Raw genomic sequence first — 57671 nt, forward strand, 5'->3', positions numbered from 1 at the left:
GGTCATTTTAAAAAATTGTAGCCAATCGACATCATGATTATGCTTTTTTGAAAGTATAAAAACTAAAGGAGTAAACGACAATGAATAAAGTAATTTCTTCTGACATTAAAACGAATAAAAGATTATCCATGCGTCAAATCATGAATCTTTATCAAGTTACAAAAGAATTTAAAGGAAATATATATTTCATCTGCAACCATAAATTGGTGGATGCCAAAAAGCTTTCTACCTTTGTATCTTTTGTGCTCATCCTTCAGGAATGTGCAAACATGAAAGTCATCCTCGAGGGCGAGAATGTACATGCCATGCTCCAAAAAGTAGAGGATATTTGTCATGAACATGATGAAAATGCACTAAGTTTTCTTTCGAGCCAAACCGTCAATATCTAAATGGGTTCAACTACGCTGCATGAAGAAGAGGGTGTTTTAACAATGAGAACAATCTTAATGGTGATTGGCGCGATCGTCGTGATCGGCCTAATCGTAAATTTCATATTTTAAGGATGAAGAGCCTGAAGGCAAACTCGATTATGATCGAGCTGGCCTTCAGGCTCTTTTTGAACTGTGGCATGGAGAAAATCGTCCATAGGGACAATCCCCCCATGATGTATGATTGATATTACCAGGGCAATTCCCAGTTTCTCCATTTGTTCCAGCCTTCCCTTATCTCTTTGCCTTTATCAATCCAATATTGCTTTCGTTTCTCCTCTTCTTCCTTTTCCTTTTGCTCTACTATGATCGCCTGCTGTTCAGCTATGAGAGGTCCAATGTCATCGGTTTTGAAAGATTGGGAAGCTTGGTTCTGAAGCGCTTTCGCCATAATCTTTTGAAAAATGAGCGCACTTCCCTCGCTGCTATGTGTCGTTAAATAATGCTTTGCATCAGTCTTATCGTATCCAGCCCATACGGCACCGACCAACGAAGGTGTATACCCTATGAACCACTGATCTTTAACCCCTGATACTCCTTCAATCGGGACTTGGGTTGACCCGGTTTTACCTGCAATTTCATAACCTGAAACCGCTGCGTTTTTCGCTGTGCCATACTCCACTGTTCCGAGCAGCATCGAATTCATTTTATCGACAACGTCTTTAGAGGTCACTTTCGTTACTTTCATTCCGTTCTCCTTCAGGGAGGCGACCTCTTTTCCTTCGAAATTTTCTATTTTTGTTATTGCATGCGGCTCGATCCTTTCACCGTTGTTGGCAAAGGCCGAAAAGGCATCAGCCATCTGCAGCGGGGACACGCCCTTCCTCATCCCGCCTAAAGCGAGCGATAAATTCCGGTCATCCTTATCATATGGAATTCCAAACCGTTTGAGTGAATCAAGCCCCTTATCAATGCCGATCTCATTCATTAGCCAAACGGTTGGCACATTCAAGGAGTCCATCACCGCTTCATACATCGGCACCTCCCCTTTATATACTCCGCTTAAGTTTGTTGGCTCATATTCACCGAAGCTCGTTTTTTCATCCTTTAAAGGAGAGGTGATATCATAACCTTCTTCCACAGCGGGCGTGTATACAACAAGGGGCTTTATTGCCGAACCAGGGGACCTCGTCAGCTGGGTCGCCCGGTTGTAGCCCATGAATTGATGCTTTCCTCTCCCGCCGACAAGTGCGTTTATCCCTCCTGTTTTCGGATCCAAAAGCACTGAACCGCTCTGGACCAGCTCATCCGCACTCGTTCCAACAGGGAAATTGGCATCATTCTCATATACGGATTCTGTCGCTTGCTGCATCGATTGATCCAGCGTCGTATATATTTTATAGCCTTTGGTAAGTAAATCCTCCAGCTTAATGTCGTATTTACTGGATGCCTCCGTTAACACCTGATCGACGAAATAAGGGTACTTCCCCTTTAATGGATCCGTTTCCTTCTCCCCCATTACGAGTGTCACGGTATCTCGTTTGGCGGCGGCCTCCTCATCCTTCGTCAAATAACCATGTTCTGCCATTCTGGAAAGAACCAAGTCCCGCCGTTTCATCGCCCCTTCCAAATTTTTATATGGATCAAGTTTGGAAGGCAGATTAATGATGCCTGCCAGTAACGCACTCTCTGTAACGCTCAATTCGGAAACCTCTTTGGAAAAATAAACATTGGCGGCTTTTTTTATGCCCCATGCTCCATGGCCAAAATATACTTGGTTCAAATACATTTCCAGAATCTCATCTTTTGTATATTCATCCTCGACTTCCTGAGCAAGAAAGAATTCCTCTACCTTCCTCTTCAAGGTTCGATTCGACTCGAGCATCGTGATCTTCACAAGTTGCTGCGTGAGCGTACTTCCTCCCTCAACGATGCTGCCTGCCTTCGCGTTTTTCACCAACGCCCGCAAAATCCCTTGGTAGTCTATGCCGTGATGTTCATAAAAACGGTGATCCTCAATGGAAACCACCGCTTGTTTCATATGCTCCGGTATTTCATCTATCGCTACACCCTCAGATTTATTGGCGGTTATCGTGCTGGCCAGGTTTCCATCAAGATCATAAATTCCCGTTGGCTTCTGAAGATGATTTTCAAGATGGCTTATGTCTGCACCCTGTCTGAAATAAATAAGAAAACCGGCACCTGCAACCACCGCTGCCAATATTATTATTATTAAACCTATTTTCACTAACCCTCTCATTTGGACCCCCATTTTCCCGTCTGCGTCATATTCATTAAAAATATTTTACCCTTTTTATGAAAGAAAACTCACTTATTGATTAAATGGCAGAAGCTCATTCGCTTTTTGTAATCCTCGTATCTTTCCTTTACCCACAATTGCCGTTCAATATACCGTTGAAAAGGCTTAATGCTTGTGAAATTGGGTATAAAACCTTAAAGACATTCAAAAAGGGGAGAGATGAATCCATGAAGAACTTCAAGCATATTGTCGTTGCTTTTGATGGAAATGAGGAGAGTAAACGGGCCGTCGAGTATGGGGCAACTTTGAAAAAAGCATTTCCGGAAACGGAGCTCACCGTAGTTCATGTCTTGAATGATAAGGTGGAACAGCGCATCATGGGAAATGCATCGGCGCCAGGTTTCGTACCTGCTGCAGGCTTTTATGTAGATCCCGTCCAAACGCATCCCGTCGTGGAAGTTGAACAACCGGGACACCCTAAAGGAAATGCCCCCCATTCCGCAGTGGAGAATAGTGTCCAGAACGCTGAAAGCAATACTTTGAGGCTTTTAAGCGAATTTCAAGTGAAGGGAAAATTCGAAATATTGGAAGGGCACGCCCCCGATAGCATATGTGACTATGCGGCAAGGACCGGGGCTGACCTAATCGTTGTCGGCAACAGCGATAAAAGCGGGCTGGAAAAATTCTTTCTTGGCAGCACAAGCAGTTCCATCGCAAAACACGCCCCTTGTTCGGTATTCATAGCCAAATGAGGGCAGCTTTAAGATCAATCGATTAACCCATCCTTCGAAAAAGCCGGATTCCGCAAAGGATCCGGCTTTTTCAGCGACCGAATAACGCCATCTTCATTAATCCTAATAAGTCCTCTTTTGGAAGTATTTATTTTGCGGTCCTCGGTTAGAATATACTATTGGTTTGCTAAAAAAATAAAGCCTTCCACGAAGGATAGGCCATCATCCAGCCCAAATTGCCCATTTATGTACAGCTCTTTAAGTATGCATCATGAATTAGCCTATATATCATCGGGAAGGGGGGAAAGACATGGATAAACATTCGATATCGGCTGAAAAAGGTGCCTATATAAGCATTGCCGCTTACATATTCTTGTCCGCTCTTAAATTGTCGTTTGGCTATTTCGGTGATTCCAAAGGACTCTGGGCAGATGGTTTGAATAATACGACCGACATTATCGCCTCGATAGCCGTATTGATTGGCTTGAAAATATCAAAAAGACCGCCAGATGATAATCATTCATACGGCCATTTACGTGCCGAAACCATTGCGTCATTGGTCGCTGCCTTCATCATGATAACCGTGGGACTGCAGGTTGTATTCAGTGCTGTCGAGTCCTTCTTCCAGCCAGATTCAACGTCCTCCCCAAATATGCTGACCGCTTATGTCGCCCTTTTCTCTGCTATCTTCATGTATGGGATCTCTCGTTACAATTTAAAACTAAGTAAGAAGATCAATAGCTCATCCATATATGCTGTTGCACAGGATAACCGTTCCGATGCCCTTGTCAGTGTCGGTGCTTTTGTAGGAATACTAGGTACCAAGCTTGGAATCCATTGGCTGGATGCCATAGCTGCTGCAGTCGTGGGTATCATCATCTGTAAAACGGCATGGGACATCTTCCGTGATGCATCGATTTCTTTAACTGATGGCTTTGATGATCAACTGCTGCAAAAGATCGGTCAAACCATTGTTTTGACAGAAGGTGTCAAAGGCATGAGTGAAATAAAGGCTCGAATGCACGCAAGTGAAATCCTGCTCGAAACCACCGTTCTGGTTGATCCTCAATTGACCGTCATCCAAGGTCACGATATTACGGTTAAAATCGAAGAGAACCTTTTAAAAGAAAATAACATTCAACATGCAATCGTTCACATTGAACCATTTCTGATTCACACAAAAGGGAAGCGTTAGTAATGGCTTCCCTTTTTTTGTTTTCATTGTTGTAATATCTGTAATAAAAACAGCTCAAAAAAAGGTATTCTTTTATTGATTGCCGAATATCTAACCAATTGACACATGTCTAAACACCATTAATCTGTTATTATTAACACAAAATGTTATTATTTTGAAAAAAATAAAATCCAGGGCCGAAAGTAAATTCATTTTCCTACAGTATGGAGGGCAAAATGGTATCTAATCGAGAAATGACCATTCACTTTTTATCTTCTCAAAAGAGCACCATCATTTCAAAATGGAAAGATGAGCTGCTGCATTTACCGGATGGATATATAGGTTACTTCAAGGGGGAAGTAGAAAATATTTTCAATTTATTGGTGGATCAACTTGGGAAATCGGATACTGACATGAAAGATATACTGAAGGTAATCGGTGAAAAAATTGCATCTGACCGAGTTAAAAAGCAGTTGAATATGGAAATTTTCTTTTCCTCCGTAACCATCGGAAGATCAATCGTCATAGAACACGTTTTGAATTCCAAGGTACCTATAGAAGAAGCTTTTGAATTAATCAAGCAAATCAACGTTTACTTCGATCAACTCATTAAGTTCGCATCATCCCATTATACCGAATTAAAAACGAAGGAACTTGACGAACGCTATCAATTCATTAGCCCGAACCATAAAGACCGTTTGACATTATTAGGCCAAATGACCTCAAGCTTTGTACATGAATTTCGAAACCCGCTTACTTCCATCATGGGGTTCATTCAATTGCTCCAGGCGGAGCAACCAGAAACCAAATATCTTGATATCATTTCAAAGGAGTTGGATCAGCTCAACTACAGGATCACCCAATTTCTTAATATGTCAAAAAAGGAAACATCAGGATCGCCATCGGAACTGTTTTCGATTTCCCGCCTGGTTAACGAAGTGATCGAATTTTTATACCCGAGCATTCTGGAAGTTAATGCTTCCATTACATGCAATGTTGCCGATGATGCCGTCATTTCTGGTTCCGAAGAGGAATTCCGCCAAGTATTATTGAATATCATTTTAAACGCCCTTGATGTCGTTACGGCGATGCCTTCCCCTTCCATATATATTTCTGGATCAGAGTCACCCCCCGGCATCCTTACCTTGAATATTTCCAACAATGGTCCGAAAATACCGGATGAAGTCCTGCCGAATATTTTTGAACCGTTCATTACCACCAAAAAAAGGGGAACGGGTTTGGGACTATTCGTATGTAAAGAAATCGTTTTAAAACATAAAGGAACCTTAACATGTCACTCAACCGACTTCCTGACGACCTTTTCCATACAGCTGCAAACTAAATAATGAATAAATATCCTGATTTACTTGGATTTTCAGTGTGAAATTTTTGACTGATTGGCGACAATTTACTTATACTATTAGGAAGGTTCCACTAATGATCGAGGTGAATGACCCTATAAATCTTCATAAAGAATAAACCGATATTCATTTTTCATCTAGCATTTATAAAAGATAATCATTTCATTCATTATTGGTTTTGGGAGGTGACTGGGATAATTCATTCACCCTTGCACTAACGGCGGTTGAATTGAGTCCCACACTAATTGGACATATTAAGTTTATTACTAGTCATTATTTTAATCGCTTTAACTGCCTTTTTTGTAGCTTCCGAATTTTCAATCATAAGGGTTCGCAGCTCCAGGATCGATCAATTGATTGAAGAGGGAAACAAAAAAGCCATGGCAGCAAAGAAAGTTACATCCGATCTTGATGAATACCTTTCCGCAACACAGCTTGGCATTACAGTGACTGCCCTTGGATTGGGGTGGCTGGGACAACCGACCATCCTTGCGTTGGTGGGACCATTGTTCAATGCCTTGCATATTCCACAAGAAGTCACAAGCATTCTGACATTTGTCATTTCATTTTCCCTGATAACATTCCTGAATGTCGTTGTTGGTGAATTGGCTCCAAAGACCGTCGCCATCCAAAAGGCGGAGCAGGTAGCCCTGGCCATTGCCAGTCCGCTGATTTTTTTCCATAAGATTGCCTTTCCCTTCATTTGGCTCTTGAATCATTCCTCTCGCTTCGTTGTCGGATTATTCGGCTTCAAGCCTGCGTCAGAAAGTGAAATTGCCCATACTGAAGAAGAATTGCGCTTCATCCTTTCCGATAGTTATAAAAGCGGAGAAATTAATCAATCGGAATTTAAATATGTGAGCAACATCTTTGATTTCGATGACCGTGTTGCCAAAGAAATCATGGTACCAAGGACAGAAATCATGACCATTTCCAAAGATGAAACGGTACAGGAATTCGTCGATGTGGCAAAGTTGGAGAAATACACACGCTATCCTGTCGTCGAGGGTGATAAAGACCATGTCATCGGCTTGGTGAATTTGAAGGAGGTCTTCTCGGATCTTATTCGGAATCCGGAAATCCAAGTCAAGGCAATTGAAAATTATTCACGTCCGATCATCCGGGTCATGGAAAACATACCCATACATGATCTGCTGTTGAAAATGCAAAAAGAACGTATCCATATGTCCATTCTAATGGATGAATACGGCGGCACCTCCGGCCTTGTCACTGTAGAGGACATACTTGAGGAAATCGTCGGGGAAATCCGTGATGAATTCGATATTGACGAAGTCGCCTCCATCAGGAAGATCAAGGATGGACACTACATTTTAGATTCGAAGCTCCTTGTCAAGGAAGTGAATGATCTGCTCGGCATCCACTTGGAAGAAGACGATGTCGATACCATCGGCGGATGGGTGCTTACGGAAAATTATGATGTGAATGTAGGGGACATCATGGAGAAGGACGGATTTTGCTTTAAGGTGATTGAAATGGAAGATCACGCCATCCGATCCATCGAAGTGACAAAAAAGGTAATTAAGCTTCCTCTCGAGGAAGACCTACCCCAAGCTTAGATGATAAAAACAGCCTCGTGAAAAATACGAGGCTGTTTTTTTGCATTCACTTATCCGGAAACCGACCTACTTTTTTGACCGATACGATCGGCGGAGGGCTCTTCCTTTTCCAGATGATATAAAGCATGATGCACACAAAGGCAAAGCCGGCTGCAGGAATTAAATAAGGAGCAGTAATATTCCTGATTTGCTGCCAATTCTCCCCAAGGACCCTGCCCAAAGATAAAAACAAGATGGTCCAGGGTATGACTGCCGCAATTGTATAGAAGATGAATTTCCATATGGACATCCTGGCTATTCCTGCCGGGATGGAAATGGCATGGCGGACAACAGGAATGAATCGAGCCGTGAAAATGACTCCTACTCCATAACGTTCAAACCAACCTTCGGCCATAGAAATGTGATGTTCCCTGATTAGGATATACTTTCCGTATTTTAACAGAAATGGCCTTCCCCCATAGTAACCTGCCCAATAGAGAAATAATTGTGCCATCGTCCCTCCTGCTACCCCTGCAAGAACAGCGCCCCAAAAACTCATCTTTCCCAGCCCGACCAAATAACCGCCGTATCCGAGAACAAGCTCACTTGGGATGACTTCAACCATCAACCCCAGCAATATCCCCATATATCCCATTTCGGCAAACCAATCCAATATCGACATTATAAGCTGTGATACCATGCAATCGGACTCCCCTTAGCGCCAATTTCAAAATGTTTGTCCTTATATCCTATTCAGCTCATAACGTTCTATTCGATTTTTCATATTCTGCCGCTTCCCGTCGTACCTTCTTTGTTTAATGGGACAAAAAAAAGACCAGCAAATATGTGCTCCGGTCTCTTATTGCATCAGTATTCCTTTAGGGCCCGTTTTTTGGGCAAATTGTGAAAAAGCCGCTGTGGTGAGTAAGGATGAATCTGTTTGCGAAACATTGGCGAAAATCTCCTGGCGTGATTTCGTTTTTTCAATATGAATCCCGAGATCCTTATACTTATTGATGATTCGGTTCTTCATGCTCACCTCACCCTTTCTGCTGTGTATTGTTATTCTTTACCTTCCCATTTTAATGCTCGATAAAACCTAAAAATCGATTTGTGCAAAAAAGGCGTTCATACCGATCCATTTGTCAATTCACTTGAATCGTTTGCAATTGGTGTTCATGTACCTCGTCCTTCTCCACATGGACCTGCACTTTATAAGTGCCTGCTTCAACGAATGATACCTTATTTTGGTATGTACCATTTCCTTCGTCCTCAGCCTTGGTAAAATGACTTTCGTCACTGCCATCCTTCCATACCTCGAAATTCACGTCTGCATTCGTTAACGGCTTCCCATCCAATTCCACTCTCGCTGCAAAAATCGAACGGCTCCCTGCTTTTACAGGGTTGCTTTGGAACTCGATCGATACATCCGTGCTTGGATGCACCGATGCACTCTCATTCTCATGTTCTGGGATGACGACTTCTTTTTCAGGCATCACATGAAGGCCTTTGGCCGTTACATGGGCAATCACTATATACTTCCCCTGCTCGGAAAACGTATGCATCACTTGATACTTGCCGCTTCCTGTATTTTTAGCATCAAGCATTTCCCTTTTATCTCGTCCCGACTTTCTCACTTCAAACAATACCTCATCAGCTTCATTCATTAGTTGGCTTCCTTGTTTCACTGTCGTTTCAAGAATGACTTCCTTTCCTTGATTCAAACTTCCTTTGATGGCGATGGATGCTTCCATCGCTTCCGGTACGGCACTGTTCACCTCTTTATCCTCTTGCATTTCTGCCTGTTGGCAGCCAGCGAGCATGATGAACAAAGCGGAACACATATAGATTTTTTTCATTTGTACTTCCCCTTACCAGTTATTGGACTGAAGATCCGTCCTATTCATATTGCCCATCCTTTCCTTTTTTCAGATTTTTATACGTTAATTAATATCAAACCGTTCGCATCACGGTAACTGAAGTCAGCATGGCTACTGCAATTATCGTTAAAAAGGAATATAAAAAGACGGAAATCCCCACAACCTTCAACCCGAAAAGCAAAACGCACCCATCAATGAAAAAAATCAGCACGCCAACATTAAGTCCGCTCTTCCTTGAAAGGATCTGTGCAAGCATATCCGTACCGCCTGTAGAGGTGCCATACCTAAGCATCAAGCCAATTCCTAGTCCGATCAACGCTCCCCCGATGACTGCACTAACATAAATGGGTAAATTCCATCCAGTGATGGCGTCGGAAAAGATATCAATGCATAAAGAAGAAAATAATAAGCCATGCAAGCTGTTCAGGAATAGTTTTTTCTCAAAGTACCAAGCGTATATATATAATGGAATACTGCACAGAATCACCCCCAACCCTGTTGGCATCCCGATATAGTAATGAAAAATCAGTCCAATCCCGATCATGCCTCCATCCAATAAATGATAGGGTATCAGAAAGAAGTTGATACCCACGCCTACAAGCATGCTGCCGGCAAGAACCGCTGCAATCCTTTCCATCATTTTCATCAATGTCCTCCTTTTATACATCTTATAACCTGTCCTGCTTCCTAAGAATATGATGGGACTGTCAAAAAAATAATGAAAACGGCAATTATTTATGAAACAGCCTATTAATTATCAGAATATTCCATCATATAATACAATAAAGTAGAGAAAACAGTCAAAAACGGCTAATTATTAGCTTAAATTGTCTCTTTACAAGCTATTTACCTGTTTTAAGGAGCCATAAGCAATTTGACTGAAAGGTGATCTCTTTCTATAATGAAAGTATTTAAATTAATTAATTGAGGTGATTTGATGGGGCATTAAAGAATGTTCGTTTTGACGGACGGACGCTGCATTGCGTAACGGACATATGCATACCTTTTATAAATGGATGCAAGCCATTATGCAGGAATTCTTCTATTTCCCGTCTGCGCATCGCTAATCGGCATATACTATAATTCTATTCAACACTAAAAAGGCGGGACTCGAGGCATTGCATTCATTTGAGAGCTATGTTCGGCTTGTTCCCCAATACTTGGCAAGACAAAAAAAATATACTTGTATATTTTAAAAATGTAGGAGGTGGACTCCTTATTCGTCTCGGAGACGATGTAAGGGAGACTATTTGGACATATTAAACTTGGTAATTATTGCCATTTTAATTGCTTTAACAGCATTTTTTGTTGCTACGGAGTTTGCGATCGTTAAAGTGAGAAGCACGAGGATCGATCAGTTAATTGAAGAAGGGAATCCAAATGCCCTTTCAGCGAAAAAGGTCATCTCCAACCTGGATGAGTATCTTTCTACTTGCCAGCTCGGCATTACGGTTACTGCCTTAGGGCTTGGGGTGCTTGGAGAACCTACGGTTGAAAAGATTTTGCGACCGCTTTTAAATCAATTGAACCTTCATTCTGCTTCACATATACTCTCGGTTGCGATAGCCTTTTTTTCGATAACATTCATTCATGTAGTCGTTGGGGAATTGGCACCGAAAACATTGGCGATTCAAAAAGCGGAGCAGGTCACGTTATTGGTTTCAAAACCATTAATAGGCTTTAACAAAATCATGTATCCTTTCATTTGGATACTGAATGGCTCTGCAAGGGCGCTGACAAAAATGCTAGGATTAAAAGCAGTTTCCGAACATGATTTGGCTCATACAGAAGAAGAGCTTCGAATCATTGTTTCGGAAAGCTATAAAAGTGGTGAAATTAACCAATCTGAGTTTAAGTACGTGAATAAAATATTCGAATTCGATGATCGAATTGCTAAAGAAATCATGGTTCCGCGTACTGAAATCGCGACGATATCCAAGGATGATACGATCGAGCAATTTTTCACCGTCATGGCGGAAGACAACTTCACCCGTTATCCTGTCATCGATGGCGATAAAGATCACGTCATCGGAATGGTCAATATTAAGGAATTATTCACTGAAATGATTGACAAGAGCAATCATGCAGCCGCAACCATCAACAGATATGTACGTCCGATCATCCGCGTCATTGACAGCATTCCGATCCACGATTTACTTTTAAGAATGCAAAAGGAACGTATTCACATGGCTATCCTCATGGATGAATATGGCGGTACATCTGGTTTGGTAACCGTTGAGGATATCCTCGAAGAAATCGTTGGCGATATTCGTGATGAATTTGACCTTGATGAAGTGCCTGATGTGCGCAAATTAAAAGAAGATCATTATATTATCGACGCCAAGGTATTGGTCAGTGAAGTGAATGATTTACTTGGTTTAGATATTAATGATGAAGACATCGATACGATGGGCGGATGGATCCTTACCGAGAATTACGAGGCAAAACAAGGCGATGTCCTAAGTTATGGAGCATATAACTTTAGAATAAAAGAAATGGAAGACCACCATATTCGTTATATTGAAATATTTAAGCCAGCAAAGATGGCTGGCGAAGTTAAAGAATTTCCCATGATCTCGCAAACCGAAATCGTTTCATGATAATCCCCCCGTTCCTCATCTGTTGAGGTGCGGGGGGGTTTTTTACTTTCATTTGGTACTTGAATTGATTACCGGCATATTATATACAAAGCACAGCATCATCTTGAATGATTGTTAATGACGAGTATAGTTCAACCTTTATTGTTTCATACTATTAAAAAAGCGATATTTTTGAAGGAGTGAAGACTTATGAAACTCATAACCATATGCCAGCATTGCAAAGGGAAAGGTAAAACCCGCTATCTGCAATTCTTTTCCCGGGACTGCCATTATTGCCATGGCCAAGGAAAAGCGGTAAAAGATATGTCCAATATGAGAAGCCATGCCAAAAACCTCTAATGCACCTCATAGTTTAAAGTTGGATTTGATGACACCTGCCTTCTTTAACGTATCATAAACGATCAGCAGCGACGGACCAAGGAAAAGTCCAATGAAGCCAAGCATTTTAAATCCTAAATAAAGACTGATCAATGAGGCCAAGGGGGACAACCCCATATTTGCCGAATAGATTTTTGGCTCGATCGTCCTCCTGATGATGGTTATGACCAGAAACAAGATTACAAGACCAATCGCTAAATGATGATTTCCTTGTGCCCAAACGATGGCTGCCCAAGGAACGAGGACAGATCCCGTACCCAATATCGGGAGAATGTCCACGACAACGATTAACAGGGCCAGCGGGATTGCGTATTTCACATTCAACAACCATAGACCGCCATATGCCAAGATGAACGTGATGAAGCTCAATAAGACCTGTGCCTTGATGAAGCCAACTGCTGCCATGCTTAAATCTTGATAAACTAGTGATATCTTTTGAAAAGTGGAAGTCTTTAAGTATTGGACGGCCTTTTTCCTTAACTTAGGCAATTCAAGGCTGATCATGAATAAAGCGATTAAATAAATGAGAAAATCAATGAATAACCCCGGTATGAGTGTAACGAACTGGACCATATCCTGAACGAAGCCTTCTGTGAACCCCTCTAGTGCCTTGACACCCTTTTCCATCGTTTGTTCTACGGATTGAATGAGATTGGGCGGCAGTGTTTGGGAATATTGTTCCCATTGCCTTATGACAGGCAATATCGCCGTCAAATACATTTGACGTATCAATTCAGGGAATTCTTCTGAATAAACCATGAATTTTTTAATAAAAACCGAGAAGGAAAAATAGGTGATGCCAAGCAATCCACCTACATATAAAACGAATGTAATCAAGACGGCCCATAAGCGATGCAGCTTTGCCGTTTCAATAATCATCCTGACCGACCGATCCAAAAGGATTGCAGTGAGCAACGCCAAGATCAAAGCCCATGAATAAGGAATAATGATAATTAAGCCCAAGAGGAAAATACCTCTCCAGAACCATCGAAAAAAAACAGCAGCATTCACTGAGCAAACCCTCCCTGCTCTTTCTAGTTCTCTCTATATTTATGAAACGGGATCACATATATTTCGCCCAGACGTTTTATTTTCTTGAATTTAGGGAAAAAGAGTTACAAAGAGATGGAGGGATCGATTATGGATAACAAAGATAAGGAAAAGTATCTTGTAGAGCGTAATGATAAATCCAAAGCGTTTAAGGAAAATCAAGAAAAGCAGCTGGAACGTGACCAAGTCGTCATGCCCATCGAGGATTTACCCATCGATGAAATTAAATATGAACGACAGGAAGAACGAAACAAGAAGGAAACGAAGCATCGCTCCACAAGCGAAAAATTTTAAACCAAAACCAGCCGATCGCCGGCTGGTTTTGGTTTATGTCCATTCTTCCTGACAGCTGTCTCTTCTCGCCGAATTTTATCTCTAATAGAAAAACAGTCCACACTGCCAAAAAATAAATAGTAGCAGCTTTTTTCCATTTCCCCTTCGCATGTTGTCATGATTTTAAAGATTGCCCATCCAACAAATTCAATTATCCCGCCTTTCTCCCCTCCCATTTGTGCCATTATTCCAAAAATAAACATTGACTGAAATGAATGATTCTTTACAATAGACTTTTAAGAATTAAAGAATATAATGGATTGGTCGACCATTATAAAGGAGAATCATATGAACCCTACTCAATTATTTCATCAATATTTACAAGTTTCCCGATCATTAGTCAGCAAAATGAACGAGCAAATCACTGCCCTTGAAATTTATCATAATCAGTGGACAATTTTGAATTACTTGAAGAATTGTGGATATTCCACCATACCCGATATTTGCAATTACTTGGATGTAGATAGTGTCATCATCACCCGTTCAGTCAACAGCATGGAACAAAATAACATGATTAAGCAAGTACCAGGAAAAGATGAACAGGAAAAAAGGATTGAACTGACTTCCCGGGGCAAGGAAGTACATACCAAATGCCTTAAAATTGCAGAAAAGATTGAAGGAAAAGCTTTGGAGGGAATCACAGAGGAAGAACAGGAGATATTTTTTCAAACCGTTCTTAAAATCCTCAATAATATAAGAAATTAATGTCGTGAGCTTGCCCTTTTCCAAGGCCATTCTTTGAATGATTAACGGAAGCAGACCCTCTCCCTCGTCAAGGGAGCCGTTTGTTTGTTCATGTTTCACTGCAGCTTTTGAACATAATCACCAACGATTTGCAAGCTCAATTCAACTTGCATGATAAATTTTTATTCCGATGGCATTCTCTATGTCCATTTCCCATAAAAAGACAGACAGTTCCCAGAATTATTCCGGTAACCGTCTGTTTGTATCCCCTGCAAGGGTGGAATGCATGTTAGCAGCATGGTTTACATTAATGGCGGTATCCTTCCTTATTTTTTCCTCCTCACCATTCAAATGCTTCGCGATAAGCGAATCATATCCCGGCACTGAATCCCATTTTCATAAAATACCTCAGAATAATGCTTTGTAAAAAAATCCCGATCGACGCCAACTATTCGGAATCCGCATTTTTGGTATAAAGCAAGCTGTCCAATACTCGAATTTCCTGTGCCGATTTCCAGCTTTTTATACCCTTGCTCCCTTGCTTGGCCAATCGCATGTTCCATCAAATGTCTCCCGATTCCTTTTCCATGATGGTTTTCATCCACTGCGATATTTTTGATCTCCATCGTGTCGGTTCCTTTTTGCAGCAAAACATATACGCCAAGGAATTGCTTAGCGCGTTCCGCAATGAAGCATATGCCTTTGGCCAAGTAATCCTCAACCATATCCCTTGATGGATCTGCCAAAAGCAGCAGGTGCATAGGGGCTGATTCATTCATGGATAACTCCCTTATCTCCATTCCGGCGAACCTTTCTCCTTTTAATTCTTCCATTAAAAGCTCCACCAATTCAGATGCTGGTTTCTCCCTGCTAAGCTTATGACCCTGTCCTGCCCACAAAGCCATCAATTCAGGGTTTCCCTTTTCACCAGCCGCTTTTCGCATCTGCTTGGTCATGTGATGAACATGTGGATAAGCGGCTGGCGCAGCGTGACCATTCTCAGTGATAAATTCGTTCACGAGCCCGCGTGCCCTCCTGCCGCTGAAAGCCCGGGTAACGGTAGTTTGTACAAAACGCGAATCATTGAGGGCTGCTTTATGGACCGGGCTTGCCCCGCTCTCTGGACAGCGGAGGAATGCCGTTCCCAATTGGGCAGCCATGGCTCCCGCAGCGAGCACCGCAGCAATATCCTTCCCATGCATCAGTCCTCCCGCGGCAATGATCGGCAATTCCAGTTCATTTTTAATCATCCTTATTAATTCTAACAAACCATGATCATCCTCTGACCTGTTTTCAAAGCTGGCTCGATGCCCCCCTGCCTCAATCCCTTGCACACATAAAACGTCGGCACCTGCACCTGCTGCTTTTTTTGCTTCCTCGAGGTTGGTTACGGTCACGGCAATGAGGGCACCTGTGCTTTGTAGTTCCCTTAATACAGAGGATTCGGGACACCCAAAAGTAAAACTGACAAGGTCAACCTTGACCTCTTTCAATACAGTCAATTTATTTACCCAATCATCATCATCAACTACTCCGTTGCCAATGGTGGCGCCCACACTCTTGGCGGCATTTTCAATTTTTGCACGATAGGCGGCTACTGCTGATTCATCAATCACTTCGTTACCCGGTACAAAAACATTCACGCCAAAGGGATACTCCGTCAGGCGACGAGTCTGATTTATCTCTTCTTTCATCTCTGCTGCAGTCTTATATCCAGCTGCAAGAAACCCCAGCCCTCCGGCATTGGATACAGCCGCCGCTAGCTTTGGAGTCGATGCGCCTCCTGCCATCGGTGCTTGAATGATGGGATACCTCAATAAATCTTTGAACATTCCAGACAACTCCTTTTGATTTTTATTCATTCCCTTATCATTTTTACGTTTTCTTGGTATAATGATTGTCTGTAAGAGAAAAGTGTCTAAATGATCACCCTTTATATCTTGCAAATATAAAACACAGGTGGTAAAAAAAAATGGAAACAAAACCATATAGAGTATTGCTTTATTATTTGTATGTACCTATCGAGAATCACGAAGAATTCGCAGCTGAGCATCTTGCGGCCTGTAAAGTTCTTGAATTGAAAGGCAGGATCCTAGTGGCAGCGGAAGGGATCAACGGTACCGTGTCTGGTACGGTCGAACAAACCAATCAATATATGGACATGATGAAAAGCGATGCCCGCTTTGCCGATATCGTCTTTAAAATAGATGAAGCCGATGGCCATGCATTCAAAAAAATGCATGTTCGTCCCCGTAACGAGCTTGTCACCCTTCGCTTGGAAGATGACATCAACCCCAATCAGACGACGGGCCGTTACTTGAGCCCGAAGGAATTTTTCGAGCAAATGCAAGCTGAAGATACGATTATCCTTGATGCCAGGAATGACTATGAATATGATTTAGGGCATTTCAGGGGAGCAATCAAGCCAGATATCACGAACTTCCGTGAACTTCCGGATTGGGTCCGGGAGAATAAGCAAATGTTCGAAGGCAAAAAAATCCTGACGTATTGTACAGGCGGCATCCGCTGTGAAAAATTCTCCGGCTGGCTTGTCGAAGAAGGCTTTGAAGATGTCGGCCAACTGCATGGCGGCATTGCGACATACGGCAAGGATCCTGAAGTGCAAGGTGACCTCTGGGATGGTCAAATGTACGTTTTCGATGAAAGAATCGCCGTTCCCATCAATCAAAAAGAACATGTCATAGTCGGGCGTGATATTTATTCCGGCGAACCGTGTGAGCGATATGTCAATTGCGCCAACCCTGAATGCAATAAGAAAATCCTTTGCAGTGAAGAAAACGAGCACAAGCATATGCGCAGCTGTTCTCACGAATGCAGGGTACACCCGCGTAACCGCTATATAGTCGAGCATGACCTTTCAGAGGAAGAAGTCGCTGAGAGATTACAAAGGATCGAAAACAGCCTCGCTTCAAAATGAGCATACAAACCCGAATCAGTGGACAGCGATCCCGATTCGGGTTCTTTTTATGCGAAAACCTAACTCCGAAAACTATTTCCAAATATCAAACCTACATGTCTTGATCTTCTTTGCTTTAAAGTCTTTCTATTTAGATCACATCTACACTGTCTCTCTTACTTCTATATTGAAATAGGAAAAACCTTCTTTCCACATAAAAGAAAACAAAATGAATAACAAAAAGGCTGCGGAATGGGAGTATACCGCAGCCTTCTTTTCTGCACCGTATTTCAATACGGGTTATTTTTCTTCAGCACTTACAACTATCCCGCAAGCTTGTCTATCACCAGCATCTCCCGTTTTCAACGTATCTTCATCAGGTCCCTTTTGTCCTTTGGCTTCATAGCGGTCTGGAATATTGGCAAAATTGTCTGGGTTCGCATGAACGATGACAGCCAGCTCTTCCTTCTTCAGTTGATCGATCGTCATACTATCCAACGTTGCCGTATATTTAGCTGTTCCATCCTCTTTCACATATAATGGCGGCATATCTCCTGCATGATGGGAGTGCGTTTCATCAGTTGGATTGAAGTGGCCTCCGGCTGTAGTGAATGGCCCCTCCTTGGCTTCTGGTTCACAAATCGCGTTTTCATGAATATGAAAGCCATGATAGCCCGGTTCAAGCCCTTCCAAAGCTGACTGGATCAATACTGCATTCTCTTCTGCGGTAAAGTTTACGGTCCCGAGTGTTTTTCCCTCTACATCCTTAACCTCCGCCTTCACCTGCGGATCCACGTCCGTTTGGGTTCCTTGTCCTGCCGTATGGATATCCTCGACATTTTTGTCACCCTGATCGGAGTCATCCGCCGCATTACAGCCATAAAGTAAAAAGGCTGTACAAATAGGCAGCACAAGCTTTCGTTTAAAGTTCATCGTCAATCCTCCTCTTTCCGTTATGTATCTACCCCTATTACTTTCCACTATTATGGAAGATTAAACAGAAAGAGGATGAAATGGTAAAATAGATTACAAATATCAAAGGAAATGTCTTACTAAATTCTCAGCAAATCCTTTATCAGCCTAGTTTGATGTGCTCATTAATCATAAGGGGATGACACCAAAGGTAATGGCTGCGATTGTCATGACAATCGTGGTCCCAAACGCCCACTTGAACAGGAATTTTTGGTGATCGGAAAAATCCACGCCAACAAGGCCGATCAATATGAAGGTGGCAGGAACCAGCGGTGATAAAGGGAAACCGGTGGTCGAATGGCCCAGCAAAGCCGCCCGGCCTATTTCTACAGGGGCAATGCCGAAGTTCGAGGCAGTTTCACTGATGATGGGCAATATGCCAAAATAATAGGCATCAGGGGAAAAAATGAACCCCATCGGCAGACTTGTAAGTGCGACAACAAGCGGCAAATGCCCCCCTATCCAATCCGGTATGAACGTTACGATGGCAGCGGCCATCGAATCCATCATCTTAGTTTCCGTGAATACTCCCGTGAAAATCCCTGCAGCAAAAATGAGTGTACAAATCATCACGAAACTATTGGCGTGACTTAAGATCCTTTCCTGCTGTTCTTTCGGATCCGGGAAGTTAACGAACAACGCGACAGCAAAAGCTGAGGCAAATAAGATTTGGATCGGCAGCACCTCCATCACCAGCAAGACCATCAGCGTAATCGTCAAAAGCCAGTTAAACCAAAATAACTTGGCTTGTCTTCCGGAAGTGATTTCACCCGCTGCAGCCTGTTCACTCATTCCCGGCGGCATGTCCGCCTTCAGCGCACTGATTCCCAACCTCGCCCTTTCCTTTTTACCCAGGATATATGCCGAGAAAAGCGTCCATAATAATCCGAATATCATGACAGGAATAAGCGGTATGAATAAATCCGAGACTTCAACCTGGAGGCTGGCTGCCGCTCTGACCAAGGGACCTCCCCAAGGTATCATATTCATGACACCCGCCGCCAAGCCGACGACACAGGCCAATACGAGTCTATTCATCCCTAGCTTCATATAAAGCGGCAGCATCGCCGAAACGCTGATCATGAACGTGGAAGAACCGTCTCCATCCAAGCCTACCAATATCGTGATGATGGCCGTTGCCATGACAACCTTTAGCGGATCTCCCTTTACAAAACCTAAAATTTTACCAATCATGGGCTCAAATAATCCAACATCAATCATCAAACCAAAATATAATATGGCAAAGACGATCATCACCGCTGTTGGTGTCACCTTTAAAATCCCTGCCACCATCATATCTCCCATCTCCGAGGCAAACCCGCCTATCACCCCAAAAGCGATTGCCGTGAAGATAAAAGCGACGACTACGGATAAACGTTTTGTGATGACCAGGACGAGGAACGTCAAAATCATGCAAAATCCCAGAATAGTCAACAAGTCAAAAACCCCTTCCAATTGAAAGATCCCATACACGCTTTTATAATTTTCTGAAAAATAAATATTTTCAAATTATACCATCTGTACTTTCATTAAAAAACCTGTTTTATGTACAAAAAGCAAAAACATTTAATTAATTAGTTAAATTCTGTATACTATTATTTAGGAACCCGAAGTACTTTCGGAAGGAAAGAAGTGTTGATTGTAAAATGAAACAACATCAAATAGCGAAAAGAAATTTATCGATCATGTGGTTCGCCAACTTCTTCATCGGCGGAAGCATGACGATGGTTCTTCCATTCATCTCTTTATACATTGGTACATTCGGCAATTATTCGACACAATATATCCAGCATTGGTCCGGGTGGACATTTGGTATCACCTTTGTGACGGCATTTTTATTTTCTCCTGTTTGGGGCCGGATCGGCGATCGTTATGGCAGGAAGAAAATCCTGATTGCCTGCGCCTTCGGAATGGGCCTGTCCATTTTCTTAATGGGATTCGTTGAAAATGTTTGGCAGCTATTCATCTTAAGGATGTTCACAGGGATATTCACCGGTTTCATTTCGATGTCACAAGCGTTCATATCGACCCAGACACCGAAAGAAATTGCTGGCCGCGTACTTGGGACGCTGCAAACGGGAAATATAACCGGTTCGCTCTTCGGACCATTGCTTGGCGGCATCCTTGCCGACACCGTCGGCTACTCTACCGCCTTTAAATTCACCTCGATCACCATTTTCATATCTGGTCTGCTTGTCATTGCAACAAAGGAATACCAAATGGAACGGCAGAAGGGAACAAAATCGAGCTATACCAGCAGGGAGGTTCTTTCCCATATCCTGCAAAACCCCATCTTGATCAATATCATGCTCATTTCTACGCTTGTTCAAGTTGCCCACTTCAGCATCCAGCCAATACTATCTTTATATGTAGGAGAGCTGCATGGGTCTTCCAATCTTGGCTTCTATTCAGGAATTGCCTTTTCCGCAGCAGGGCTTGGAAACTTACTGATGGCACGTCATTGGGGCAAAATAGGCGATAGGCACGGACATGTAAAGATCCTGGTACTGCTTCTTTTTCTGACTGCACTCGTTTACTTGCCCGGAGCTTTCGTCAATCAGTTTTGGCAGCTCGTTTTTGTCCGTTTCTTGCTGGGCATTGCCATAGGCGGCATCATCCCGGTAAGGATCGCCTATATCCGCCAGGAGGCGCCAGTCGCTATGCAGGGGGAAGTACTTGGCTACAATACAAGCCTTCGTTTCTTAGGCAATATCATCGGACCTGCAATGGGCGGAATGGTCGCAGGTTTCTATGGATTTTCCGCCGTTTTCATCACAACCAGCACCTTGCTCCTCATCGCCGGACTGGTCCTTTATTTTGCGATGCACCGTAATCCAGAGCTGGCCCGTTCCCATTGAATATAAAAGCCAGCTTCCCTTCATTTATATTTCCAGGAAAATTACGCAACCAAAAGAAGGTGTTCCCTGTATTTTGCAGGGAGCACCTTCTTTTGGTTCCACACCCTCAATGAACCTTACCGAAAACTTCCTAAGCAAAGATGCAGCAGTCACCCTGCTGATGTGTTGTGCTTTACTCGCCAATTTGAGAACTTTTCTCGCGAGCTTTACTGGTTTACTAGCGAATTGAATGAGCGGCCCGTTTTATTAGTTCAATGGCGCAAATTGCTGGGGAAAGCAACGGGCAAATTATCTTTTTTCCTAAACTGCGGGTTCTTTATTCCAGTTTTCGTTTTCACTCACAGTTGAATTGAAACCATTAATATTAAATCCAGATCGCAAAATGGTTCTCAAGAACCACATGAAGGTAGTATAATATACCTAGTAGTTTATACCCATAACCAAGGAGCTAATCATGTACCCGACTTTCACATTTTATTCAAAAGTGCATATCATCAAAAATCAGCGTTATTGCGAATGTGGCATTATTCATAATTATCGGCGGATATTCGAGAAAAGGGATTTGAAGCGTGTTGTTTTCAAACCGATGGAGGAGATAACCTGCACTCCTTGCAAAGAGAGGTTCAAATGACACTGACCAACGTATTTGTTCATCATTTTATAACCGCATGTCATTTTATGTTAAAATGGTTATAGGCAAATTTTATGAAAATAAAAGACGCAAAGCCACGGGCCTAAATCAACGGACTTAGTTGTCATGGCAGCCGGGCCGCCAAGATTTATCTTGATTAGATCGTTTGAGTTATTTCTTGCCCCTTTTTTAATTTGCCTAAAATTCAAAAAAAGAGGGTTATATATGTTTTTCCCAACCATTTATTCAGCTAATACGGATGAGCGGCACATCGTCAAGGACCAAAATACATGTGCCTGCGGCAAAAGGTATCATGTATTCGCCATTCTGACCAGAAGCGACCTTCGAAAGATTACGTTCAAGCATTATAAGGAAGTGACATGCCCAGTATGTATGTCCAGCATCAAGCATGAGGAATAACCCCCTTGTTCCCCAGACCGTTCCCTTCCTTTCAATAGGGAGGGAATGTTTAGGCTAAACCTAGCCTACTTGTCAAAAATAAGGCAAGCATTATGTTCAATTTTTTACTCCCACTTGATTTTATCCATTCACCCGTTTCACTAATGACCGCAAGACTGAAAGCGTAAGTGATCATCATTTATTTCCACCGTGACTTCCCTTCACATCAATAATGGTTTCATCCTTTCTCGATGATCCAGGATTTACGAATAATTACCCATTAGATTGAAAGAAGGACTCATGCTATAATTTAGAGCGTAAAAAAAAGATAACAAACATTTGTATAGTAAAAGGAGCTTTTCATTGAATATTTCTGCATATAAACAAGAATGGTTCGGCAACGTCCGCGGAGATGTTCTTTCAGGTATTGTCGTTGCCTTGGCATTGATCCCGGAGGCCATTGCTTTTTCAATCATTGCTGGTGTTGACCCAATGGTAGGTCTATACGCCTCATTCTGCATTGCTGTCGTCCTCTCTTTTGCAGGGGGAAGGCCGGGAATGATTTCAGCTGCCACTGGAGCCATGGCACTCGTCATGGCAGATCTGGTAAAAGATCATGGCATAAACTATTTACTTGCTGCAACTATATTGACGGGGTTGCTGCAAATTGCACTAGGCGTATGTAAAATAGGGCAATTAATGAAATTCATCCCCAAGCCAGTCATGACTGGCTTTGTGAACGCTTTAGCCATCTTGATTTTCACTGCGCAGCTCACCCATTTCGCAGGTGAATCTTGGATCATGTATGTCATGACCGCCGTATCTTTAGCAATCATTTATCTTTTTCCGCTGATTACGAAGGCCATTCCTTCTCCCCTCGTTGCCATCGTATTGATGACGATCGCCGCCATTTCCACTGGGGCGACGGTACGTACGGTTGGGGATATGGGGCAATTGACCGAAGCACTCCCGATATTCATGCTTCCGGACATCCCTTTGACATTCGAGACATTAACCATCATTTTCCCTTATTCCGTTGCACTTGCGTTTGTAGGGCTTCTTGAATCATTATTGACTGCCCAAATAGTCGATGAACTGACTGACACGCCCAGTGATAAAAATAGGGAAGCTAAGGGTCAGGGCATAGGCAATATCATTGCCGGTTGTTTTGGCGGGATGGCGGGATGTGCGATGATCGGCCAATCCGGAATCAACATCAGGTCTGGAGGGAGAGGCAGACTTTCCACATTTGTGGCTGGGGCTTTCCTTATGGTATTGATTGTCGCATTGAATGGCGTCCTTATAAAAATCCCCATGGCTGCCCTCGTTGCTGTCATGATCATGGTTTCCATCGGTACATTTGACTGGTCTTCGTTAAAGAGGATCAAGAACACGCCTAAGACGGATTCAGCCGTTATGATTATAACGGTCCTCATCGTCCTTTATACGCATGATTTGTCGAAAGGGGTTTTTGCCGGGGTGCTCTTGAGCATGATTTTCTTTTCGGCCAAAATATCCAAGGTGACGGTTGAAAAAACGAAAGACTTACTGAATAAAAAAATGATTTACGAGGTTCAGGGACAAATCTTTTTCGCTTCGGTGCAGGACTTTGTTTCTAAATTCGATGCCGATGATGAAGCAGAGGCGATCATCATTGATTTTTCCCATTCGAAAATCTGGGATGCTTCTGCGGTCGCTGCTGTCGAAACGGTTGTCCTTAAATATCAGCAACGAGGCACCTCCGTCCATATTCACGGGCTCGATCTGGAAAGCTCCTTATTGCTTGATAAGCTTGCCACTTCAATTCGTAAAATATCCTGACAAAGGGCCTTCCTGCTGAATAGAAACAATCAAAACCGACAAAATATATAACAGGAATATGTCGATTTGGAAGGGAGAGAAGAACATGACATCCAAGCAGGACTATACGGCTGCCGATCTTTCACCAGATTTATTGAATGAATTGAAAAGCTTTGAAAGCAAATTTGGCGAGGAATCGAATAAAGAGCTGATTGTCATCGCCTATGAAAAAGAAAAGGATGCCCTGAATTAAGCAAAAAGCCTCAAACATTATTCAAGATAATGTTTGAGGCTTTTTCACTTGCTTATTTACTGAATACACCCGTTAGTACCGGCACGATTTGTTTTTTGCGCGAGACAACGCCTTCCAAGACGGCGATGTTATTGTTTAAGGTAACGTTATAGGCTGTTTCGACTGCATTCGCCGCTTTTCCAAGAGCCAGGGCTACAGAATCATTTGTCAGGATATCCGTGACGACGAATAAGAACAAGTCCAATTCCTTCACTCCAATCACCGCTTCAATCGCCGCTTCCAATTCAGCTTGCTTGGCAAGGACTTCATTCGGATCTACCGCATTGACCTGTGCTATCTCCACTTTTGCCATCCCCATGCTGAATTCTTTTGCATCAAGGGTGATTAGCTGGGCAATCGTCTTGTCGCTCAAGTCAGCTCCTGCCTTCAGCATTTCCAACCCGTATGCTTCAGCGTTGACCCCGGCAATGGCAGCCAGCTCCATAGCCGCTGCAACGTCTTGGTCAGTGCAGGTCGGGGACTTGAACAATAAAGAATCGGAAATGATGGCAGACAACATCAGTCCTGCGATTGCTTTCGGGATTTCTATCCCATTTTCCTTGTAGATTTTATTTAATATAGTTGCCGTACAGCCAACCGGTTCTGCGCGGTAATATAATGGATCGCTTGTTTCAAAGTTAGCGATGCGGTGATGATCGATAACCTCGAGCACGCGGACTTGGTCGATATCCTCAGCACTTTGCTGGCGTTCGTTGTGATCGACGAGAATCACGGCGTCCGCCTCCCCTGCCACTTTTTCGACAAGACGCGGAGCATCGAATTTGAATTGGTCCAGCGCATATTGGGTTTCGCCATTCACTTCTCCCAGTCGAACTGGTTCAGCGTTCATACCCAGTTGCTTTTTCAGGTCCGCATATGCGATCGCTGAACAAATCGTGTCCGTATCCGGGTTTTTATGTCCAAAAACTAATACTTTTTCCAAGATTTAATCCCCTTTTTAATAAATATTTTTCCGGGAATCCCCTGATCGGTTCAAGGGGAAGCCACCTTTTTTCTACACTTTATTTTAACACAAAATCGGATAAATTCAGTGCTTGAATTGCCACTTCCCCAAGAAAATCTTTCATTATTCTTCACCTCGCCTTCACTTTGTCAATAGATAAGGGCTGGTTTTTCTCAAATATATTAGTTGAATTATCAACGCATATGGCTTACGATTATATAAGCAGAAATACTAGATATTGATTATTAAAACAATACTGATAACTATATATAGAATTTTTTACAATCCAAGGTGCCAGTGATGGCTGAAAAGGGAATCCGGTGCAAACCCGGAACTGTCCCCGCAACTGTGAATGTGACGAAATGAGGAACCACTGTATAGCTTCTTATACGGGAAGGACTCAAAGTAGGATGATCATGAGTCAGGAGACCTGCCTTGATTTTTTCACGTTTCTTATTCTTCGGGGATTGAGATGATGAAACGATAGTGTAACGGCTATTTTATTCATGGCCCTTTTATGCTGTCGTTTGATCCGCTCAACTCGTTGGGCGGTTTTTTTATTACCGGAAATTTACAAGGAGGCTTATTAATGACTCAAACATATAACTCTACCATAAGCGAAAATGATAGCTCCCTCCAGCTTGAGATGCTGTCGAAGGAATTCGAGGGCCGTCTCGATATGGAGAAATTCAAAAAGCGTTTTACCAAATGGCTTGATCGCAAAAGTGATTCAACCGACGAACAGGCTTCAAAAAAACTGATTCAACTTGCTCTTGAGAGTGTGGATATCGATGCCCCGGATTGGACGTTCGTTGCAGCTAAAGAGCTATTGAATACGATGTACAGGGATGCACAGGTCAATCGCGGCTATGAAGGCATGAGTTATGGTCCATTTTATGAACTAATACTGGAATTGTCGCAACAGCAGGAAGGCCAACGCTATCCAATCTATAAATCCGAGCTGCTTTCTTCTTATACTAAAGCAGAAATCGAAGAATTGGGTTCAGTGATCGACCCTGGAAAAGATAAACTATTTTCTTACATAGGCATCTACTTACTAAACGATCGCTACCTTGCCCGTCCGAAAAAAGATAAAGTGTACGAACTCCCCCAAGAACGCTTCATGATCATCGCAATGGAAATCATGCGTTTGGAAAAGACGGAGCACCGCCTGCAACTCATAAAAGAAGCTTACTGGGCCATGTCCAATCTTTATATGACCGTTGCCACCCCTACACTTTCGAACGCAGGTAAAGCGCATGGACAATTGAGCTCATGCTTTATCGACGCTATTGAAGATTCAATTGACGGCATCTATCTAGCTAACTATGATGCTGCAAAGGTTTCCAAATTCGGCGGCGGTGTCGGCCTTTATGTTGGCAAGATTCGTTCGCTCGGATCCGACATCCGAGGGTTCTCCGGCAATAGTTCGGGTACGACTCCCTGGATCCGCCTTTTCAACCAAACGGCCGTCAGTGTCGATCAATTAGGACAGCGCAAAGGTGCGATAGCGATATACTTGGATGCTTGGCATAAAGATATCATGAGCTTCCTTGATTTGAAGACGCAGAACGGTGATGACAGATTAAAGGCTCACGATATTTTTACGGGGGTATGCATTCCCGATTTGTTCATGGAGGCTGTACGCGACAGGAAAGAATGGTATCTTTTTGACCCGCATACCGTCAAGCAAACCCTTGGATTTTCACTTGAAGACCAATACGACGAGAAAAAGGGCGAAGGCAGCTTCAGGAATCATTATGCACTTGCTGTCGAGGCCGCAGAAAATGGTACGCTGCCAAACTATAGTTTTGAAAAGATCAACGCGATGGACATCATGAAGAGCATCATGATTTCTCAATTAGAAGAAGGCGTTCCATATATGTTCTACCGCGATGAAGTGAACCGGAAGAACCCGAATAAGCATAAAGGGATGATCTATTGCTCTAACCTCTGCACGGAAATTGCTCAAAACCTAAGTCCTTCGACGATTACGGATGAATACGAAACAGAAGATGGCGATGTTGTTGTAGTTCGCAAAAGCGGTGATTTCGTTGTCTGCAACCTATCATCCATTAACTTGCCCCGTGCAGTCGCAAGCGATGTACTTGAAAGATTGATTCCCATTCAAATCAGGATGCTTGATAATGTCATCGACGTGAATAATCTTCCGGTCAAACAGGCATCCATCTCAAACAAACGGTACCGAGCGATAGGCTTAGGGACTTTTGGCTGGCACCATTTACTTGCCACTGAAAATATTTATTGGGAATCGGACGAGGCTGTACAATTTGCAGATGCTTTATACGAGAAGATCGCTTACTTGACAATCAAGGCATCGAACGAGTTGGCAAAGGAAAAAGGATCATACCCTTATTTCGAAGGTTCGGATTGGCACACGGGGGAATACTTCGAGCTCCGTGACTATACTGATCAAAAATGGCTCGATTTAAAGGCAAACGTGCAGGAGCATGGAACCCGTAATGGCTATCTAATGGCCATTGCCCCGAATTCATCGACTGCCAAGATCGGCAATTCCACGGATGGAATCGATCCATTGTATGAAATAGAATTTTATGAAGAAAAGAAAAACTTCAAATTCAAGGTAACGGCTCCTGGCTTGACTCCAAATACGTATGAATATTATAAAAAGACACGCTTTAATTTGGATCAACTGGAAAGCATCAGGCAAAACGCAGCTCGCCAACGACATATTGACCAAGCGATCAGCTTCAATCTATATGTACACAACACGATCAAAGCGAAGGTATTATTGGATATTCACTTAACCGCTTGGGAAAGCGGCTTGAAATCAACGTATTACGTTCGTTCCACTTCTTCCGAATATGACAATGCGTGCGAAAGCTGCTCAAGTTAACGGTCGATCATCCAGCAATCTATTTTTAAAGGAGTTTTCCCGAATGACCAATCATATAAAAAAAATCCGGATGCTCGAACCGACGCATCCAACAAAAGCGACTGGTGTATTCAAAGGAGAAGCCTCGGGCTTTCTCCTTTGGAACGATATTCAGTATGAAAAATTCTATGATACCTATACACAGCTCATCAATAATTTTTGGAAGCCTTCCAGCGTGAACATGATTCAGGATAAAAAACAGTGGGGGGAAATGGATGAAGATATCCAGGACGCCTTTCTTGATATCCTGACGATGATCGCTGGGATGGACAGTCTGCAAACCCCTACCTTGGTGGAGATTCTTCGATACATCAAGGACCCGGCAGCAAAAGCAATCCTTGCCAATATGGCCCAGCAGGAATCGATCCATAATGAATCTTATTCGTATATCCTTGCTTCCTTGATTCCCGTGGGCAAGCAAAAACAGCTTTTTGATCGTATTAAAGAGCATCCTGAAGTGATAAAGCGCAATCAGCCGATTGTGGACGCCTACCAAACATTCGTCGACGATCCTAGCCCGCAGCACTTATTCGAGGCCTTGATCCATTCAACAAACCTCGAGGGAATTTATTTCTACCTGGCCTTTGCATTTTATTATAATTTAGGCCGGCAAAATATCATGACCGGTTCGGCTACGATGATTTCGTACATCCATCGTGATGAAATGGTCCACTTCGACTTCATCGGAATGCTCATCCAAATCTTGATGTATGAATATCCTGAATTGAATAATGAAGAAAACACGAAATTCATCTACACAACGATCGAACAAGCGGTGGAGCTAGAAAAGGAATGGTCTGAATACATGCTTGAAGACATCCAAACGAAAGCCGATCTCGACTTGGAAGAATTCAATGAGTACATTGAATACATTGCCAACAAACGGCTGCGCATGCTTGGCCTGGACAATCTGTATAAAGAGTACGACGAAAACCCGATGCCATGGATCAAAACCTTCGATGATGAATCGATCGGATTGACCAAAACCGATTTCTTCGAACAAAAATCAAGAACATACAGTCAAGTAAATGCCAGCAATGGGTTCGATGAGCTATAAGATTGCCATCGTTTATCATTCTGCAGGCGGCAATACAAAAGCACTCGCAGAAGCCATCGCTGCCCTATTGCCTACAGCTGAACTATATCGGATCAATGAATTCGAATTACGCACTTTGCCGGATTACGATGCATTGATCGTCGGGACCTATACTTGGGGCAATGGAGAGCTTCCGGCCAAGTCGGCAGCCTTTTATGAAGAATTGGAACAACTTCCGATTACTTCCTTGAAAACCGGGGTTTTTGGGACCGGCGAAACAAATTACAATCATTTTTGTGGAGCGGTCGATCATTTCCGGGACATGTTATTCGCTAAGAGTCAATTATTGGTCACATTGAAAGTAGAACAAATGTATCAGGATTCAGACCTGGACAGATTACGAAAGTTCGCCTCACTATTCCATAATTGAAAAGAAAGGGGATATGCGTTTGGCATATCCCCTTTCTTTTCGATAAACATGGCCCAATCCGGCCATTGGCAAGGGCAATTATGATGTATAATGAAGGAAAAAAGGAGAACATCATGGCTGCTACTATTACTCAGTTATTGCCTATCGTTTTCATGCTGATACTGTTCGCATTCGTTATATTCATAGCATATTGCCTATCCAGACATTTTACCCGTTCAAAACGGATCGAAGAAAAACTAGATAAAGTATTAAAGGAAATGTCGAGGGGAAAAGAAGATTAAAAGATACGGAAAAAATAAAAAGACTCCATTACTCGGAGTCTTTTTTATATGCGTTCAATTATTTTTGAACGTTAGCTGCTTGTGGTCCACGAGCGCCTTGCTCGATTTCGAAAGAAACTTCTTGGCCTTCTTCAAGAGTTTTGAAGCCTTCGCCTTGGATAGCTGAGAAATGTACGAATACATCGTCTTGGCCTTCAACTTCGATGAAACCGAAACCTTTTTCTGCGTTAAACCATTTTACTTTACCTTGTACCATGATAGTTCCTCCTGTGTTTGGAAAAATCCATTTTATTACTATTTTTGGTTCTGGATAATGTTTCAAGAGGAATCCTATAACGGTAAATCCTTCTATCAAACTTATTCCGAACAAAAATAATTACTCATATTATATCATGGAAAATCCTAAAAAAACAAGATTATCGCAGTAATTCAAGCGACAAATTATCCTAAATTTCTACAATTTCCGCTTCCTGCTTTGACGAAAGCCTTCGTCAAGCAAGTAACGCTCTGCCTCGATCGGACTCTCGAAACACTCCTCCAAATTTGAACCGGAGTACACGTTCCAGAGCTGGTCTTCCCTAATAAGCGAAAGCTCTTGTTTTTCCTTGCTGACCCATGTTCCTTCCAATCTGGCGAACTCATCATCTTCCTCTTCGATTTCAACCGCAGGTGCAGATAAATAATCCATGCTTTTCTGAATCAATTCCTTTAATTGTGCTTCATCATAGTTACGTATATTAATGAATCCTTTACGGTCAGTGTCCTTTTTCTTCATATGCCCTGCATAAACGAAACCATTTCCATTGGGATGCAAGTGCTGAACGACAATCTTTTTCTCCTGGACGCTATCTGGATAATGGAAGTTCACACGTCCCAATGATACGTCTTTTCGCTGTAATTCCGGGAAAGTCTCGATAATGCGCAATTTTTCTTCAAATGTTAACAAATTTCTTCCTCATTTCATTAGTTCATCTTGTTTGTCGATTATAACACAGACTGATTAAATACAATAATCCCCCTCGATGCAGGCATTAGACCTGGTCCTTTGAAGACCTGAACTTGGATACCGAAACAGACAGTTGCAAGTATTCATTTAATATAGGTCACAGCAAAAAGCATGATGAATGAAATGGCAATGATAATGGCAACCCATAGCCAGGCTAATGTCATATTACCGGAATCCATCGCAATATAAATTGCTGTTGGTATTGTTTGTGTCTGTCCAGGAATGTTTCCGGCAAACATTAACGTCGCACCGAATTCACCCAATGCACGCGCAGAACTCAATATCGATCCAGTAACGATCGATTTGGCTGCCAATGGAAGCGATATGAACAGGAACAATTTCAACTGCCCTGCTCCGTCAACCATTGCTGCATGTTCAATTTCTTCATCTACCCCTTCAAAGCCCGTTTTTGCGGATTGATACATTAGCGGAAAAGCCACCACCGCAGATGCAATCACCGCCGCCCACCACGTGAACATTAAGGGCTTATTAAAGATGGTTTCGATGATCTTGCCTGGTAAACCATTTTTGCCAAAAACCACAATCAATAAAAAACCGACAACAGAGGGCGGCAGAACAAGCGGTAACAAAAATACGGTTTCCACGAGGACTTTGCCCTTGAATTTTTTTCTAGCCATGAATCGAGCTAGACCAATCCCAAAAAAGAAAACAAGGATACCAGCCAGCCCTGCCACCTGTAGCGATAGCTGAACAGGAGACCAAAAGCCCTCTGTCATGCCACTATCCCTGCATGGATATCGGCAATCAGCAGCTTATGTACGCGTTTGTACGTCATGAACGACAGCGCAAGATTGTTTTCTGCATAGGCAGCTTTCATTTCATTTTCTCCCTTTCTTTTTGAAATTACTTTTAAGTTTATTTTTCTTGACATCTTGCTGACACAAAGGAACGTTAAAGTAAGAGTATCACAAATAGAAAAATAATTTTCTTTCCATAAACTTTGAAACCTTGAAGGAGTCGATTTTAAATGGTAACAATTTATACTACTCCAAGCAGTCTAGCCTGTCGTAAAGCAAAAGCTTGGCTTAAGAAAAACGAAATTTCCTACAATGAACGCAACCTATATTCTCAACCTCTTTCAATAGAAGAAATAAAAGAGATCTTACGGAAAACGGAGGGCGGAACAGATGAAATCATTTCTACCCGCTCCAAAAAATTTAAAAGCCTGAATATCGATATAAATAATACACCACTTAATGATCTTTGCAAGCTAATTCAAGACAATCCAGATTTACTTCGCCGCCCGATCATATTCGACCATAAAAACCTGCACGCTGGATATAACGAAGAAGAAATGGGCCGCTTCCTTCCAAGGAAGGTCCGTCATGTACAATTATGGCGGGCAATCAGCCAATTGGCTTAAACACCATTCAACAGACATTGCTTAAATAAGAGGGTTGTCCAGTCATTTGGACAACCCTTTATTTATACTTGATTCGATTTCTCGAGGATGATCGTAAAGGTTGTACCATGCTGATTGCTATCCTTCAGTATGAGATCGCCTTTTTGAGCCTTTGCGAGCATCTTGCTGAATGGCAATCCCAAGCCTAAACCGCGTACCTTCAGTTTTTTGTTTTCACCCCTGTAAAAGGGTTCGAACACATACTGTTGTTCATGTTCCGGGATGCCTCGACCGCTGTCCTGTACATCAATGCAGATTCGTTCATCACCTTTTCCATAAAGGTCAATGGTTATTTTGCCGTTGCCATCAAGCGCGTGCCTGGCATTGTTCAAAAGGTTAATGACGATTTGCTGCATTCGCAAGGAGTCAATTTGCCCATATAGAGGTTCATCAGGAACTTTTATATCGAGCAAGAACGCTTGCTCATCATCCTGCGTAACCTGCCAGCGATAAGCAATTTCCTGAACGAATATATTGATATTTTCATTTTGCAGCCGAATCTTGAATGCACCTGCCGAGATGGCATTATAATTAAGCAAATCTTCTATCATACCTTGAAGCCGTTGGGTTTCCTTCAAGGAGATATCCAGGAACTCCTTGCTCTGCTCACCCGTGACCACATCATCTTTTACCGCTTGGATCAGACCGCTAATGGAAGTGACCGGTGTCTTCAAATCATGGGTTACACCTGCTAGCAGCTCCGCCCTCAGCCTCTCCATGGCCTTCAAGCGATTCGTCATTTCCTTAAATGACTTAATCAGTTCATAAATTTCTTCTTCCTTTATTTCTTCTTCCTCTTTGAAATGGATATCATAGTTGCCTTCACGAACTTCGACTGCTGCGTTCGCTACATCTTGGATGGGCCGGGAAATCTGCCGCGAAAGGAAATAAATGACCCCTGTCCCTAAAATCAACAGTCCTCCAATCATGATCGCCAATAAGCCATGATCTTGATTAATCTCCTTTAGGGCACCTTCTTCCTGGGCAATGACCACCCAGCCTCGCGTCTCATCTTCAAAGTTAATCGGAGATTTGACGACATATACTTTATTGTCGGAAATCTTGACCTTTTGAATGAGTTCCCTATTTTTCATGATGACATCCGGAAGTTTATTTTCATCTGGGTCAATATACAATTGAGGCATCGTATAAATGATGCTGCCGTCAGGATCGACGATATAGATGATGGGCTGCTGATTCAAATGAAGGATTTTCTCCCTTTCCTCAACAATCTCCGAAAGGACCGGACCGACGACAATCTGGCCATTTTCCTTTATCGCCCTATCGGATGTTTCATCAGCTAAGTACTTAAGGAGGCTAAGCCTATATTCCAAGGCTGTTTTTTCCATCCACCATAATGAAAAGACTGACAATAATATCAAGCCCGAAATCAAGGTCATTACGTATCTTTTCGTCCAATAGCGTTGTAAAGTAGTTCTTTTTTTAATTTTCATAGACACTCAATTGATACCCCAATCCACGCAATGTTTTGATTTCCCCCTCAGTCGCCGGCCATGCTTCGATAGCCCTTCTGATCCGTTTGATGGCTAGGTCCACGGCACGGTCACTGCCATCATAATCGATGCCCCACACTTGATCGAGAAGCTGTTCTCTCGTGAAGATTTGATTGGGATGCTTTGCGAAAAAAATGAGCAGTGACAAATCACGCGGCGTCAAGTTTATCTCCTCCCGATTCAGTTGCACCGAATAAGACTGATCATCGATCGTTAAGCTCCCGAATTGATGCAGATGGCCAACATCCTCCGCTGGCATGCTCGACCTTCTTAAAACGGCATGCACGCGCGCAACGACCTCCTCTGCAACAAAAGGTTTGGAGATGTAATCATCCGCGCCTGACTTAAAGCCGGATAACCGATAATCGACATCGTTCAGGGCCGTCAGCATGATGACCGGGCAGGCATCGTCCTCACGGATTTCCTTCAATATTTCCCAGCCTTCCTTCCCTGGCAGCATGACATCCAGCAGAACGAGATCTGGGTCTGTCTCCTCAAAAAGCGGAATCGCCTTGAGCCCGTCGTATACTTGTATCACTTCAAAGCCTTCACGCTCTAAATATGCTTTCAATACCATGGAAATGGAAATTTCATCTTCTACTATCAAAATTTTCTTCATGAATGGGCTCCCCCTTCCTATATTATAGTGGAATCGCTTTATCCATGGGAACGATTGCAGCAATCAGGGCATTTTCCTTTCATCCTACCCTTTAAATGTGTCAGGAATATGTTCATGGCAAAATCAACTGACATTTCACTTCGCATTTTCCACTATGGGGCCTTTCCCCATAGGTAAAAAGCAAATTTAAGAGACTGGCCCATCCTAGAGCCAGTCACCTTATTAATTGCATGTCTCGTGTGGATTCGGACAGCCTGCATCCTGCCTTTCCACTTGTATCGTGCTATGTTCTATTCCAAACCGGTCATGAAGCATTTTCTGCGCTTCCGCTAAAACAGAATCGTGATTGCCGCCACCATCAATGACAACATGACAGCTCATCGTCAAAAAACCAGAAGTAATCGTCCAAATATGAAGATCATGAACATTTGAGACACTGCCCAATTCAAGCAAGGATGTTTTTACATCATCAACATTAACTTGATCCGGTGTACCCTCCATCAAGATATGAAAGGAATCCCTCACTACCCTAAAACCGCTGATGATAATTAAGAACGCAACTATGACGCTTGCAATCGGATCTGCTATCCCCCAATCGAAGAAATATATCATGAGTGCAGCAGCAATGGCTCCGACAGAACCAAGCATATCACCGATCACATGTAAAAAGGCACTCCTTACATTCAAATTATCTTCCTTATCACCGCTCATCAAAATCCATGCGGCAATGACGTTAACGAGTAGCCCTATGATTGAAATCATCAGCATTCCCAGGCTTTGCACCTCGGGAGGATTCACGAACCTCTTGATTGCTTCGACGAAAATGAAGACGGATATCACAATCAGGGTCAATCCATTCAGGCAGGCCGCGATGATTTCAAATCGTTTATATCCATATGATTTGGAAGCTGTCGCCTTCCTTTCACCCAGCCTTATCGCTGTATAACTTAGCCCCAAAGCCGCCGCATCACTGAGCATATGACCAGCATCCGACAATAGCGCCAGACTATTGGTCAAAAATCCGCCAATGACTTCGACAACCATAAATGTGGCGATCAATAAGAAAGATGCCAACAGCGCCTTTTTATTGTTTGAATGATGGTGGTGACCATGCCCATGATCATGAGCGTGCCCATGATGATGTCCCATCCCATCCCTCCTCCCGGATTTAAAATTTATATATAGTATGGGATAAATTCAGATTGGTTTCAAATGATTGCTTTTCCATGAATGAATCAAAACCTAAAAATAAACGCTACAGACATATTTTCTGCAGCGCTTTTCCCCAATTCAGCTTTCTTCTTGCATCGTATCATCGACAATGGCATACAGATCTTTATTGAATAATTCATTATTACAGATAAGGCTATGTTGTTCCAGCTCTTCATGCTCCTGATTTTTGCCTTGTTCTTTTTCTTTCATGACCAACCTCCAACATCGATTGTTTTGCCTATTATCGTATCCCCAGGCCTGTACCTTTATGCTGGATAATTTCCCTTATTCAATAAAGACTAAACGCATCAAACCTTCTGCCCACCATGGAAAGCACGTATAATGAATTCATGCTCAGGTACCTGAAGGTTTTTATAGGACAACAAAAAAGATGAATTATCATAAGAAACCTTTTCCAGATTTACGGAAATCCCTGTTTTTTCAATCGTAACAATCGCATAAGGAGCAAGGGGCTCAACGGTACAGCCAAGCGATCCAGGGTTAAGGAAAATCGTTCGATCGTTTTTAAAATGATGGGTAGGGTGATGATGTCCGAAACCGATCAATTCATATTGCTGCTCAGCAAAAAGGCTTTCTAAGTTCGCTAACGACGGTTCAACGATTTTACTAAATGGATTTTTGCTTATATGCTCATTCAAGTTCTTCGATTCCATATGATAATGAGTGAAGTAAACGGAGTGTTCATGAATGGTATGCTGAATGGTGCGGGGTAACTCTTCAAGTTGGGCTATAAATTCCGGATGCATCCTCTTCGCGATCCACTCATGGTGCTGCTTGACATGAATGTGTCCTGGAGGATGCGGCTCCCCGTACATGACGGACAACACAGCTTCATCATGGTTTCCGGTAAGCATCGATACATCCTTCCTGGAAAATAAAAGGTCAAGGACTTCATTGGTAGCCGGACCTATCCCCACCATATCCCCTAAACAATAAATATGAGATATCTCTGCCCTTTGATCAATTTCATCGAGAACGGCTTTTAATGCTGAAGCATTACCATGTACATCCGTAATAATGGCAACTTTCATATCGATTTCATCTCCCTTCCCCCCAACTTCCGTATGGTATATTATAACATTTAAACCGATTTCAAAAAAATATTCGGGCTCATTCCCCTTAATTTACCCTCGCCCATTTTTTATGAATCAACAAACACTTTGGCCTAGGATACATAGTATGAAGTATTCCCGGTAAAGATGTTTTGCTAGGTTTGTAATTCACAAAAAGTATGAGGAGGAAATTAAATGGGTGGAAATGGTAACGAATGTTGTGGCGGCGGTGGCGGCTGCGGCGGTTTCGATAACGGATTCGCTTTACTGATCGTTTTATTCATCTTGTTAGTCATCATTGGATGCAGTTGGGGATTCGGTGGCGGCGGCTATGGCGGCGGCGGTTACGGCGGATTCTGCTAATAAAAACATAAATGAAAAAGGCGCCTGTTCATGGCGCCTTCTTTTATTATGAATTGACTTTCAGTTTTTGTCTTTGCTTTTGTTTTTGAGCCTTCATGACAAACCAAATGACGATAAGTGCAATCGGGATGAGCAGGAAATTGGCATATTGGGAAAAGATGGCTCCTGCTTGTTCCCATTTCGGACCTAACTTGTACCCTAAATAAACATAGACGCTTGTAACAGGAAGCATCGCCAAATAGGTGAATAAAATGAATTTCCAAACATTCATTTTCAGCATTCCGCACGGGAGCGACACAGCTGTACGGATCCCCGGTACAAATCTGCCAAAGAACGCGATCCCCCCTCCATATCTTTCGAAGAATCGATCTGCCTTGTTCAACTGCTCGTCCTTAATCAAAAAGTATTTCCCGAACTTCAAAACTAGCGGCCTTCCGCCATATTTCCCTAAGAAATATAGCGTCAGCGGCCCCGTTACCCCACCAATCGAACCGGCAAGGATGGTCAGGTATAGATTCATATCACCCTGATAAACCCAGTAACCTGCCAGTGGCAAAACTATTTCAGCAGGAATGAATTCAAAGGTCAATGCCAGCATCACACCGAAATAAGATAAAGATTTAAACGCTTCAATCATATCCATTATTATAGTTTCCATTGAGACTTCCCCATTTCCGCCTTATTACATATAATAAGGCTCCGCCTAGATCGTTCCGGCGAAGCCCTTGATTTCAAAAAGGACATTATCCATTGTATCACAAGTTCAATCACAATTTTTCATATTCTACTGATGAATGGCCATGTTTCTTATGCGGTCCTTTCTTTTGACACGATAATAAAGCTGAAAAAAATGAAATTGGATGGATAACCAAAGAAATGCCGCCTGTAAAATACAGACAGCATCTACGCTAACTACCTAGCGTATTTACTTTTCAATCGGTGTCCATCCAGTAGCTATTTCTGCCAAGTCGGTGTTAAATCATGAAGGGGGTGGTGAACGCTGCTAATCCTTGCTCGATTTGCTTTTTTGCATCCGTCATCATCCCATCAAGCAATTCCTGGACGGTCGGGATATCCTCAATCAATCCGGCAACTTGGCCGCCATTCATGAACCCTTCGTTAACATCTCCATGCATTGCCCCATTTATATGATGAACTTCAGAGGTCATATCACGATAGCTCATAGCTGACATCCCTTGTTTTTCCAGGTCCAGGATTTTCTCCGCATATGGGTCCTTCAATACTCTTCTCACCTGGCCAACCGATCTGCCCAATATGCACGTATCATTCCCCATCGCTCCAATGAGCTTTTGTTTGTAGGATGGATGGAAGGGGGCTTCCTTCGTGGCGATAAGCCTGGTTCCTAACTGCACTCCCGAGGCACCTAGCATTAGTGCTGCTGCCACTCCTTGACCATTCCCAATCCCTCCTGCCGCCAACACCGGCACCTTCACATGCTTACTAATTTGCGGAATGAGGGTAAAGGTCGTCAATTCCAGGTTCGAATTGATTCCTGCAGCCTCGAATCCTTCGGCAACCAACACATCAGCCCCGGCAGCCTCTGCTTTTTGGGCGTGCTTGACCGACGCCACGATAGCGATCACTTTTATCTTCTTTTTTTTCAAGGACGGAATGTAAGGGGCTGGATTTCCCGCTGATAAGGAAACGGCAGGTATTTCATGCTTCAGGACAAGGTTGATGAGCTCCGCTGTATAGGGACTAACGTTGATCGGGATGTTCAACGCGAAAGGGTTATTCGTTTTATCCTTCGTTTCAAGAATGATGGCTTCCACCTGGCCGGGAGTCATCGTACCGCAGCCAATCGTTCCAAGTCCACCTGCATTGGAGACTGCAGCCGCTAAACTTGCATTGCTTATATTCCCCATGCCGCCTTGAATGATTGGATATTTAATAGAAAAAAGCTCACAAATATATTTCACTATTTCCCCTCCCTGTCCATATAATGTTATACTATAATCATTAGAAAAACAATTCTGACTTTTCGAAAAGGAGCGAGACCATGATCATCCCATATAATAAGAAGAAGCCCCTCATTGATGAAACCGTTTTCATTGCCCCTGGCGCCCATTTAATTGGTGATATTACAATTGGGAAAGAATCGACCATTTGGTTCAACTCCGTCCTGCGCGGAGATGAGGATTCAATTACTATAGGGGAAAAGTGCAGCATTCAAGATAATTCCACCATCCATTTATTCGAAGGCTGCCCTGTTGTCGTCGAAGACGAAGTGACGGTTGGTCATAACGTGACCCTGCATGGCTGTAAAATTGGTAAACGCTCCATTATAGGTATGGGTTCAACGATATTGGACAATGTGGAAATCGGAGAAGAATGCATTATCGGTGCGAATACATTGGTTTCTGCCGGCAAAATCATCCCTCCGCGTTCACTCGTAATTGGTTCGCCCGGCAAAGTGGTTCGCAGATTGAATGAGAAGGACCTTGAATTGATCCAGCTTTCAATTGATACATATGTTCAAAAAGGAAAGGAATTCAAAGCTATACTCGATTGATCGTTAATCCGCTGCCCCTTTCTTCCATCAAGTGAAAGAGCCTCGGCCAGTATTCAATTGTGACTGGCCGAGGCTCTTTTTTCACTTAATGATCAGCGGATGGTCCTTAGCGTCATAGGCCTCATCTTTCCGCCATAAATCATTATTTTCCTGGAATACGCTTTCGAAGAAGCGGCTTGCCGGTTCAGCTAACACTTGATAATACTGGCTGAATAAAAGTGCAGCATGGTTCCCATTCCATTTTGAGGGCAGCAGTTCCTTAGGCAGGCCCGGATCGATGAATAAAAATTTACGATATTCATGCACCAATTTCGTACGTTCCACGAAGCAATCCGCATCAGACATTTCGCCTCTGCTGATTATGCTTTGATGCACAATGAATTGTTTGCTGTATTTTTCGATGAACTGTTCGTATTTATTCTCGATTTCTTCCAAATGCCAGCTCTTCTCGACAAGGGAATGATTTTCCTTTGGTCCCTTGTATTCGGAAATGAAGAAATCAACATATGCATCAATTTCATATTTCGCGATTAAAAGATCTATTTCCTTCTCGAGATTATTAGGGGAAATCCAGCACCCACTGGAAAAGCTGCCAAACCCGCTCCATAATAATTCTTTGCGCAGATCATCCCGCAATTGCCGTTTATCTTCAGGAATCGTGTACATCAAGATGCGCCATTTCCCATCCCATTCATTTGGTTTCATCTTATAAATACGATTGGCAGCCTCATCCATACGCTGTACACCGCGCTCAGTCAAAAAGTAATAGCTTTTATTCCCTTGCTTTTCGGATTGGATCCAACCTTGCTTGACCATTCGTGAAACGGCTACACGCACGCCCTGCTCATTATGGCCGAATTCCTTTAATAAGCGAATCAAACTGCCTATCCAAATTTTACTTCCATAGTTCCGGATATAATCGCCATATATCGTAAAAATCATGGATTGCGTATTCGTTCCTATATCCCTCACCTCATTCTATTGTTACCATTTTCACACGGTCCACATAATAATTATTATATCCGCTTAATGAGAAACCGCAATATCATTTCCCGGTAAATTGCGTTTTTCTTCTTTCACTGAACGCGTGGAGTGCTTCCAATCTGTCTTGGGTCGGAATGGTCAGCTCATAGGCTTTTCCTTCTATCGCCAATCCCGTATCCAAATCCGTATTCATTCCTTGGGTAATTGCATATTTGGCTTGTGTCACTGCAATCGGCCCATTTTTCATGATGGCTGCCGCCAACCCTTCACAGGCTGGGCGGAGCTGTTCCCTTGGCACGACCTTCAAAAGGATTCCTAATTGTAAAGCTTCTTCTGCGGTCAGTTTTTTAGCAGTGAAGATTAATTCCTTCGCCTTCATTTCACCAATCAATCTAGGCAATCGCTGTGTACCGCCTGCCCCCGGAATGATTGCCCAGCTAGTTTCGGTAAGTCCCAAAGAAACGCCTTCAGCAGCAATGGCAAAATCGCAAGATAGCAACCATTCGAAGCCGCCTCCCAATGCATATCCATTGACGGCCGCAATGGTTGGCTGCGGCAGTCCTGCAATGCTAGTAAAAACCTCACGGATCAATGTAACGTTCCTTCTTACCTCCGACTCATTCAAACTCTTTCTTTCTTTTAAATCAGCGCCTGCACTGAATGCTTTTTCCCCTGCCCCCGTGAAAATGACCACACGTATATCACTGTTCAGATAAATCCCCTCGATGATTTCCTGCAGCTCAGAAAGTGTCCCATAGTCGAAGCAATTCAATACCTCAGGTCGATTGACGGTAATATAGCCGATTTGATTATTCACCTCATAAATGACATTAGACATGCTTTTTCTCCCCTTTTTCCATCTCAATCATCTTCCATATTTTCAATAATCGCGGAAATACCCTGCCCTACACCGACACACATCGTAGCTAGGCCGTAACGTACTTTCCGCTTTTTCATTTCGTGAACAAGTGTTGTTAATATACGTGCACCGCTTGCACCGAGGGGGTGGCCAAATGCGATGGCCCCGCCATTGACATTCACTTTTTCCTGATCCAGCTTCAATTGGCGGATACACTCGACCGATTGGGAGGCGAATGCCTCGTTCAATTCAATCAGTCCAAGGTCTTCAATCTTGATCTTCGCCCTCTCCATCGCTTTTTTAGTCGCATGAATCGGACCAAGGCCCATGATTGACGGTTCCAATCCGGCTACCGCGCCTGCCACATACTTAGCCAAAGGCATCAATCCAAGCTCGCGCGCCTTTTCTGCGCTCATTACCAGCAAGGCAGAAGCTCCATCGTTTACACCAGAGGCGTTACCTGCGGTAATAGTTCCTCCTTTGAAGATCGGTTTAAGTTTTTCCAGCTTTTCCATGGTCGTGTCAGGACGAGGATGTTCATCCTTAATGAAAATGATCTCTTTTCCTTTTCGATCGGTGATCCTGACTGGTATGATTTCATTGAAAAAGCGCTCATTTTCCACTGCATATCTCGCTCGTTGCTGGCTCTGGAGTGCGAATCGATCTTGTTCTTCCCTTGAAACGGAAAAGCGCTGGGCGACGTTTTCCGCTGTTTGGGGCATGGAATCCGCACCAAACATTTCTTTCAGCTTCTCATTCGTGAAGCGCCAGCCAATCGTCGTATCCTGGAGCTCCATCGCTCCCCGAGGAAATTCACTTTCAGGTTTGGCCATGACCAATGGCGCCCTTGTCATGCTTTCGGTGCCGCCTGCGATATAAATCTCTCCTTCTCCTGCAGCTATAGAGCGTGCAGCATACATGACGGCATCCAACCCAGATCCGCATAATCGATTAATGGTCGTTCCGGCCACAGTTACGGGAAGACCGCCCAATAACGCGGACATTCTCGCTACATTGCGATTGTCCTCCCCTGCTTGATTTGCATTGCCGAAGATGACATCATCAATTTGCTCTGGAGGAAGCGCCGGATTGCGATCCATCAGCGCCCTGATTACAATGGCACCGAGGTCATCCGGACGAACGCTCTTCAAAGCGCCTTTATATTTTCCGATTGGTGTTCTTACAGCATCGACAATCACGACATCCTTCATTTCCTCACCAGCTCTCCATCTTTCGTATAATCATAAACGCCCCTGCCAGACTTGCGGCCAAGCCTGCCCGCTTTAACATACTGTTCAAGCAGTGGCGCGGGACGATATTTTTCGCCAAGCTTGCTATGTAAATACCTTAGGTTATTTAAACGAGCATCCAATCCAACCAAATCCCCCAGCTCGAATGGACCCATTGGGTAATTCAGTCCTAGTTTAATGGCCTTATCGATTTCTTCTGGTGTCCCTAAACCCTCCTGAAGCATATAAAACGCCTCATTGCCTACGAGACAGCTGATCCTGCTTGTAACGAATCCAGGGAATTCATTGATGACAACGGTCTCTTTCCCCATTTTCCCGGCAACTTCCTTGATTATGGCTGCCGTTTCATCACTTGTTTCTAGGCCGCGTACAATTTCCACGAGCGGCATCTTTTGAACGGGATTAAAGAAATGCATGGCAATCGTTTTTTCGGGGCGTTTCCCATATGATCCAATTTCAGTCGGGCTCATGGTGGACGTATTCGTTGCAAAGTAACAGTCATTGCTTGCATATGCTTCAAGCGTTTCAAAAACGGCTTTCTTAATTTCCGCTTTTTCCGGAACGGCCTCTATGATTAAATCGGCAGCTGCAGCCGCTTCTTTCAAATTCGAAGAATATGAAAATCTGCTTTTTGCTGAAGCAGCTTCTTCCTTGGTGATTTTTTGATAGCGAACACCCTTCTCAAACATGGAATCAATCTCATTTTTTGCACTTTCCAATGCAGCCTGCTCCACGTCCACCAATAGTACGTCAAAGCCTCCAGTTGCCCCGACATAGGCTATCCCCCTGCCCATGACCCCAGATCCGACAATCACTAGATTACTAATCATCAATCAATCATTCCTCCTTTTACTTAAAGAAGGCCGGCTTCAACGACCCGGAAGCATTCAGCCATAGTTGAATTGCTTATCCGACAATCGTTTTGCCAGCCATCTATTCATGTTCGATTAAATGCCGAAAGGATTTAAAGGACGGCTTCCATGATAGGAAATGATGCTTTTCGTCTCTGTATAAAGATCCAGTGTTTCAATGCATAGCTCGCGTCCGAATCCTGATTGTTTATATCCTCCAAAAGGGGTGCCAGGAAAAGCGGAGAATGGGCAGTTCACCATGACGATTCCCGCTTCGATTTGATTGGCCACTCGGGTCGCACGTCCTCCATCCTTTGTCCAAAGCGCTGAACCTAAACCAAACTCTGTATCATTCGCGAGCCTGATGGCTTCCTTTTCATCCTTGAATTTCATAATGACGACCACGGGACCGAATATTTCCTCTTTCACTACATTCATATCATGATTGACATTGGCAATGACCGTCGGCTCAAACCAGTAGCCTCCTTCAAAGCCTTCAATGACCGCCTGCTTTCCGCCGGTTAGGATATCAGCACCATCCGAAATGGCCGATTGCACATAATTATTGATGACATCCAATTGGCCTTGATCTATGATTGCCCCGACATGCGTTTCTTTATCTAGTGGATTGCCCAGTTTCAGTTTTTTCGTTTTTTCCACGAACTTGGCAACGAATTCATCATAAATGTCTTCATGTACATATAGACGCGATCTCGCTTCGCAAGATTGTCCGGTATTGTAGAAAATGCCATATAGGGAGCCATCAATAGCTGCTTCAAGGTCGGCATCTTCAAAAACGATATTAGGAGATTTTCCGCCAAGCTCCAAGGTTACCCTCTTTAATGTTTGGGAGGCTTTACCCATGAGGTCCCTGCCAATTGGCGTAGAACCCGTGAAGGCGACCTTGTTCACATTAGGATGCTCGACTAGGTAATTCCCTACGTCCGCTCCAGGACCTGGGATGATATTGACCACTCCGGACGGAACACCCGCTTCCAAACAGATTTCCCCTAAGACGATGGCAGTCAGCGGCGTTAAGGAAGCCGGCTTCACGATTACCGAGCAGCCAACTGCAATCGCAGGGGCAATTTTCCAAGCTGCCATCATCATCGGATAATTCCAAGGAATGATTTGGGCACAAACACCGACTGGCTCTTTCTCCGTATAGTTATGGAATTGGCCAGGAACATTATTGACAGATCCGCGGTGCGCAACTAAAGCACCTGCATAAAATTCGAAATCCTCTATCGCCTGCATAACTTGCCCCTGTGCTGCCGAGATGGATTTTCCGCTGTTCAACACTTCCAATTCAACCAACTCATTGAAGCGGGAACGCATGATTGCTGCAATTTTGTTCAACACACGGGACCGCTTATTAATCGGGGTTTTCTTCCATTTTCCTCTATCGAACGCATCACGTGCAGCTTGAACCGCCTTTTCCGCATCTTCCCTTGTCGCTTTTGCCACCTTGGCGATGACCTCCCCAGTGGCTGGATTGCACGCATCAATCGTCGATCCGTTAGAGCTTTCCACTCTTTCCCCATTAATGATCAGGTGGTAATAATCACGTTTCGTTTCCGCTTTTTCAAATGCCGCCTCTTGAACTTTAACCATGTAACCCCACTCCTTCTTTCATTTTATTTTCCTATGAACCGAGCTTTCCTTTTTTCCATGAAAGCTGCCACACCCTCAGCAAAGTCCTGCGTCAAACCGGCGATTCGCTGGCCTTCTGCTTCTTCGGTTAAGTATTCATCCAATGAAAGATGATAGGTTGCCTCTAAGTATCTTTTAATCAAGCCGATGGCTTTCGTCGGTTTGACTGCAATATTTTCTGCAAAGGCTTTCAGCTGTTGGCTCCATTCATCCACGCTGATCACTTTTGTTGCAAGCCCGATGGCTTTTGCCTCGGATGCCGAGACCTTATCACCCAATAAGGATAGTTCCAAGGCTTTCGCATGCCCAACGATTCGGGTGAGGTAATATAGATTGCCTGAATCAGGTATCAAGCCGATGTTGACAAAAGCATTCACAAAACTGGCATTTTCGGAAACTAGCCGGAAATCGCATGCCAGAGCCAGGCTGAAGCCCGCTCCGGCTGCCACACCGTTTACTGCTGCTATGATAGGTTTATCGCAGCTCGCCAGTTGCTGCATCATCGGGCCGTAATCTTCACGCAGCACTTGACCTAGATGCTTGCTTTCATCCACTTCCGATAAATCTTGTCCCGAGCAAAATGCCCTGCCTTCCCCGGTGATGATAATTGCGCGCACATCATCAGAACCAGCAGATGCTTTGATCGCTTTCTGTATTTCCCTATTCATTTGGGAAGTGAAGGCATTAAGTTTACCTGGACGGTTCAAAGTAAGCCACGCCACGCCATCTTCAACCCTATATGTGATCGTTTCGTACATAGAGCACTCCTTATCCGCCAGTGAATTTAGGCTTTCTTTTTTCAACAAACGCACTCATTCCTTCTTTTTGATCCGTTGAGGCAAAAAGAAGGTAGAAGTTCTTCCTTTCAAACTGCATCCCTTCATATAAGGAATAGTCCACGGCTTTATTGACGGACTCCTTAATCAGCCTAACCGCGAGCGGAGGCTGCTTCGCAATTTTTCCGGCAAATTCCACCGCTTCTTCCATTAACAATTCCGGTGCGACGATTTTATTGATGAAACCATAATGCAGGGCTGACTTTGCATGGATCCTTTCTGCCGTCAATATCCATTCAAGCGCTTTTGTTTTGCCGACCAATTTCGTCAATCTCTGCGTTCCTCCTGCACCAGGCATGACTCCTAGCGTTACTTCCGGAAAGGAAAATTGTGTATCACTTGCAGCAATCAAGAAATCACAGGCTAAAGCAAGCTCGAAGCCACCACCGAATACAAAGCTTTTCACAGACCCGATTATTGGTTTCCTGACTAAACTGATTCGATCCCAATCGGCAAATTGATTCGTTAGCTCCAAAGTGATTGGGCTGTCATTCACCATCTCGTCAATATCGGCTCCGGCAGAAAATGCCTTTCCATTGCCTGTCAGCAATATCACCTTCACATCGGGATTGATGTCGAATGCTTCCATCGTCGAAACGACTTCACTGATCATCTTCCTGTTCAGGGCATTCAATTGCTTTGGCCTGTTCAGGAAGATGAATCCAATGCCATCCTTGATCGACGTCTCGATGAATTGAGACGCATTCATTTCACTTCTTCACCGATCATCATCGTTACCAGCTTCCCTGCAAAGCCCATCAAATCTTTCCCAGACGCTTTCCCTTCCGGCGAGCGCATTCCTTGTTGGAGAGCATCATGATCTTCATAATACATTTCACATAGAATGTGATATTCAGAGTCTTTGCCCATCGGTGTCCCTACTATTTTGGTAACCTCCATTTTTTGAAGCCCAGGGATCTTCCCGGTTAACGGACCATGGACATTGAAGTAGTGCTCGTCGAATTCTTCCTTGTTTTCAGGTTGTTTATAAAGGGCGATTAGTTTTACCATTTTAGAAAACCTCCATATATTAGATCATTTTTATCATTGGTTTCATTGCTTCGAACGGATTTTTACATGCTTTGCAATATAAGATGCTGCGACAAGCCGTGGGGCCGAATATATTCTCCATCGTGACAAATGTTGATTCACAATAAGGGCAATCGATATGCCATGACCCATCTTTTTTCATTTGCTTGGGAGGGGGGGATATCCCGAATGCCTTCAATCCAGCTTTCCCCTTTTCTGTAATCCGATCTGACGTCCAGGAAGGTGCGCGCAAAAATTCAACACTTACATTCCTCACGATGGGATGCTGTTTTAAAGCCCTTTCTACATTTTTCTGAATGATTGACAATGCCGGGCATCCTAAAAAGGTGGGCAGCATTTGCACCGTTACGTCCGGACCCGTAACCGTCACGTCTTCAACCATCCCTAAATCCAGAATGCTCACTGTATCGATTTCGGGATCTTTTACGTCTTCCAGAAGCTTATATATTTCATCTGCATTTATCAGTACGGTCGACATGATACCCCTCCCCCCGTTTCTTCCATTTCACCATGAAGCAGCTTTATCGGATGCATACACTTCGCTTAATGTGTCAAGCGCCGTTTTTAAATCCTCCGTATGCACGCCGTTTCTTCCATCACCCTTTTCCATTCCAATTTCAAATGTGGTAGCTACGCCTACACTTTCGAAAATCGGGGTGACGGCATCGATCCATTTCTTTTGTATGGCAGCTTCACCCTCTATCAAGCCTTGCTCCACCATTTCTTCTCCGAATTGCCCGAGTGAAAATATTCCAGCGAAATCCGGTAAGGTTTTCTCAATTGCTGTTTTCATTCTCGAAACCGCTTCCTTGTGCCCGGAACCAAGCAATTGGACGAACCATACTTTCCAGTGCATCAAATGGTAGTAAAGCTCCATCTGTACCTTTTGTGCCACTTCAGCAAGCGGTGCATATGAGCTGGATTGCAGCGATTGAATCCTGATCGCTTTGGCCTGGGTGTAAAAATAATTCCGTACCACCGCAAAGGCCCAGTCATAATCCGGATCTTTCATATAATGTCCGGGGCCATTGGCAGCTTCAAGAATGATGGCATTGCGTCTTTCATGGGCCTGACGGTCATGGGCAAGCCAATCTGCCGTTCCCTCACCGATTTCTTCCAATAATTTGTAATATATTACGGCATGCCCCATCGTATCTTGGGCTATCGAGGAGGAAGCAACATCTTCCTCGATATGAGGGGCAAGACCCAGCCATTCGGACCCCCGATATGCATGGATGAAATCATCATCTGCCAATTGAAGCAGTAATTCCTTGATTGCCAAGTTCTTCAATGATTCATTCTCCATTTTTCACTCCTCCCGCCCAAGACATTATTTCTTTTTCGTCGAGCATATCCTGCTCATACTTCCGCCATTTTTTCTTTAAGTATCCATATCCCTTTGTGGTCCTGTAATCTTTGTTGTCCATACGCTGAAGCGTTTTCTTTTCATCCGCCGTCATTTTCCGTATGTTCTGTCTTTTGACGATCCAAATATCATCAACTGCTTCGCGTCTCATGAAATTCTCTTGTGCCATCATGATGGCAATATCCTCATTTGGGGCCAGCAGGCTATAATGATATTGGACCGGAGCGGATTTTGTTTTACGGCTAAATACTTCAAATTCCTCAAAGTAAGCTTCTTGTCTAGGTTCCATTCCTACCGCCTCCCTTAAATGACCTTTGGAGCCAAGGCTTCCCTTACCCATTTATTATTTTCATAGGAAATTCTTCGGAGCTTCAATCGATCCTGCGAGCGAGGTCCTTCATTCCTTGCCAGCACCTTCAATTTGCTCCAATCAGGCTGCTGGTAAATCCAGGTTTTTGATTCTTCATCAAATCGAAGGGTTTCATCCGGGATGGTATATCCGAGCGAAAGGATTCGCTTCACATATTTGGAAAAGAAGGCCTGACGAAGCTCCTCGTTCGTACTCGTTCTGATTTTGTACCTGATCGTTACATCCTGTTTGGATGAGCCCACCTCCTTCTTGCTGGGGGGCCCAAAGAATAGCAACAATGATTCCCACCAATAATCGATCGAGTCTTGAACCAATTTTCTTTGTTCTTTCGTGCCCTCGGCCAAAGCCATGATGATCGCCTCCCCATGTTGGGCATGAAAAACTTCTTCGGCACAAATCCGGTGTAATGCGCGGGAATACGGTCCGTATGAAGCGCCTAGCATGTTCGTTTGGGAAATGATCGCCGCCCCATCAACGAGCCAGCCGATCAATCCAGCATCACCCCATGTCTTGGCCTCCATATGGAAGACGTTATGGAACTTGAGATCTCCATTGAACAAATCCTGCATAAGATCCTCCCGTTTTTTGGCAAACGGCCTCAGCAAATCCTCGACGACACGAAGCAATAATTGTCCATGACCCATCTCATCCTGCACCTTAGCCATGATTCCAAGTTTCCTATTTAATGTCGGAGCTTTGGGCACCCATTCCTTTTCTGGAAGTGCGCCCATGATTTCACTGATGCCATGCATGGAAATCAACTTGATGAGAGTCCCTCGATAATCTTCAGGCATCCAATCATCAGCTTCTATCTTTTCCCCAGCATCGATTCTGGCAATGAAATGTTTCAGCTTCTCTTGCTCAGCCATCTCATTTAAAAGAACGTTCATCAGAAACACCTCTTATCGACTAATTAATATAACGTATAATTAACGTTATTATATTTTATTGTTATATCAAATGCAAGACTATTCGGTCTTTTTAAAGATAAAGGTAATTGCCGGAAGGATTAACTTTATACAAATTCGGCTTAAACGGAGCCTTATCCACTTTGAACGAGTTCGTTGGAAAGTCTTACAGCGCATCATCCAAGTCATTCGATAAATCATTGACCCCGGGCGATCGCCAATAATCGCCCCATCATCCAATCGGAATCACCTTAACGGCTCCTACAGTATCATATTATTTAGACTTCCAATCGTCCTTTTCCGAAGTATAAGGTCCAAAGCGACCGCCGCCAATCATGTAGCTCCAACAGCATTTACCGGTCATATACTAAGAATTTCACCCTTGCGTTTATCAACAACACGAATCGCTTTTCCTTCGGACCGGGGAATGCTTTTCGGGGTATTAACAACGATATCCATCGTTACAAGACATGTCGATTTCATTTGCTGCTGCAGTCTTTTCCTTAATTCCCCTACTTTTTCGTGAGCTAAATTTTCGTCAATCCTCTTATAGAAACCGCTTTCAATTTCAATGTGCAGCTCAACGCTGTCCATTAGGCCCCTCTTCACCAGGTGGATCTGATAATGAGGGACGATTCCTTCCATTTTGAGTAACACACGCTCGATTTCAGACGGAAATACATTTACTCCTCTTACTATGATCATATCATCGGTCCTGCCCTTAACGCGGGACATCCTTGTGGTGGTCCGCCCGCATACGCACTTTTCACGAGTAATGGAAGCGATATCCCCAGTACGATAGCGAATGATCGGAAGTGCTTCCTTCGTAAGGCTTGTAAAGACAAGTTCCCCGTCCTCGCCTTCCTCTACATGTTCAAGGGTATCGGGATTAATGACTTCAACAAGGAAATGGTCTTCTGCAATATGAAGCCCATTCTGCGCTTCATGACATTCAATCGCCACTCCTGGCCCCATGATTTCACTAAGTCCGTAAATATCAACCGCCTTCAACTTCAATTTCTTCTCAAGTGTCGCTCTCATTTCCTCTGACCATGGCTCAGCTCCGAATATTCCATATTCAAGCCCATTATCAGCGGGATCTATCCCGATCTCTTCCATTTTATCAGCAATATTCAAGATATAAGATGGTGTTCCGCAGATGCCCCTAGGCTTGAAATCATTGATGATCGTAATTTGACGATCGGTATTCCCCCCAGAAATGGGCACAGTGGCGACTCCTAATTTCTCTGCCCCGCAATGTAGGCCAAGTCCGCCTGTGAACAACCCGTAACCATAGGCGTTATGGAAAATATCCGACTCCCTCCCGCCGGCAGCTACAATCCCGCGCGCGACGATCGTTGCCCAATTTTCCAGATCGTTTTTCGTATACCCCACTACGGTAGGTTTCCCGCTCGTTCCGGATGAAGCATGAATCCTTATTACCTCTTCCATCGGGACGGCGAATAACCCGAATGGATATTGATCACGGAGAGTCTGTTTTTTTGTAAATGGCAGCTTCGTCACATCCTGCAATGATTGAATATCTACAGGATCAAGGCCCACCTCTGAAAATTTTTCTCTGTAATAAGGGACCTTTTCATTTACATAACTTATCGTTTTTTTCAGGCGCGCCAATTGCATACTTTCCATTTCGGCACGGGTAGCCGTTTCAACTTCCGGATTATACATGATTTCAAGTCCCCCTCTTTTTGCTCATTTACCAGATCATCTTTATTCATAACATTATTAATACGAAAAATAAATTATCGTTATACTTATTTTTAAGAGTAATACGCTATTTTCACCCTGTCAATGATATTATTTGAATTTAAAGAAAATTTAAATTTATCATGAACATAATTTCAGACTATATTAAATTTACTATGATATATCAAATATACAACCAGTATTTTACAACATTCTATACAAAAAAAGGCGGGATCCCGATCAGGAATCCCCCCATATAATGAACTCTATTGCCCCGACCTTATTTACGAAGCCTATTTCCTAGGTACTCGTGCTTTGCTAAAAAAGGAACGGCCTATTTATATGCGTTGCTAATGTTTCGAACACACTTCAAAAAAATATATGTATGACAAGATCTCTCAGCTCATAAGGGCATCGTGGAAGGCCGGAAAAAACCTATCGAATTTCCCTGCACCATTCCTCTTAATCCAAAGTCTATAACCGACTTCAGCTCACCGAGCCTGACCTTTTCAAGGAAAGCCTTTCGCTCGACCGTTGAAGGAATTACATTCAACGAGATATCGAAATATGTGGTGCAGCCTCCCCGCCGACATCAGTGCAACCCAGTTTCAAAGCACTGAACTAGTCAGGTTAACTGAAGATGCACCAGGACATAAATTACTTAAAGAGATCATCGCGCTGCTACCAGTTTCTCCGTCTTTCCTGCGTACACATCCAATGCAGCCTGCAAAGCCTCGCCCCGATTAACTTGGAACCCCTGGCGCAAAAGAACAGCCTCGAAGGAAGCCAATACGAACAGGATGTTTTCTTTCCTGCAGCTGAATCCCATGGTCCCGATCCTCCAAATTTTCCCGTGAAGCGGACCGAACGATGAGGCGATTTCGATGCCAAATTCATTCAAAAGCATGGACCTTACAGCTTCACCATCGATTCCTTTTGGAATTTCGATGCAGGTTACACACGGAAGTTTGTTTTTCCCATCCCCGAATAATGTAAGCCCCATTGCCTTGATCCCTTCAACAAGAGCGGATTCGTGAAGTTGGTGACGGGCAAAACGCGTTTCCAGCCCTTCTTCGAGTACAAGGCGCAACCCTTCACGCAGCGCATAAATCATGGAAGTAGCTTCTGTATGGTGATTCAAACGGCGCGGTCCCCAATAATCCTGCAGCATGCTTAAATCAAAATAATTACTGGCAATCGTCGGACGCAATGAAACGTTTTGGTTGTCTTCATCCGTGGCAATTCCACGCTCCACCTTTTTGCGGGCCTGGATGATCTCTTCAATTCGCTCATTATACGTAATCGGTGCCATACCCGGAGGAACGGATAAGCATTTTTGTGTTCCGCCAATCAATCCATCAATACACCATTCATCCACTTTTACATCAGTGCCCCCGATGGAGGCAACCGCATCCACCACAAGCAGGACTCCCAGCTCACGGCAAGCGAGCCCGATTTCCTTCATGGGCTGCATACAGCCAGTGGAAGTTTCCCCATGGACGATTGCTGTTATTTTAGGGGAGACCTTCTTGATTTCCGCGATGACTGCTTCCGGCTCGAATACCTCTCCCCAAGGACATTCCATCGTGTGGACCTCTGCTCCGTATCGCTCACAAATTTCCACCAACAAATGACCGAACCTGCCGAAAATAGGAACCAGAACCTTATCTCCTGGCTCAATGAGGCTGCATAGAATTGCTTCATTCCCCGATCTTGAGGTGCCGTCTATCGGGAACGCCCATTTATTTTTTGTTTGAAAAACCGAACGCAGCATTTCCATCACTTCATTCATGATCGTAGTGAAAGCAGGATCGAATTGTCCTAATATCGGTGTACTCATCGCCCTTAGGACACGCGGGTCCACTTCGACAGGTCCCGGTGTCATGATCGTTCTCAACGGTGCATCCAATTCTGAATATAGCATGTCATCCAACTCCTTTAATAGGTAATATATATAGTATCTGACTTTAAAAGTCGATCACCTTTCCATATCCGCAACACTAAGCATTCCTCAGGTTATTGAAGTGAACCTTTACCTGGAAGCAAGCCAGATCCATTCGAATCAAACACCTGTGCATCATACCTGGCTCCGCTGACCAACTCTTGGTAAGGTATATTCTCGCTTCAGCCATTCTGCCAAACGTCGAAACAAAATCCTTACCTGCAATTACGAAGCAAAACCGATAGCATCCTTCAAATTGCTTCCGCTATCAAATAAGGTTTCCGGGACATATTATCACGGGGTCCCGCGATGGCTTTTGGTTGCCCCAAAGGGTGCTGATCATTTTATCATCGAACGCTGCAGACTCCTTTTATTTTATGAAGCTTTCGTTTCGATTACCGATCACACCGCTTCCCTTCTCAGCATCCATTCTCATTATGGATATCCACAAAATTTATAACATCTATTATTTTACTTGCTTTCGCATTTTACTTCATTGACAAATCTGTTAGTATTTTGGTGTTTTTTTGTGCAAAATAACCAATTGAAGCAAATTGATTATGTTAAAAATATTCAGATTTCCATGATTGAGAGAAGGGATGCTTTTTGTTATAGTTAGCATATTATCATATTTCACTGGTGTTTTTATGAATGAAGATACTCCTTATACCGTCCATATCGATTTCTTATGGTCTGCGAGCCTAATAATACTGATTCTTATTATCTCTAATTGTTTACTTGTCTTCTTATTGGTATAAAAAAAACCAAAAGCGGGGAACAAGTAATGTTGATTACTTGTTCCCCACTTTTTTGAATTGAGCATTTATGTTAATCCAACTTATTTTTCTTCGCTTCTATGCGCCATCGATGCAGGATAGGCTCAGTATACCCATTTGGTTGGTCATAGCCTTGAAACACTAGGTCGCATGCAGCTTGAAACGCCGCTGATTTGTCGTAATTTACCGCGATACATCGATATGATGGATCTCCAGTGTTTTGTTCATCCACTACTTTAGCCATTCGTTGTAAAGTCTCGAAAACCTGTTCTTTCGTACAAATTCCGTGATGAAGCCAGTTAGCTATATGCTGACTCGAAATCCTTAGTGTGGCACGGTCTTCCATCAATCCTACATTGTTGATATCCGGTACTTTGGAACAACCAATTCCTTGATCGATCCAACGTACAACATAACCGAGGATACCTTGAGCATTGTTATCTAGCTCTTGCTGGATTTGTTCCGGACTCCATTCAAGGTTTTGAGCCACTGGGATTTCTAACATATCATCGCGTAAATTTACTGGATTCTTTTTCAACCCAGCTTGTACCTTTTTTACATCCACTTGATGATAATGAAGGGCATGCAATGTCGCCGCCGTTGGTGAAGGCACCCATGCTGTATTGGCCCCTGCTTTCACATGCCCAATCTTTTGCGTTAGCATTTCCGCCATCATATCAGGTATTGCCCACATTCCTTTACCAATTTGAGCACGATCTTGAAAGCCCGTTGCCAATCCTACAAGCACATTCGATTTTTCATAACCTTGCAGCCACTTTGTTCCTTTCATGTGATTTTTAAGGATCATGGGTCCGGCTTCCATGGAAGTATGGATTTCGTCTCCAGTTCGATCTAAGAACCCGGTATTAATAAATGCCACTCTATCTTTCACTTGGCGGATACAAGCTTTCAAATTTAATGAGGTCCGTCGTTCTTCGTCCATAACACCAATTTTCAGCGTATTTCTCTGAAGCCCAAGCATATCTTCCACCCGATCAAAGAGTTCATTGGCAAAAGCCACCTCCTCGGATCCATGCATTTTTGGCTTAACGATATAAACTGAACCTTTAGAGGAATTATAATATTTCCCATTACCTAACAAGGAATGTTTGGCAAGTAAACTAGTCACGACTGTATCCATAATCCCTTCAGGAATTTCCTCACCATTTGCATCAAGGACAGCATTTGTTGTCATTAAGTGTCCCACGTTACGGATAAACATCAGCGAACGGCCTGGCAAAGAGAATACTTCTCCATCTGGTGTTCTGTATAGACGATCCGGATTCAATGTACGGGTCATCATTTCATCATCCTTTTTGAAGGTTACAGTCAAATCCCCCCTCATAAGGCCTAACCAATTTCGATATACCAGGACTTTATCATCGGCATCCACTGCGGCAACCGAATCCTCACAATCCATTATGGCCGTAAGAGTAGATTCCATGAGGATGTCCTTGATGCCTGCCTGATCCATCTTGCCGATCATGTGACTTCGATCGATCTGAATTTCAAAATGCAAACCATTATTTCTTAATAATATAGCCAATGGCTTTTCGAATTCGCCTTGTATGCCAACTAGCTTAGATTCCTCTACTAAACTCGTAATTTGCCCATTTTGGAGTGTAACAGCTAATTTGCCATCTATTACTGCATAGTTCACAGCGTCTTTATGTGAATGGCCCTTTAAAGGAGTTACTTGGTCAAGAAAATCCTTTGCATATGAAATGACTTCTTCACCGCGAATTTCATTGTATCGCCCTTCTTGGTAAGCTCCTCCTTTTTCGCTAATAACATCTGTTCCATAAAGGGCATTATAAAGACTTCCCCACCTTGAATTTGATGCATTGATTGCATAACGGGCATTATCAACTGGGACAACTAGCTGGGGACCCGCTTGGAAGGCTATTTCATCATCTACGTCTTCTGTCGTAATATGAAAGTCTTCTCCTTCTGGTTCGAGATAGCCAATTTCCTGTAAAAATGATTTGTATTCAGCAACGTCCATTTCTTTATTTTCTCTATGCCATGTATTGATTTTTGTTTGAATTTCATCACGACGGGCTAACAATCTTTTGTTTTTGGGAGACAGGTCATGTATTAATTTTTCAAAATCAACCCAAAATTGTTCCTGCTTCAGGCTGCTTCCTGGAATCCCATTTTTATTGATAAATTCAAAAAGGACAGGAGCCACTTGAAGATGACCTACTTTTACATAGTGTTCCATCCTGCATTCCTCCTTTATATTAGTTTGACTGCAAAACGCCTAGTTCAATACAAAAAGTGTTGTCGGTTACTCAAGTTCCTAATTTATGGTTTTATTTTCTTATGATCCATTTCAAGTTTACCGTTAGCCTCAACAGATGTCCAAAATAGTAAATATTATCCGAACTCCTTTTTCCTCAAGAAATTAAATTTTTCCTTTTTAGAGCATTGCTCGTTGATCATTTTCCGGTGGTATATCGGTTACTGCCTTATTTCCAAATTACTTGTTAACTTATTCCAATCTATAAGTTTTTCCAAAAAGATCGATATAATGACACCCATTATGAGACCATTTGCAATGAAAGGCTGCAAGAGAACTGGAATACTGCCGAATGATGCTGGCGGGATATTCATAATGCTAACTCCAACGAGCACCGGGCCCGCTAAACGGAGTATCGTTTCAGAGTTGAAAAACGTTCCTTTTAGGCTGTTTAATGCGGTCCCAAACAATTGAAGGTATGCGACAAATAAAACAGCGTTACCTACTGTCAGTGGTATGGTTCCCAAGAACCTCCCTAATGGCGGAATAACTCCAAGGAGAATAAACAAGGACCCGCCTATGACAAAAGGCGTTCGTTTTAATAACTTGGTACTTTGTAAAAACCCTATTGTAGATGTAAATGGCGTGAAAGGGACCAAGCCAAAAATCGACGAGATAAATGCAAAAATACCTGTTACAAAAATAGATCTTCTGTATTGACTATTTTCCGCCTTCTCCTTGTAAACATCTGCCACAGCTTGAATAGAAGCAAAAGAATTCGTTAAATTCAGAAGGACCGCAAAAAAGGAGACAAGAATAATACCAATATTCAAGTTTGGAGTTCCAAGTGGAAAGAAAGTGAAAGCCATGCCTGAAGAATTAGCCGCCGAAAGGTCTGATGGGAAAATAATTCGATAAAATGACCACCCTACGATAATTCCGATGAGGATTGAAAAATTGGCTAGTATTTTCCCTCCCTTAATCCTTAAAAAGCCAACGAAGATGACAATCAAGATTGAAAACAAACTGACAGGGAGATCAATCGTTCCACTTTCGGTTATTTTGAACATACCTTTGAAGAAAATAAAGATGAGCTGAAAGGTTAGCAAAAATATATAAACACTTATCACCATCGGTTTAATTACTTTCTGTATGACATAAATCAGGTTAAATGCTGCAAGCAGGACAGTTACAGCTCCTGCCAGCAGAATACCTGTTGCTATTCCCCCTCCTACGGTTGCAAAATCCAATCCGAGTGCAGA

At 43.2% G+C, this 57671-nt stretch carries 57 protein-coding genes, 1 pseudogene and 2 riboswitches (1 of these 60 running past the window's edge); of the genes and pseudogenes, 21 read left to right on the forward strand and 37 right to left on the reverse strand.

Annotated features, from left to right (window positions below; all coding sequences use genetic code 11):
- The first annotated feature begins 80 nt into the window (after positions 1–80).
- Positions 81–389, forward strand: coding sequence for a hypothetical protein (locus QNI08_RS12250; protein WP_285767706.1), 309 nt, complete (start codon positions 81–83; stop codon positions 387–389).
- Between the two features lie 229 nt (positions 390–618).
- On the opposite strand, the gene QNI08_RS12255 is transcribed toward QNI08_RS12250, so the two are convergent.
- A complete protein-coding gene (locus tag QNI08_RS12255) occupies positions 619–2628 on the reverse strand; it encodes a transglycosylase domain-containing protein (RefSeq protein WP_285767707.1) in 2010 nt (669 codons plus the stop codon).
- Positions 2629–2855: 227 nt separating this feature from the next.
- Here QNI08_RS12255 and QNI08_RS12260 point away from each other — a divergent pair, with 227 nt between their 5' ends.
- From QNI08_RS12260 to QNI08_RS12275, 4 genes are all read left to right on the forward strand, one after another.
- Positions 2856–3380, forward strand: coding sequence for a universal stress protein (locus QNI08_RS12260; RefSeq protein ID WP_285767708.1), 525 nt, complete (start codon positions 2856–2858; stop codon positions 3378–3380).
- 289 nt (positions 3381–3669) lie between these two features.
- Entirely contained in the window at positions 3670–4554 is an 885-nt protein-coding gene (locus tag QNI08_RS12265) for a cation diffusion facilitator family transporter (protein ID WP_285767709.1), read from the forward strand.
- A gap of 215 nt (positions 4555–4769) precedes the next feature.
- Positions 4770–5879, forward strand: a complete 1110-nt coding sequence (locus QNI08_RS12270; protein ID WP_285767710.1) for a histidine kinase N-terminal domain-containing protein — start codon at positions 4770–4772, stop codon at positions 5877–5879.
- 260 nt (positions 5880–6139) lie between these two features.
- Complete coding sequence (locus tag QNI08_RS12275) at positions 6140–7471, forward strand: hemolysin family protein (protein ID WP_285767711.1); 1332 nt, start codon at positions 6140–6142, stop codon at positions 7469–7471.
- A 46-nt stretch (positions 7472–7517) separates the two neighbouring features.
- On the opposite strand, the gene uptA is transcribed toward QNI08_RS12275, so the two are convergent.
- From uptA to QNI08_RS12295, 4 genes are all read right to left on the reverse strand, one after another.
- Positions 7518–8150: an undecaprenyl phosphate transporter UptA gene (gene uptA, locus QNI08_RS12280; RefSeq protein ID WP_285767712.1), complete on the reverse strand. Its 633-nt coding sequence runs from the start codon at positions 8148–8150 to the stop codon at positions 7518–7520.
- Between the two features lie 159 nt (positions 8151–8309).
- Positions 8310–8483 carry a hypothetical protein gene (locus tag QNI08_RS12285; protein WP_285767713.1) on the reverse strand — a complete coding sequence of 58 codons (174 nt, stop codon included), beginning with the start codon at positions 8481–8483 and terminating at the stop codon, positions 8310–8312.
- 112 nt (positions 8484–8595) lie between these two features.
- Positions 8596–9309 (reverse strand): FixH family protein, encoded by a 714-nt coding sequence (locus tag QNI08_RS12290; protein WP_285767714.1) that lies wholly within the window; start codon positions 9307–9309, stop codon positions 8596–8598.
- A 94-nt stretch (positions 9310–9403) separates the two neighbouring features.
- On the reverse strand, positions 9404–9976 hold the full coding sequence (locus tag QNI08_RS12295; protein WP_352231218.1) for a YitT family protein: 573 nt from the start codon (positions 9974–9976) through the stop codon (positions 9404–9406).
- 604 nt (positions 9977–10580) lie between these two features.
- Between QNI08_RS12295 and QNI08_RS12300 the strand changes: the two genes are divergently transcribed.
- On the forward strand, positions 10581–11930 hold the full coding sequence (locus tag QNI08_RS12300; RefSeq protein WP_285767715.1) for a hemolysin family protein: 1350 nt from the start codon (positions 10581–10583) through the stop codon (positions 11928–11930).
- A gap of 189 nt (positions 11931–12119) precedes the next feature.
- Positions 12120–12269, forward strand: coding sequence for a hypothetical protein (locus tag QNI08_RS12305; RefSeq protein WP_285767716.1), 150 nt, complete (start codon positions 12120–12122; stop codon positions 12267–12269).
- Positions 12270–12275: 6 nt separating this feature from the next.
- Here QNI08_RS12305 and ytvI read toward each other — a convergent pair whose 3' ends face one another.
- Positions 12276–13271, reverse strand: a complete 996-nt coding sequence (gene ytvI / locus QNI08_RS12310; protein WP_285767717.1) for a sporulation integral membrane protein YtvI — start codon at positions 13269–13271, stop codon at positions 12276–12278.
- A gap of 177 nt (positions 13272–13448) precedes the next feature.
- Here ytvI and QNI08_RS12315 point away from each other — a divergent pair, with 177 nt between their 5' ends.
- Both QNI08_RS12315 and QNI08_RS12320 read left to right on the forward strand, forming a co-directional pair.
- Positions 13449–13652 carry a hypothetical protein gene (locus QNI08_RS12315; protein WP_285767718.1) on the forward strand — a complete coding sequence of 68 codons (204 nt, stop codon included), beginning with the start codon at positions 13449–13451 and terminating at the stop codon, positions 13650–13652.
- A gap of 327 nt (positions 13653–13979) precedes the next feature.
- On the forward strand, positions 13980–14396 hold the full coding sequence (locus tag QNI08_RS12320; protein ID WP_285767719.1) for a MarR family winged helix-turn-helix transcriptional regulator: 417 nt from the start codon (positions 13980–13982) through the stop codon (positions 14394–14396).
- 326 nt (positions 14397–14722) lie between these two features.
- Here the strand turns inward: QNI08_RS12320 and QNI08_RS12325 are convergent, their stop codons facing one another.
- Both QNI08_RS12325 and QNI08_RS12330 read right to left on the reverse strand, forming a co-directional pair.
- Positions 14723–15208, reverse strand: a complete 486-nt coding sequence (locus tag QNI08_RS12325) for a GNAT family N-acetyltransferase (protein WP_352231220.1) — start codon at positions 15206–15208, stop codon at positions 14723–14725.
- Positions 15194–16207, reverse strand: a pseudogene (locus tag QNI08_RS12330) (nitronate monooxygenase); the annotation flags it as partial. The pseudogene QNI08_RS12330 and the gene QNI08_RS12325, both read right to left, overlap by 15 nt.
- A gap of 140 nt (positions 16208–16347) precedes the next feature.
- Here QNI08_RS12330 and trhO point away from each other — a divergent pair.
- Positions 16348–17313: an oxygen-dependent tRNA uridine(34) hydroxylase TrhO gene (trhO, locus tag QNI08_RS12335; protein ID WP_285767720.1), complete on the forward strand. Its 966-nt coding sequence runs from the start codon at positions 16348–16350 to the stop codon at positions 17311–17313.
- A 279-nt stretch (positions 17314–17592) separates the two neighbouring features.
- On the opposite strand, the gene QNI08_RS12340 is transcribed toward trhO, so the two are convergent.
- Entirely contained in the window at positions 17593–18225 is a 633-nt protein-coding gene (locus QNI08_RS12340) for a superoxide dismutase family protein (RefSeq protein ID WP_285767721.1), read from the reverse strand.
- A gap of 168 nt (positions 18226–18393) precedes the next feature.
- On the reverse strand, positions 18394–19701 hold the full coding sequence (locus QNI08_RS12345) for a CitMHS family transporter (RefSeq protein WP_285767722.1): 1308 nt from the start codon (positions 19699–19701) through the stop codon (positions 18394–18396).
- 209 nt (positions 19702–19910) lie between these two features.
- Here QNI08_RS12345 and QNI08_RS12350 point away from each other — a divergent pair, with 209 nt between their 5' ends.
- The 4 genes from QNI08_RS12350 to QNI08_RS12365 all read left to right on the forward strand — a co-directional run bounded on the left by QNI08_RS12350 (position 19911) and on the right by QNI08_RS12365 (position 24205).
- Positions 19911–21122, forward strand: a complete 1212-nt coding sequence (locus QNI08_RS12350; RefSeq protein WP_352231219.1) for an MFS transporter — start codon at positions 19911–19913, stop codon at positions 21120–21122.
- Positions 21123–21807: 685 nt separating this feature from the next.
- A riboswitch (cyclic di-GMP riboswitch) is annotated at positions 21808–21899 on the forward strand.
- A gap of 79 nt (positions 21900–21978) precedes the next feature.
- On the forward strand, positions 21979–22173 hold the full coding sequence (locus QNI08_RS12355; protein ID WP_285767723.1) for a hypothetical protein: 195 nt from the start codon (positions 21979–21981) through the stop codon (positions 22171–22173).
- Positions 22174–22515: 342 nt separating this feature from the next.
- Positions 22516–23973 carry a SulP family inorganic anion transporter gene (locus QNI08_RS12360; RefSeq protein WP_285767724.1) on the forward strand — a complete coding sequence of 486 codons (1458 nt, stop codon included), beginning with the start codon at positions 22516–22518 and terminating at the stop codon, positions 23971–23973.
- A gap of 85 nt (positions 23974–24058) precedes the next feature.
- Entirely contained in the window at positions 24059–24205 is a 147-nt protein-coding gene (locus QNI08_RS12365) for a hypothetical protein (protein WP_285767725.1), read from the forward strand.
- 52 nt (positions 24206–24257) lie between these two features.
- Here QNI08_RS12365 and QNI08_RS12370 read toward each other — a convergent pair whose 3' ends face one another.
- Entirely contained in the window at positions 24258–25187 is a 930-nt protein-coding gene (locus QNI08_RS12370; RefSeq protein WP_285767726.1) for a manganese-dependent inorganic pyrophosphatase, read from the reverse strand.
- A 293-nt stretch (positions 25188–25480) separates the two neighbouring features.
- Positions 25481–25660, forward strand: a riboswitch (cobalamin riboswitch).
- Between the two features lie 137 nt (positions 25661–25797).
- On the opposite strand from QNI08_RS12370, the gene QNI08_RS12375 reads away from it, so the two are divergent.
- The 4 genes from QNI08_RS12375 to QNI08_RS12390 all read left to right on the forward strand — a co-directional run bounded on the left by QNI08_RS12375 (position 25798) and on the right by QNI08_RS12390 (position 29872).
- Positions 25798–28086 carry a ribonucleoside-diphosphate reductase subunit alpha gene (locus tag QNI08_RS12375; protein ID WP_285767727.1) on the forward strand — a complete coding sequence of 763 codons (2289 nt, stop codon included), beginning with the start codon at positions 25798–25800 and terminating at the stop codon, positions 28084–28086.
- 43 nt (positions 28087–28129) lie between these two features.
- Positions 28130–29182, forward strand: coding sequence for a ribonucleotide-diphosphate reductase subunit beta (locus QNI08_RS12380; RefSeq protein ID WP_285767728.1), 1053 nt, complete (start codon positions 28130–28132; stop codon positions 29180–29182).
- On the forward strand, positions 29172–29591 hold the full coding sequence (locus QNI08_RS12385; protein ID WP_285767729.1) for a flavodoxin domain-containing protein: 420 nt from the start codon (positions 29172–29174) through the stop codon (positions 29589–29591). Before QNI08_RS12380 ends, QNI08_RS12385 begins: the two co-directional genes overlap by 11 nt.
- Positions 29592–29704: 113 nt before the next feature.
- Entirely contained in the window at positions 29705–29872 is a 168-nt protein-coding gene (locus QNI08_RS12390; RefSeq protein ID WP_285767730.1) for a DUF4083 family protein, read from the forward strand.
- A 58-nt stretch (positions 29873–29930) separates the two neighbouring features.
- Here QNI08_RS12390 and QNI08_RS12395 read toward each other — a convergent pair whose 3' ends face one another.
- From QNI08_RS12395 to modB, 3 genes are all read right to left on the reverse strand, one after another.
- The gene (locus QNI08_RS12395; RefSeq protein WP_028393295.1) at positions 29931–30128 is read right to left on the reverse strand and encodes a cold-shock protein; all 198 of its coding nucleotides are present in this window, start codon (positions 30126–30128) and stop codon (positions 29931–29933) included.
- A gap of 198 nt (positions 30129–30326) precedes the next feature.
- Complete coding sequence (locus QNI08_RS12400) at positions 30327–30818, reverse strand: hypothetical protein (protein ID WP_285767731.1); 492 nt, start codon at positions 30816–30818, stop codon at positions 30327–30329.
- Between the two features lie 143 nt (positions 30819–30961).
- A complete protein-coding gene (modB, locus tag QNI08_RS12405) occupies positions 30962–31615 on the reverse strand; it encodes a molybdate ABC transporter permease subunit (protein ID WP_285767732.1) in 654 nt (217 codons plus the stop codon).
- A 251-nt stretch (positions 31616–31866) separates the two neighbouring features.
- On the opposite strand from modB, the gene spx reads away from it, so the two are divergent.
- Positions 31867–32262, forward strand: a complete 396-nt coding sequence (gene spx, locus QNI08_RS12410) for a transcriptional regulator Spx (protein ID WP_057912582.1) — start codon at positions 31867–31869, stop codon at positions 32260–32262.
- A 62-nt stretch (positions 32263–32324) separates the two neighbouring features.
- Here spx and QNI08_RS12415 read toward each other — a convergent pair whose 3' ends face one another.
- From QNI08_RS12415 to QNI08_RS12435, 5 genes are all read right to left on the reverse strand, one after another.
- Positions 32325–33755, reverse strand: a complete 1431-nt coding sequence (locus tag QNI08_RS12415) for a HAMP domain-containing sensor histidine kinase (RefSeq protein ID WP_285767829.1) — start codon at positions 33753–33755, stop codon at positions 32325–32327.
- Complete coding sequence (locus tag QNI08_RS12420; RefSeq protein ID WP_285767733.1) at positions 33745–34434, reverse strand: response regulator transcription factor; 690 nt, start codon at positions 34432–34434, stop codon at positions 33745–33747. Before QNI08_RS12420 ends, QNI08_RS12415 begins: the two co-directional genes overlap by 11 nt.
- A 222-nt stretch (positions 34435–34656) precedes the next feature.
- Positions 34657–35583 (reverse strand): cation diffusion facilitator family transporter, encoded by a 927-nt coding sequence (locus QNI08_RS12425; RefSeq protein WP_285767734.1) that lies wholly within the window; start codon positions 35581–35583, stop codon positions 34657–34659.
- Positions 35584–35724: 141 nt separating this feature from the next.
- Positions 35725–35856: a hypothetical protein gene (locus tag QNI08_RS12430; RefSeq protein WP_285767735.1), complete on the reverse strand. Its 132-nt coding sequence runs from the start codon at positions 35854–35856 to the stop codon at positions 35725–35727.
- Between the two features lie 98 nt (positions 35857–35954).
- On the reverse strand, positions 35955–36698 hold the full coding sequence (locus QNI08_RS12435) for a metallophosphoesterase family protein (RefSeq protein ID WP_285767736.1): 744 nt from the start codon (positions 36696–36698) through the stop codon (positions 35955–35957).
- A gap of 216 nt (positions 36699–36914) precedes the next feature.
- Here QNI08_RS12435 and QNI08_RS12440 point away from each other — a divergent pair, with 216 nt between their 5' ends.
- Entirely contained in the window at positions 36915–37082 is a 168-nt protein-coding gene (locus QNI08_RS12440) for a YjcZ family sporulation protein (RefSeq protein WP_285767737.1), read from the forward strand.
- A gap of 46 nt (positions 37083–37128) precedes the next feature.
- Here the strand turns inward: QNI08_RS12440 and QNI08_RS12445 are convergent, their stop codons facing one another.
- Positions 37129–37740, reverse strand: a complete 612-nt coding sequence (locus QNI08_RS12445) for a DedA family protein (RefSeq protein WP_285767738.1) — start codon at positions 37738–37740, stop codon at positions 37129–37131.
- A 316-nt stretch (positions 37741–38056) separates the two neighbouring features.
- Positions 38057–39022 (reverse strand): NAD(P)H-dependent flavin oxidoreductase, encoded by a 966-nt coding sequence (locus tag QNI08_RS12450; RefSeq protein ID WP_285767739.1) that lies wholly within the window; start codon positions 39020–39022, stop codon positions 38057–38059.
- Positions 39023–39102: 80 nt separating this feature from the next.
- On the opposite strand from QNI08_RS12450, the gene QNI08_RS12455 reads away from it, so the two are divergent.
- Entirely contained in the window at positions 39103–39615 is a 513-nt protein-coding gene (locus QNI08_RS12455; protein WP_285767740.1) for a gamma carbonic anhydrase family protein, read from the forward strand.
- 81 nt (positions 39616–39696) lie between these two features.
- Here the strand turns inward: QNI08_RS12455 and paaX are convergent, their stop codons facing one another.
- From paaX to QNI08_RS12540, 16 genes are all read right to left on the reverse strand, one after another.
- Entirely contained in the window at positions 39697–40578 is an 882-nt protein-coding gene (gene paaX / locus QNI08_RS12460) for a phenylacetic acid degradation operon negative regulatory protein PaaX (protein WP_285767830.1), read from the reverse strand.
- A gap of 82 nt (positions 40579–40660) precedes the next feature.
- Positions 40661–41437, reverse strand: a complete 777-nt coding sequence (locus tag QNI08_RS12465) for an enoyl-CoA hydratase-related protein (RefSeq protein ID WP_285767741.1) — start codon at positions 41435–41437, stop codon at positions 40661–40663.
- Positions 41438–41460: 23 nt separating this feature from the next.
- Positions 41461–42669, reverse strand: coding sequence for an acetyl-CoA C-acyltransferase (locus QNI08_RS12470; protein ID WP_285767742.1), 1209 nt, complete (start codon positions 42667–42669; stop codon positions 41461–41463).
- Positions 42666–43538 (reverse strand): 3-hydroxyacyl-CoA dehydrogenase, encoded by an 873-nt coding sequence (locus QNI08_RS12475; protein WP_285767743.1) that lies wholly within the window; start codon positions 43536–43538, stop codon positions 42666–42668. Before QNI08_RS12475 ends, QNI08_RS12470 begins: the two co-directional genes overlap by 4 nt.
- A gap of 117 nt (positions 43539–43655) precedes the next feature.
- Entirely contained in the window at positions 43656–45173 is a 1518-nt protein-coding gene (locus QNI08_RS12480) for an aldehyde dehydrogenase family protein (protein WP_285767744.1), read from the reverse strand.
- A 23-nt stretch (positions 45174–45196) separates the two neighbouring features.
- Positions 45197–45970, reverse strand: a complete 774-nt coding sequence (locus tag QNI08_RS12485) for an enoyl-CoA hydratase-related protein (RefSeq protein ID WP_285767745.1) — start codon at positions 45968–45970, stop codon at positions 45197–45199.
- A 10-nt stretch (positions 45971–45980) separates the two neighbouring features.
- Positions 45981–46757, reverse strand: a complete 777-nt coding sequence (locus QNI08_RS12490) for an enoyl-CoA hydratase/isomerase family protein (RefSeq protein ID WP_285767746.1) — start codon at positions 46755–46757, stop codon at positions 45981–45983.
- A complete protein-coding gene (locus QNI08_RS12495) occupies positions 46754–47059 on the reverse strand; it encodes an EthD family reductase (RefSeq protein ID WP_285767747.1) in 306 nt (101 codons plus the stop codon). Before QNI08_RS12495 ends, QNI08_RS12490 begins: the two co-directional genes overlap by 4 nt.
- Before the next feature lie 19 nt (positions 47060–47078).
- On the reverse strand, positions 47079–47576 hold the full coding sequence (gene paaD, locus QNI08_RS12500) for a 1,2-phenylacetyl-CoA epoxidase subunit PaaD (RefSeq protein ID WP_285767748.1): 498 nt from the start codon (positions 47574–47576) through the stop codon (positions 47079–47081).
- A gap of 27 nt (positions 47577–47603) precedes the next feature.
- A complete protein-coding gene (gene paaC / locus QNI08_RS12505) occupies positions 47604–48404 on the reverse strand; it encodes a 1,2-phenylacetyl-CoA epoxidase subunit PaaC (protein WP_285767749.1) in 801 nt (266 codons plus the stop codon).
- Positions 48394–48753 (reverse strand): 1,2-phenylacetyl-CoA epoxidase subunit PaaB, encoded by a 360-nt coding sequence (gene paaB / locus QNI08_RS12510; RefSeq protein WP_285767750.1) that lies wholly within the window; start codon positions 48751–48753, stop codon positions 48394–48396. The genes paaC and paaB overlap by 11 nt, the downstream gene beginning before the upstream one ends.
- A gap of 14 nt (positions 48754–48767) precedes the next feature.
- Complete coding sequence (gene paaA, locus QNI08_RS12515; protein ID WP_285767751.1) at positions 48768–49724, reverse strand: 1,2-phenylacetyl-CoA epoxidase subunit PaaA; 957 nt, start codon at positions 49722–49724, stop codon at positions 48768–48770.
- A 378-nt stretch (positions 49725–50102) separates the two neighbouring features.
- Positions 50103–51431 (reverse strand): phenylacetate--CoA ligase family protein, encoded by a 1329-nt coding sequence (locus QNI08_RS12520; protein ID WP_285767752.1) that lies wholly within the window; start codon positions 51429–51431, stop codon positions 50103–50105.
- Positions 51432–52119: 688 nt separating this feature from the next.
- Positions 52120–53373: a pyridoxal-phosphate-dependent aminotransferase family protein gene (locus tag QNI08_RS12530; RefSeq protein WP_285767753.1), complete on the reverse strand. Its 1254-nt coding sequence runs from the start codon at positions 53371–53373 to the stop codon at positions 52120–52122.
- Positions 53374–54219: 846 nt separating this feature from the next.
- The gene (locus QNI08_RS12535; RefSeq protein WP_285767754.1) at positions 54220–56391 is read right to left on the reverse strand and encodes a malate synthase G; all 2172 of its coding nucleotides are present in this window, start codon (positions 56389–56391) and stop codon (positions 54220–54222) included.
- 239 nt (positions 56392–56630) lie between these two features.
- Positions 56631–57671 carry the 3' portion of a uracil/xanthine transporter gene (locus tag QNI08_RS12540; RefSeq protein WP_285767755.1) on the reverse strand. Its footprint extends 264 nt past the window's final position, so the window shows 1041 of its 1305 coding nt (coding positions 265–1305); its start codon lies beyond the right edge, outside the window; its stop codon occupies positions 56631–56633.

The organism is Peribacillus folii, assembly GCF_030271255.1.
GTDB lineage: Bacteria > Bacillota > Bacilli > Bacillales > DSM-1321 > Peribacillus.

Coding starts and splice junctions, on each gene's coding strand:
- QNI08_RS12250 (WP_285767706.1), top strand. CDS start 81: ATGAATAAAGTAATTTCTTCTGACATTAAAACGAATAAAAGATTATCC.
- QNI08_RS12255 (WP_285767707.1), bottom strand. CDS start 2,628: ATGAGAGGGTTAGTGAAAATAGGTTTAATAATAATAATATTGGCAGCG.
- QNI08_RS12260 (WP_285767708.1), top strand. CDS start 2,856: ATGAAGAACTTCAAGCATATTGTCGTTGCTTTTGATGGAAATGAGGAG.
- QNI08_RS12265 (WP_285767709.1), top strand. CDS start 3,670: ATGGATAAACATTCGATATCGGCTGAAAAAGGTGCCTATATAAGCATT.
- QNI08_RS12270 (WP_285767710.1), top strand. CDS start 4,770: ATGGTATCTAATCGAGAAATGACCATTCACTTTTTATCTTCTCAAAAG.
- uptA (WP_285767712.1), bottom strand. CDS start 8,150: ATGGTATCACAGCTTATAATGTCGATATTGGATTGGTTTGCCGAAATG.
- QNI08_RS12285 (WP_285767713.1), bottom strand. CDS start 8,483: ATGAAGAACCGAATCATCAATAAGTATAAGGATCTCGGGATTCATATT.
- QNI08_RS12290 (WP_285767714.1), bottom strand. CDS start 9,309: ATGAAAAAAATCTATATGTGTTCCGCTTTGTTCATCATGCTCGCTGGC.
- QNI08_RS12295 (WP_352231218.1), bottom strand. CDS start 9,976: ATGAAAATGATGGAAAGGATTGCAGCGGTTCTTGCCGGCAGCATGCTT.
- QNI08_RS12305 (WP_285767716.1), top strand. CDS start 12,120: ATGAAACTCATAACCATATGCCAGCATTGCAAAGGGAAAGGTAAAACC.
- QNI08_RS12315 (WP_285767718.1), top strand. CDS start 13,449: ATGGATAACAAAGATAAGGAAAAGTATCTTGTAGAGCGTAATGATAAA.
- QNI08_RS12320 (WP_285767719.1), top strand. CDS start 13,980: ATGAACCCTACTCAATTATTTCATCAATATTTACAAGTTTCCCGATCA.
- QNI08_RS12325 (WP_352231220.1), bottom strand. CDS start 15,208: ATGGAAGAATTAAAAGGAGAAAGGTTCGCCGGAATGGAGATAAGGGAG.
- trhO (WP_285767720.1), top strand. CDS start 16,348: ATGGAAACAAAACCATATAGAGTATTGCTTTATTATTTGTATGTACCT.
- QNI08_RS12340 (WP_285767721.1), bottom strand. CDS start 18,225: ATGAACTTTAAACGAAAGCTTGTGCTGCCTATTTGTACAGCCTTTTTA.
- QNI08_RS12350 (WP_352231219.1), top strand. CDS start 19,911: ATGAAACAACATCAAATAGCGAAAAGAAATTTATCGATCATGTGGTTC.
- QNI08_RS12355 (WP_285767723.1), top strand. CDS start 21,979: ATGTTTTTCCCAACCATTTATTCAGCTAATACGGATGAGCGGCACATC.
- QNI08_RS12365 (WP_285767725.1), top strand. CDS start 24,059: ATGACATCCAAGCAGGACTATACGGCTGCCGATCTTTCACCAGATTTA.
- QNI08_RS12375 (WP_285767727.1), top strand. CDS start 25,798: ATGACTCAAACATATAACTCTACCATAAGCGAAAATGATAGCTCCCTC.
- QNI08_RS12380 (WP_285767728.1), top strand. CDS start 28,130: ATGACCAATCATATAAAAAAAATCCGGATGCTCGAACCGACGCATCCA.
- QNI08_RS12385 (WP_285767729.1), top strand. CDS start 29,172: ATGAGCTATAAGATTGCCATCGTTTATCATTCTGCAGGCGGCAATACA.
- QNI08_RS12390 (WP_285767730.1), top strand. CDS start 29,705: ATGGCTGCTACTATTACTCAGTTATTGCCTATCGTTTTCATGCTGATA.
- QNI08_RS12395 (WP_028393295.1), bottom strand. CDS start 30,128: ATGGTACAAGGTAAAGTAAAATGGTTTAACGCAGAAAAAGGTTTCGGT.
- modB (WP_285767732.1), bottom strand. CDS start 31,615: ATGACAGAGGGCTTTTGGTCTCCTGTTCAGCTATCGCTACAGGTGGCA.
- spx (WP_057912582.1), top strand. CDS start 31,867: ATGGTAACAATTTATACTACTCCAAGCAGTCTAGCCTGTCGTAAAGCA.
- QNI08_RS12415 (WP_285767829.1), bottom strand. CDS start 33,755: ATGAAAATTAAAAAAAGAACTACTTTACAACGCTATTGGACGAAAAGA.
- QNI08_RS12420 (WP_285767733.1), bottom strand. CDS start 34,434: ATGAAGAAAATTTTGATAGTAGAAGATGAAATTTCCATTTCCATGGTA.
- QNI08_RS12425 (WP_285767734.1), bottom strand. CDS start 35,583: ATGGGACATCATCATGGGCACGCTCATGATCATGGGCATGGTCACCAC.
- QNI08_RS12430 (WP_285767735.1), bottom strand. CDS start 35,856: ATGAAAGAAAAAGAACAAGGCAAAAATCAGGAGCATGAAGAGCTGGAA.
- QNI08_RS12435 (WP_285767736.1), bottom strand. CDS start 36,698: ATGAAAGTTGCCATTATTACGGATGTACATGGTAATGCTTCAGCATTA.
- QNI08_RS12440 (WP_285767737.1), top strand. CDS start 36,915: ATGGGTGGAAATGGTAACGAATGTTGTGGCGGCGGTGGCGGCTGCGGC.
- QNI08_RS12445 (WP_285767738.1), bottom strand. CDS start 37,740: ATGGAAACTATAATAATGGATATGATTGAAGCGTTTAAATCTTTATCT.
- QNI08_RS12455 (WP_285767740.1), top strand. CDS start 39,103: ATGATCATCCCATATAATAAGAAGAAGCCCCTCATTGATGAAACCGTT.
- QNI08_RS12465 (WP_285767741.1), bottom strand. CDS start 41,437: ATGTCTAATGTCATTTATGAGGTGAATAATCAAATCGGCTATATTACC.
- QNI08_RS12470 (WP_285767742.1), bottom strand. CDS start 42,669: ATGAAGGATGTCGTGATTGTCGATGCTGTAAGAACACCAATCGGAAAA.
- QNI08_RS12475 (WP_285767743.1), bottom strand. CDS start 43,538: ATGATTAGTAATCTAGTGATTGTCGGATCTGGGGTCATGGGCAGGGGG.
- QNI08_RS12480 (WP_285767744.1), bottom strand. CDS start 45,173: ATGGTTAAAGTTCAAGAGGCGGCATTTGAAAAAGCGGAAACGAAACGT.
- QNI08_RS12485 (WP_285767745.1), bottom strand. CDS start 45,970: ATGTACGAAACGATCACATATAGGGTTGAAGATGGCGTGGCGTGGCTT.
- QNI08_RS12490 (WP_285767746.1), bottom strand. CDS start 46,757: ATGAATGCGTCTCAATTCATCGAGACGTCGATCAAGGATGGCATTGGA.
- QNI08_RS12495 (WP_285767747.1), bottom strand. CDS start 47,059: ATGGTAAAACTAATCGCCCTTTATAAACAACCTGAAAACAAGGAAGAA.
- paaD (WP_285767748.1), bottom strand. CDS start 47,576: ATGTCGACCGTACTGATAAATGCAGATGAAATATATAAGCTTCTGGAA.
- paaC (WP_285767749.1), bottom strand. CDS start 48,404: ATGGAGAATGAATCATTGAAGAACTTGGCAATCAAGGAATTACTGCTT.
- paaB (WP_285767750.1), bottom strand. CDS start 48,753: ATGGAACCTAGACAAGAAGCTTACTTTGAGGAATTTGAAGTATTTAGC.
- paaA (WP_285767751.1), bottom strand. CDS start 49,724: ATGAACGTTCTTTTAAATGAGATGGCTGAGCAAGAGAAGCTGAAACAT.
- QNI08_RS12520 (WP_285767752.1), bottom strand. CDS start 51,431: ATGTATAATCCGGAAGTTGAAACGGCTACCCGTGCCGAAATGGAAAGT.
- QNI08_RS12530 (WP_285767753.1), bottom strand. CDS start 53,373: ATGCTATATTCAGAATTGGATGCACCGTTGAGAACGATCATGACACCG.
- QNI08_RS12535 (WP_285767754.1), bottom strand. CDS start 56,391: ATGGAACACTATGTAAAAGTAGGTCATCTTCAAGTGGCTCCTGTCCTT.